Below are 51,605 nucleotides of genomic sequence, written 5' to 3'. Positions count from 1 at the left end.
ATGCGCTACCAAGCTGCGCCACACCCCGTTAGGTGACCCTTGGCCTTAGTACACACCCGCCGAGGCGAGCTTCCCGCGAATCCCCCGAGACCGGGTCAGGTTCTCGGGGCACGCACCGCGCCGAGTTGGCGCGTCCGTGGGTTGGGCCTGTGGACTCCACGGTGAAGCGACTGGTGTGCCGGGTGAAGGATTCGAACCTCCGTAACCCGAAGGCGACGGATTTACAATCCGCTCGTTTTGGCCGCTCACGCAACCCGGCCTGTGCGCCCGGAGGCGCGACGTAGTCCCCGCCGGACTTGAACCGACGACCTCTCCGGTGTGAACGGAGCGCTCTCCCAGCTGAGCTAGGGGACCAGGGTGAGGTGTAGTTTCGCCGGGCCGTACGCGCGCCGGTTTCCCACCTCGTCGATCGCGCCCGCCGCGTCCGTTCCCACGTGCGGTGACGTGGGCCCGCGGAGTCGAACCGCGGTGCGAACAGGCCGGCGGTCCTCCGCCGGCCTGCGATCTAGCGACCGCGCCGAAACGCGCCCCGTGCACGGGGCAGAGTTCCGACGAGATCGGTTGCGACCATGACGGGACTCGAACCCGCGACCTCCACCGTGACAGGGTGGCGCTCTTCTCTGCTGAGCTACACGGCCATGTGCGGACTTGACGGACCCGCGGTGCGACCTGCACGGGCTTCTCGGGGCCGCCAGGCCAGTTCCGAGCCGCAGGTCTGCCGACGCGCCTTCACCGCCACCCCGTCGAACGGGTCACAGGCGAGGGGGGTACTGCGCGCTACCCTCAGGCCCGCCGTCGCCGGCGCGGCCCAGTTGACTCCCCGGGGGTCGAACCCGGCACCTCCGTCTTATCAGGACGGCGCTCTAACCAGCACATGAGCTAGAAGCCATTGACCTTGCGGCCGGTCTCGCGGTTCAGTCGGTGAATCGCTCAAGCATCTCCGGTGGCCCGAACTGGCGCCACCACGCGAGGGTCCGCACCTCGCCCGGCTGGGCTTCATGCGACTCGTCGATCTTCTCGTCCTCCGCCGTTCCGCCGTGCAAGTGCACGTACGGGGCGTATCCCTCGTCGGGGTACATCTCGGCGGAGTAGTTCGCCTCGACGAAGAGGTGGCAGTCGCGGCACTTCGCGTATTCGATCTGGTTCTCGTCCATGCCGGGACCGTAGGCGAGCTGGCGTCCGCATGGACGCCGAGGCGCAGAGCGCCCGAGCGCCGCGAGAGGGATTCGAACCCCCGACCCCCTGCTCCGTAGGCAGGTGCTCTATCCACTGAGCTACCGCGGCTTGGTGCGCCCGACAGGAGTTGAACCTGCACGTCCGGAGACACCGACCCCTCAGATCGGCGCGTCTGCCATTCCGCCACGGGCGCATGGTGGTCCAGGCCGGAATCGAACCGGCGACCTCTCGCTTTTCAGGCGAGCGCTCTACCAACTGAGCTACCGGACCAGGTGCCGGCGAACTGCCAGCGATCTTCGGGTCAGTACCCGAGGAAGGAGTACTCGTCGGCCGCCCCGTCGGGGTCGGGGCCGAGAGCCTCGTTGAAGGCCTCGTCGACCAAGGAGTCGGTGCCGGAGCGGTACCCCCAGAAATACTTGCTCGTCGCCTCGAAGAGGGTGTCGTCGCTGACGTCCTCCGGGAGTCCGGTAAGGCGCAGTGCCTCCGGCCGGTTGATCTCGATCACGGCGTCGCACTCGACTTCCATGCGCGCGTACACCTTGAACTCGTCAGCCATCGTGACTCCTCGTGTCAGTCGGGCCGCGTTGTGCGGCCACTCGACGAGGAGAACAGGAACTGCTCGGTCTCGTCGATGACGGCGCGTGTCACCCCGTGGAGTTCATCGAGCTCCGGGAGAAACAGCCGCCCGGCGATGACGTCCTCGAGCTCGTGCTCGAGGAAGCCCAGCACGTCGTCGAGAACCACCGCGCGTTCGATCTCCGGGTGCCGCGCGAGGAAGTCCACGGCGCCGCGCACCTTGAGGCTGTGGCCGAAGCTCACGCGGTTCTCGTCGTGCGGGATCCACTCAAGGTCTCGGGGAAGACCGAACCAGGCGGCGTAGTCGTCGCACTGGTCGTTCCACGTGGAGTTCCAGATCAGGCGGACCCCGCGCGCCTGCAGGTCGCAGAGCCAGTCCCGGACGTCCTTGACGACGTGGGTCGGGAAGCCGGACGGCCGGGTCAGGAGCGTGAATCCGGTGTCGGCCGCCGGCACGTTCAGCGTGCCGTCGATGTCGAGGAACACCGCGCGGGATGCATCGTCTGCCATGGCGAACCACCGTAGAGCGCCGACAGGTTGCCAGCGAGAAGGGCGCGCCCTCAGCCGGCGTAGTCGGCCACCCACTCCTCGATCGTGGCCACGTGCTTGCGGATCAGCCCCTGCATCGGATGCGGCCGCAGGAACGTCGTCGGGCCCGTGCGGGCGCGACGCCAGCTCTCCGAGAGGACGTCGACCTCGAAGGCGTCCTCGGTCCAGAGCAGGGGAGCGTCGTCGGGCACGTACGCCTTGGCGACCTCCACCTTCCACGGGCCGGAGTACATCCGCTCGCTGGGATCGAGTCCGTCGGCGGCGGTCGTCTCGAGGATCGACTCGTCGAGCCAGGGGAGCTCGGGCAGGCCCGGGATCACGTCGAGTAGCCGCTCGGTGTCGCCGCGCCACGTCGAGAGCCAGCGCACGTCCACGCCGGCCGTCACCGCGTCGTCGACCGCCGCGATCACGGTGTCGGACCAGAGCAGCGGCAGACGGATCACGTTGCCCTTGCGGTTCGTCTCACCGTGCGGGTGGTCGATGCGGGCGCTGCGCCAGTCGGACCAGTACGAGGTGCCACCCGCCTTAGAGAGCGCGTTGAGCACGCCGTCGAAATCGAGCAGCCAGATCGGTGTCGGGGACACGGTGCTCTCCTCTCGGGGCGGGTAGGTCGGGTGCGGCGGCATGTCGCTGGTATTCGTCCCGGGGGAGTTCCGCCCCCGGCGCCGCAGCCCTGGCGCCCGCGGCTTCTACGCGGGCGTTGTGGTCCGTGCGGGAATCGAACCCGCGCGACAGCCTTGAGAAGGCTGCGACCTGCCACTAATCGAACGGACCAGGTGCCGGTCTTTCCCGGCTGTCAACGTTTACCGTCCGTCGACCGTGCCACAGGGCACGTATGTGGTCACCCGACCAGCCTGGTGACGATCGTCGGTTCGACGAGTTCACCAGCACGATCGCGGTACTGGGTAACGGAGGCACCGAGGACCGTCTCGGAGTCCATGAAGTGGTCGTCCTCGACGAGTCGCATCTCGGAGTACGCCGTGGCGAGCTCAGCGAGGGGCAGCCGAGCACGTCGTGCGCGACCTTGTCGGCGTCTGTGAGCGTCTCTTCGATGCCGAAGGTGCAGGCTTCGACGAGACCACCGTCGGAGCGTGAAGGAACGAAGCCCGTCACCTCCCAGACGAGCGTGTCAGGCATCGACTCGCCCCGTCCGCTCGACCAGGTACCCCTTCGGTAAGACGAAGTTCATCTGGTCGGTGTACAGCGCGACCTTCTCGCCCTGCACTTCGGAGTCGTCTGCGAGCGCGTTCTCATGCTCGGCGACCATGCGCGCCGATTCCAGTGCCTTCCCGTCGAGCCCGGGGCCGAAGTCCCAGGGACGCGCGGTGGCGTCGTCCAGGATCGGCTTGATGTCGACGACGTCGCCCTCGCGGATGTCCTCGGCGGGAACCTGAGCCATGAGCTGCTCCTTTGTAGTCGTGGCCGGCGTGTGTCGGCGCGGAGCAGACCCTGCCCCGCGTCGCCTGTTGCAGCGGCGCGGGGCGCGGTCACGCGTCCTTGGGACGGTACGGCTCCCAGAGCAGCCTCATGCCGGCCTCTTCTGGGGTCCGGTCGGCCTTGAGCTGGTTGCACGGGCCGCACGCGGCGACGAGGTTGAACCAGGTCTCAGCACCGCCGCGCGACCTCGGGAACACGTGGTCGTACGTGTCGGCCCGACCGCCGCAGTACGCGCATGTTCGCTTGTCGCGGTCGAGGATTTCTGCGCGAGTGGCGAAGTCCGGATCGCGCCGGTACGGCACGTGGATGTACCGCGCCAGCATCAGCGACTTCGGCACTTCGATTTGCACCGACGGCGAGCGCACGACCCGGGGTGGGACGTGCGTCTCCAGGACGAACGCGGCTTCACGCAGGAGCATGCTCACGGCGTCGGTCCAGCGGACGGTGTCGAGCAGGCTGTAGTCGGCGTTGAACACCTGGACAGCAGGTGCGGGGATGAACGTGGTCATGGCGCCGCACCTCCTTCCGTGTCGTCGGCGACCTTGTCACCGGCGGATCGCCGGCAAAAGGGGGTGGAGACTAGGGGAGTCGATATCTCTAGGAGCCTCCTGACTGTCCACGACGTGGCTGACGGGTCTCATCGTGGCTGTTGTGGCCCTGTGGCGGACGGATTATCTGCATGTTCTCCTCGACGGGCTTCTTGTTTGGCCGGCGGCCGGGTTCCCAGTTCGAGGAGTCGGCTTCGGAGCGCCTCGTTCTCGGTGTGTAGTTGCTCGAGCTGTTCGGTCAGTTCGCGGTTGCGGTCGATCGCGGTTGCGAGCTTGGTGCGGAGGGATTCGGCACTGGCTGCCCTGGAGCGTTCTATTCCGGCGGTGGCGGTGCCGCGCTTCGCGTCGATATCCTGCCGGAGCTGGGTTTGCTTGTAGAGGAAGCTGGTTGAGACGTCGGCGGCTCTGGCGACAGCGACGAAGGTGACGGGTTGTCCGGTGTTGTGCAGCCGGGTGATGGCTCGACGTGCGCGGGCGGTCGCGCTGGTTGTGCGGGCGGCGGCGGCCGCGGTGAGGCGTGCAGTGCGGTGATCGCGGTCGCCATTGCTCACCTGGATTCCTGCGTGTCTGAGTCGATTTCGTCGATGAGCCTGGTGACCTTGTCGAGCATGGTCTTGTTCAGGTCCGCTGCCTGGCGGTCGCCGTTGTCTTGTGCTTGGGCGGCGAGCTGTCTGAGCTGGTCGCGGTGGGTGATGTGTGCGCCGAGGAAGGTGCGGCCGCCGGGGTCGTGGAAGGAGCAGTCGATGCAGGGGTTCGGGCGGAACTCGCAGCGCTGCGTCGCGGGGAGCGTGCAGAACCCGTTGGGCAGTGCGGTGGTGAAGCGGGCGCGCAGGCGCTCGACGGTGGCGTCGACGCCCTTGTCGGGGTTGGTGTCCCAGAATTCGCGGGCTTTGCGGGCGAGGGTGTCGTCGGTAATGCGAGCGTAGGTCGCGGTCATGGTGTCGCTGTGGTGGCCGAGGAAGTCGCGCACTTCCGGTTGGGTCCATCCGTTGTTGAGCAGGTGCATTCCGATGGTGTGGCGGAAGCGGTGGACGTCGCCTCCGGAGATCTTCTCGCCGGTGGCGACGGACGTGGTGATGCCGTGCTCGCGGAACAGTGCGGCGAGGCGGTGTCGTAGCCCGCTGGTGGACCAGGGCTGGGTGCGGCCGGCGATGGCGCTGGACCGGGCGCCAGGGAAGAGGTGCTCGGCGTCGGGGCCGTAGGTGTCGCGGACGCGGGTCTGCTGGTCGCGGATGATCTCGGCGAGGCTTTCGGGGACTGGAAGCCGCCGCCAGGCGCTGGTTTTGGTCATCCAGTATTCGATCCAGTGGCCCTGCTCACTGTGTTGGAGGCAGTCGATCGGGAGGGCGACGAGTTCGGATATGCGGCACCCCGCCCATCGTGTGGTGGCGATCATCGCCCGGAGGGTGGGGTCGGTGGCCGGGTTGTCGACGATCAGGGTGTCGATGCGTTCGATGACATCGGGTGGAAAGGGCCTCGGTCGGCGGGTCTTGCGGTGGACGTTCTCGCCGCGGCGCAGGAAGATCGCTGATCCCAGGTCGTCGACGAGTCCGCAGTCGCGCAGTGTTTCGAGCAGGTAGGCCGCGGTGTTCGCGAGCTGGGGGCTTGCCTTGGTGTCGGGGCGGCGCGTCCATTCGAGGTAGTCCAGGAACGCCGTCCGAGTGACCGCAGACGGTTCGGGAACGGTTCCGTCGAGCGTGAGGAACTGGGCGAGCTGGCGGGTGGCGCGCAGCCACTGGGTGAGCGTTCCCCAGGACATGCGGGAGGTAGACAACTGTTGGCGGGCCAGGCTTTTGACGGCCTCTTTGAGCCAGGGCACCGGGATGGTGGCCCAGTCGACAGCGGTTCGTGTCGCCCCGGCTTGGGTGGCGTCGAGGACGAACTCGAATCCGTCGCGCCACCGCCAGTGATCCGCGGCCCATGGGTCGGGGTCGGTGGCCCCGTGAAGGAGTCGGAAGAACCTCCGGATGTAGGGAGCGCAGAGGGAGTCGAAGTTGGTGTAAGGCCAGTGCTGCCTGCACAGCAGCAGCCAGTCGTCGACGGGGCGTTCGGTCAGGGAGCTGGTGATACGCCCGTGCGCGACCTCGATGAGGACGATCAGGGCGCGGCGCAGGCCGGCGTTGGGGGTCCAGTCGCCGCGGCCGATCTTGGTTGCGGCGACGAACCGGACTTCGTCGGCGGCCGCCGCTGGGATGCGGCGGAAGTCGACGACCTGCGTGGTGGCGGGCCGTCCACGGGGCACGCCGACGGGCAGAGCGCTGGTGGTGGCCCAGGCGTCAAAGTCGGCGGGCTGTCCAGCGCGGAACCACTGGAAGTAGTGGGCATAGCACAGCCCCGAGGTGGCGGCTGCGCGTCCACCGGGGCCGCCGAGCCAGTACCGCTCGCCGTCGCAGTCGGAGACGGCGCACGGGTCGGTGGCGGCGCGGCGGCGGTCGCCGGCGATGTCGACGACCGGCCACGTCGATGCGCACCAAGGCCCGTCCGGCACCTGCAGAGCGGGGACGCCGCGGGGCCCGGACCGGGCGCGCTCGCCGTTACCGCGCGCCATCGCCGTCTCCCTTCAGTCGGTACTGCTGCGGTTCTCGCCAGACCAGATGCTCGGTGGTGCGGAGCTTTTCGGCGAGGTCGTCGCTGGCGAGGTGAATGTAGACGTCGGCGCTGGCCGAATGGGATTGGCCGAGGCGGGCAGCGATCTCGGCCGCGGTCCATCCGGCTTTGGCCAGGGCGGTGGCGTGGGTGTGGCGGAGCATGTGCGGGTTGAGGTCGTCGATCCCGGCGGCGGCGCCGATCCGTTCGATGAGCTGGTAGGCGTTGGAGTAGGTCATCGGACCACCGACGGGTGGGCGTGAGAGGTTGACGAACACGTAATCGCTGTCGACGTGGGCGATCTCACCGAGCAGGTACGCGGCATACAGGTCGAAGAACCGCCGCGGAGCCTCGACGATGAATTGGGTCTTCTGCTTTGATAGCGCCCCGTTGGCGTTGTCGTCACGCCGGCGGATCATCACCTGCCTGCGCATCGGGTTCAAGTCGCCGTGGCGCAGGCCGAGCGCTTGGCCTACCCGCAGGCCCAGGTCGTACTGCGCCGACAGCAGCAGTCGGTCACGGGTGGTCGACGCCGCGGCGAGCAGCTTGGCGAAGTCGGTCTCGAAGTCGATGACCTGCACGGTCTCTGCCGACTGCCGGTCGGGCCGGGCCAGGCGGGAGACTTCGCGCGGACGGCGGTGTTCGAGGTGCGCAAGGAAGCTGTGCGCGCGCCGCGGCAGCTTCGACGGGTTGCGGGTCAGTACCAGATCCTGCGGTCCCCGGCCCTCGACGCGGTGGAACTCGTAAAACTCCCGCACCGCGGCGCTGACCGCTTTCACCGTGCCGGGTGCACGGCCCCCGCACCGCGACGGCAGCGGCGGCAGTCCAGCGGTGAGAACGGCGACGAAGTCACAAAGCTGCCGGAAATCCAGCTCATCCCAAACGATTCCCCGCGCAGCCAGCCAACGATAGAACTGACTCAGGTGCCGCGCGTACGAGCGGACGGTGTTCTGAGAACGTCCGATCGCCCGCTGCCAATGCAGGAACTGCTCGATCTCGAGCACCGGCAAACCCTGTTGGTCGACGACGGTCCACGACCGGACCCCGTGGACCGTGACCGGGGCGGCCCTCATCGCTGGTCCTCGAGGCCGTCGGCGCGGCGCGGCCGGCGGGTCGTGATGTCAGTGCGCCGACGCTGCTGTTCGTCACGCACATCGATGACCACGTCATCGGCGATCGCGGCGTCGGCGATCGACGCAGCGGGCAGCCGCCCGGGCAGCCAGCGCACGTCCCGCTTGCGCCACGCGGCGTACCTCTGCTGCACCTGGTCCATCGGGATCTCGAACCGTTCCCACTGCACCCCGGGGGCGCTGACCCAGATCCGCCGCACGTGCGAATCGGTCGCCGCGTCGTAGTCCCAGGTCAGCTCGCAGTGCGTGGGATCGCCCACCAGCTGCAGAGTCTGCGAGTCCTGCTTGATGAAGGCCTTGCGCCGAGTGTTGGTGCCCTCCATCTCCTTGTGATGGATCGCCAGGTAAGTACGGCCGTGACTACTCACCTCGGACCACTGATACGGCCGCTTGACCAGGTGCCCGGGCGGGTGCATCCCCTGGGTGCTCAGCCACACGTTGGTGCCGGCGGAGACAAACGCCGCAACGTGACTACCCCGCAGCAGCGGCTGCAGCACCGTCCGCAAGTGCGCCGGCTGCCCCGCGGTCAGCGTGTTCCAGTGATCGACCGCGGCCAGCAGCAGCGCGCCGACGCCGATCGTCACCGGGCGCAGGATCCGCTGCGCCTCCTTCCGAGAAACCGCTCCCGCGTCGAGCGGGTTGATGTCGTCGTCCATGAGTGCCGTCACGATCTGTCTCCCATCGATGTAATTACTTGCATGGAATCTTGCCTAACGTGGTACAGTTCTCAGCAAGACAACACGCCGTGACCTGCAGAATTGGCCAAACCGTCTCGCCTCGCTCTCGCGAGCGAGACGGACGTCACATCAGTCACTTGCGTTTCGGATGGAGATAACCGCGTCGGGCAGAAAGTCGCAGTTCACACGGTGTTTCTGCGCAGATTTCGGCTGTTACCGCGATAGCGTGGAACGCAGGGATCGATCGAGGATATGGAGGCGATCTGGGTGACGGCACTCTTCTCGCAGGCCGAGGCGAACCCGGTGATGGTTGCGCTGACACGACTGGCGCACGGCTGGTCGAAGAAGCGGCTCGCTGAGGAGGCCGGGATCTCCGGATCGCACGTCACCCGGGTCGAGGCTGGCGCTCTGCCGCTGGCAGGTAAGGCGCTCGACGATTACGCCCGGGCGTTGCAATGCCCGGTCGAGGCGCTGTGCGTCGCGTTCGAGCGCTCACCTGCGCAGGGCACGCACTTCCGCGCCAACGCCACCACAGCGGAGTGGAAACGTGACCGCGTCTGGGCGCGCGCCAACCTGGTCGCGATGCGGCTAGGCCGGGTCGTCGCCCACACCGATCTCGATCCGGAACTGGCGCTGCCCGATCTCGACCCCGGGGACTACGCCGCCGATCTCGGCGAAATCACGGTCGCGCAAGTCCTGCGCCGGCTCTGGCGCATCGCCGGCCCCATCCGGTCGATGACCGAACTGCTGGAAGCGGCCGGGGTCTTCGTCGTCGTCGAGGACTTCCACGACCGCGAGATCGACGCGGTCACCCTACGCGCCACCGCGCATCACCCGCACCTGGTGTACGTCAACGCCGCACTACCGCCGGACCGGATGCGCATGACCCTCGCGCACGAACTCGGGCACCTGGTGATGGATGCGATGACCCTGGTCAGCCCCACCGAAACCGAGCGACGGGCAAATGTCTTCGCCGCCGAGTTCCTCGCCCCGGTCGACGACATCGGCCCGGCGCTGGACCGGGTCTCGACCCGGACCGTGCACGAGCTCGACGAGCTGCGCCTGGACTGGGGCGTGAGCGAGTCCTCGCTCGTTGTCCGAGCACGCGAGCGCGGCGTGCTCTCCGACCGGCAGTACCGGGCGATGTTCCGACTACTCAACGAAACCGGCCGGATGTACGGCACCCGGCCCGGTGTCCCGACCGAGACACCCGAGCTCGCCCGCGATGTTCTCGCCCAGCTCGCCACCGACGGATACAGCACCACCGAGCTCGACGCCCTGACACTGCTCACCGCCGAGAACCGCACCAGCCTGTTCGGCGCACCCGAGGGTGCCACCGCCGGCAGCCGTCACCTGACCGTCGTCTAACAGCGCGGGGGACGCCAGGGATGTCACGGTGGGGCTGGAACAGCAAGGACGCGGTCAAAGACCACCACTGGCGCGTCCCGCACGGGTCGAACAAGGCAGTGCAGGCCAAAGAGCAGGACGACGCCGCAGGCGGCCGCCACAACCGTGCCATCCGCACCGCACCGAACGCGCTGGGGCGGGTGGTCCTCCGGTGCCAGTACCGGCGCCTGTACGCGGAGCTGCGGTGGACCGATGCGACGAGGAAGCACGCCGAGTACCTCGGCGAGATGACCTGGCACAGCCGCGCCGACAACCTCGCCGCCGCCTGGCGCGAAGCACACGCCCGCGGTCTTACGACCAAGTCCTGCGACCGTCATCCAGTTATTTAATCTGTCGATCTTACGGTGTGCGTTATCAGATAGCGAGCTGGGTGTGGGGCCGACGGGCCGCGTGCCGACCGTTATGTTTCGTCGTCATGCGGGCGCAGTGGATTCGGGTCACCCGTGTTTGCCTGGCCACCAGCTCGCTGGTCCGGCCAGGGTGGCGATTGCGGGTACGACGATCGTTCGGACGACGAAGGTGTCGAGGAGTAGTCCGACACCGATGATGAGGCCGACCTGGGTCATGATGGCGATCGAGCCGACCATCAGTCCGAACATGCTTGCCGCGAAGATGAGGCCGGCGGAGGTGATGACGGAGCCGGTGTTGGTGACGGTTCGTAGGACTCCGATGCGAATGCTGCGGTGGGATTCCTCACGCAGCCTGGAGATCAACAGCATGTTGTAGTCGGCGCCGACGGCGACGAGCACGATGAACGCGAGAAGCGGTACAGGCCAGGCAATCTCGGTGCGAAGGATGCATTGGAAGATCACCACCCCCACGCCGAGGGCTGCAGCGTAGTTCAGGATAACGGTTCCCAGCAGGTAAAGCGGTGCAATGAGCGCTCGGAGTAGTGCGATCAGGATGATGCCGACGATGATGAGGGTGGCCAGGGCGAGTAGCCGGAAATCGTGGCTGAGCAGGCGTTGCAGGTCGGCGTTGATGGCGGGGAATCCCGCTAGCGACACCGATGCGTTCTGCAGGGCGGTGTTGGGTCTCGCTGTCTGGGCTGCGGTGGTGATGGCGTTGGTGAGTTCAATCGCCTGGCTGCTGTAGGGATCGGCGTCGGTTTGGATGGCATAGCGCACTGTCCGCCCGTCTGGAGAGACGAATTGTGCAGCAACGTCGGAAAACTTTTGGTTGACGAACGCGTCAGGCGGTAGGTAGAAACCCGTGGCGGCGTCCGAGCCGCGGGTTTCGCGGGCGGTGGTCTGTAGTTGCGCGGCAAGGGTGGCCATCCCGGCGAACTGTTGCAGGTTGCTGTCGACGAGTGCGGCGACTCCCCCGGCAATCGCGCGGGAGCCAGCAGCGAGTTGACTCACCCCGTTCTGAAGCTGGGCGAGTTGTGCGGGGAGGTCGCGCGCGGTGACAGCACCCAGCGTTGTGTCCAATGTGTCCACTGCGGCGGTGAGTTGCGCGGTGATGGTGGTGATGGGTGTGCCGAGGTTGCCCAGTTGCCCGGAGAGAGCGCCGATTTGGAGGAGGAAGTTGGAATCCCGCAGTGTGCCCAGGGTCCGGAGTTGCTGTTGGACGGCGGCGCACTGAGGGATCGGGGCGCACCAGGGAGCGTTGTCGAGCAAGGGCCGCACGGCGGTCACGAGACTCAAGGCGTCGGATGCCTGCCTTGCCGCGGTGGCCAATTGCGGTGCCTGCCCAATGAGTTGGTCGAGTGCGGGTGCGGTTGTGCGGAGTTGACCGAGCAGTGGTCGGTATTGCTGGATCTGTTGTCCCGCGGTCGTGGCCTGGTCGAGAATTCGCAACAGCGGTGTCAGGTTGGCGCGGATCTGGCTGTCGAGCGTGGCAAGGCCGGTCGCGAGTTGGTCGGCGCCATCTCGAAGTTGGAACAGGTCGCCAGTGCGTGATCGGCCGTCACTGACTGCCGCGGCGAGTCGGTCACCGATCTGTCCGTTCTGCCACGACAGCTGGGCTTGTTCGAGGCGGCTGCCGGTGGGTCGGGTCACGCCGACAACCCGGGTCACTCCCGGGACTTGCGCGACGCGTGATGCCAGGTCGTCGAGGTCAGCCAGCCCTTTCGCGGTACGCATGTCGTTCGGGGATTGGATCACGAGGAATTCCGGGACGGTAGTGTTGGTCGGGAAGTGCCGGTCGAGCAGTGCGTAACCCTCGTTACTGTCAGTGGTGGCGGGTTGTCCGCTGCGGTCGTCGTAGGTGATGGTGATGCCCAACGCCACTGCGCCGAGGGCGAGCAGAGCGACGAGTGTCATAGCCAGTAGCGAGGCGGGGCGCCGTACGACGAGTACCGCGATGCGGTTCCAGTAGCGCCGCGTCAGGTCCGCGCGGGGTGCACCCCACCCGAGGTGGGAGGCGGCGTGCAGGACCGGCGGTAGCAGGGTGACCGTGGCGAGGAACCCGATGACGATCGCGATCGCACATGCCGGCCCGAGAGTGGAGAAGACGCTCAGTTTTCCGAACACCATCGCCAGGAACGCCAGGGCGACGGTTGCGGCGGAGGCGAGGATGACGCGCCCGATCGTAGCGGTGGCGTCGATGAGCGCAGGTGCGTGCTCGGCGCCCGACCGTAATCGCTCGTGGTAGCGGCTGATGAAGAAGACCGTGTAGTCGACGCCGGCACCGAGCAGGATCACCGTCATGAACGCGACGGTGAACTGTGAAACGGGCATTCCGAACTCGCCCAACGCTGACACCACACCGCGACCCACCCCGAGGCTGATCCCGATCACCAGCAGGGGTACGAGCGCGGTGAACAGCGACCGGTAGACCACCAGCAGGATGAACGCGATCAGCAGAACCGTGGCCATGGTGATCACCACAAGGTCCTTTTCGGCCGTGACGATCTGATCGCTGAAGGTGGCGGTGGGCCCGGTGACGTGTACGGTTGTACCGGTGCCGGAGAACGAATGATAGGCGAGGTCGCGCACGGAATCCAAGGCGCGAGTCGCGGCGGGGCCGCCCAGCGTTCCGGTCAGCCCCACCGGCAGGTACCAGGCCGTCCCGTCGCGGCTCACCGCCTGCGACGCCGTCGTCGGATCCCCCACCAGGTCACGGACGGAAGCGACATCGGCGGTGGCGCCACGAAGTTTCTGAACAAGCTCGTCGTAGCGTACGCGCACCGTCGGGGTGAGGCCGCCACGGTTCTCCATGGCGATGAAAACCGTTGTCTTGGCGCCTTTCTCCCCGAACGCCGTACCCATCCGGTCGAAAGCCTGAAATGACGGCACTCCCGCAGGGATCGGATCGACCGATTGTTGGCGCACGACTGTCTCGAGCTGCGGGAACGCCAGCGCCAGCACCACACCCACCGCGAGCCACGCGCCGACGACGACAACCTTGTGCGCTAGCGCGTACCGAGCCACCCGCGCAAGCGTGGCGCTGTATTCCGCGCGTTCTGACCGCGCGCCAGCCGATCGCCGGTGCACCACCATCAACACCACTCCTGCCGAAACGGAACTACCTGGATCGGTACGCTACATGATGTAGCGAAAAGCGGTGGCGCGGTCGCTCGTCTTCGGACTCGGCGTGGACCGTGCGAGCGGTCAGGGCATGCGGCGATGCGCCGTCAGGAAGTCGTCGACGATGCGGCGGCGGTCATCGGCGTCGACGGCCCGGATGCCGGTGATTTTGGCGAAGATCAGCGGTCCGACGAGCTGGGTGATGGCCAGGGTCAGGTCGAAATCGTCGAGCTCGTCGACGGCACTGGCACTGGTGAGCAATCGGTCGAACGGTTCGCGGTAGTGATCGACCACCCGCGCACGCAGTGGGGCCAGGGCGTTGCTCTGCTCGCCGGCCCGTTCGGGCACCATCGCCAACCACGCGACCGTGGTGACCTGCAGCGGCGCCTGTTCGATGACGTCCGCCTGACGATCCATCAACCGGATCAAGTCCTCGCGCACCGACCCCGAGAGTTCGTGGCGATCGGCCTGGGGCAGCAAACGCTCGAAGGCAGCGGCGACCAGGTCGGTGGTACTGCCAAAGTGCCGGTAGAGGGTTGTGCGGGCAACCCTGGACAAGCTGGTGACCGCCTCGACGGTGACAGCCTCCACTCCCCCTCTGCGCAGCAACACCGCCGTGGCGTCGAGTAGACGGTTCCTGGAACGAACCCGCCGCGGATCGACGTCGTCGAGGCCATCGATGCTCACCGCTACCCGCATTCTTCTCGCTGTTGGTCCACGTATGTGGCATCCTGCCAACGATACCGTCAGTAGCGGTCCGCTACCGGCACGAGCATCGATTCGAGGACTGTGATGTCAGCACCCAGCAGACTGCCCGCGCACTCCCCATCGTGCATGGGCTGCGGGCCGGAAAATGCCAGCGGCCTGCAGCTCGAGGTCTACCGCGACGAGGACCGAGTCTTTGCAGATCACTCCTTCACCGAAAAGCATTCCGGTGGACCAGGTCTGGCGCATGGAGGGGCCATCTCGGCCGCGTGCGACGACATCATGGGATTTACGCTGTGGATCGCCGGCACCCCGGCCGTCACGCGCACGTTGACGGTCAAGTACCGCCGACCGGTACCCCTCCACGTACCAGTACGCCTCACGGCGTGGATCGACGAGGACGCCGATCACACCCTGCACATCGGGGCGAGCGGGACCGTGGAGGGCGAGACCTACTTTTCCGCCACTAGCGAGTTCGTGAAAGTCGATCTCACGCACTTCGCGCGCTACGCCGACACCTCCACGGTAGACAGCTTTTTCGTCAATTTCCTCCGCGCGGACTGACCTGCTCAGATGCCCGGCGCTGCCCGCTGATTCGACGGTGCGCGGCGGAACTGAGTCGGGGAGCACCCGACCCACCGTGTAAATGCATGGGAGAAACTGGCGACCTCGGAGTACCCCAGTTCTGCGGCTATCTCGCCGACACTGATGCCGGGATCCAGCAGTCGCGCGGTGGCTCGTTCTTGGGCGAACTGCTGCCGCAGGCGACGCAGGGTGGTGCCCTCGGCGTGCAGGCGTCGCTTGAGTGTGCTCACCGATGTCGCCAGCTCCGCCGCGATACGAGCGCCGTCAGCGCGCGCAGGGTCAGCATCGAACTGTGCGCGGACCAGCTGCGTGTAGGAATTGGGCCTGCGCTGTTCGTAGACGCGTCGAAGCTCGGCGATACCGATCCGGTAGGCCACGGGGTCGGAGAAGCGGCACACGTCGTAGAGCACGGCAGCCGGTATATGCACGAACGCCGCGCGCGCGTCGAAAAGGATCCGATGGCCGATCTCACCCACGACGATCAGGTCTGCCGGCGCCTGGCATGTCAGATGAAGCTCCACGGAGGGGACGGCACCGGCGAGCATGTCCACCAACCGCAGGACAGCCAGACCACCGTAGGTGACGGCGAGACAATCGGTGCCGGGGCTATCTGTGCGCCCGGCCAGAGCGATCGTCAGTCCAGAGTCTCCGTGCTGGAACTCGGTGCTCAGCGCGGTCGATATCAGGGGCAAGAACCGAAGCAGTTGAACAACTTCGAGGACGGAACCCGCACTGACCAGCGGCAAACTGAGGGGGCCGAAAGAGGTCAGCTGGGCGTGCTCGGCGAACGCCACGCCCAACCGGAATCCCTGCTGGGCGTCCATCGCCGGATACACCTCGTGAAACCACCGGACAGGCACTTGGCCCTGTCGCGCAATGACGACCGCGAGATCGACGCCCTCGCGGGCCATGATGCGTCCGAACGCTCGCGTCTCCGCCGCGCCCAGGGCACCGCTGTCGAGGAGCTGCGCGAACGCTAGCGGCGGTATCCCCAACTCGACAAGGCTCACATGAGCCAATTTAACAAGACATCGCGACGTCCGAGCCTGGATCAAGCACATCTGCCGCGTGCACACTCACCTCTACGACCCACGAACAAGGAGGTGGCCATGGCCACGATCACTTACGTGACCCACGACGGCGAGGACTACCCCGCGCCGGTGACGCCCGGCAGGTCACTGATGCAGATTGCAGTCGACGAGGCGATACCGGGGATCGATGGCGACTGTGGCGGTGAGGCGGCATGCGGAACGTGCCACGTCGTCGTCGACAGCGCGTGGATCGACACCGTCGGACACAGCACAGACGTCGAAGAAGGCATGTTGAGTATGCACCCCGAACGTGAGGCCAACTCGCGACTGGCCTGCCAGATGACCGCCAACAACGAGTGGGACGGTCTGACCGTTCGCCTTCCCGAGTTCCAGTTGTGAACGTCTAAAGCGAAAGAGCAACATCTATGAGCATCTCAACTGCCCTCGCCGACAAAGCGCAGTCCATGATCCCGATCGATCTACAAATCCGTGGCGCCCACGTCTATGACAAGGCCCGCCGGATCGTCACCCGAACCGACGGCAAAAAGATCTTCACCGAGACCCCCATCCCGCCTGTCGAGGAAGTCGAACTCACCGACATCGATCTGAGCAACCCATTCCTCTACCGACAGGGCAGGTGGCGGTCCTACTTCGAGCGTGTGCGCAATGAGGCGCCCGTTCACTTCCAGCCCCGCAGTCCCTTCGGGCCGTTCTGGTCGGTCACTCGACATGCCGACATCATCGCTGTCGACAAGAACCACGACGCGTTCTCCGCCGAACCGTTCATCATCATCGGTCGGCCGCCCCGCTTCATGGACATCGCGATGTTCATCGCCATGGACCCGCCGCGGCACGACAAGCAGCGCGCCGCCGTCCAGGGAGTCGTCGCACCGAAGAACCTGCGCGAGATGGAGGGCCTCATCCGGTCGCGCGTCCGGGAAGTCCTCGACGAGCTACCGCTCGACGAACCGTTCGACTGGGTCCAGACCGTGTCGGTCGAACTGACCGCGCGGATGCTCGCGACATTGCTCGACTACCCCTACGAGCAGCGCCACAAACTCGTCCAGTGGTCGGATCTGGCCACGTCGATGGAGCAGGCCAACGGCGGACCATCAGACAACGACAAAGTTTTCCGCGAGATGGTCGCGATGGCACAGGGCTTGAGTGCGCTATGGCGAGACAAGGCCGCGCGGACCGCGGCAGGCGAGGAGCCTGGTTTCGACCTCATCACCATGCTGCAGAGCAACGAGGACACCAAAGACCTTCTCGACGACAGCCCCATGGAGTTCCTCGGGAACCTCGTGCTGCTGATCGTCGGCGGCAACGACACCACCCGCAACTCGATGAGCGGCGGAGTGCTGGCTCTCAACGAGTATCCCGACCAGTTCGAGAAACTCAAAGCCAATCCGGACCTGATCCCCAACGCGGTGTCGGAGATCATCCGGTGGCAAACCCCCCTGGCGTACATGCGCCGGGTCGCCAAGAAGGACGTGATGCTCAACGGTCAGTTCATCCGCAAAGGCGACAAAGTCGTCATGTGGTACGCCTCCGGCAACCGCGACGAGCGAGTGTTCGACCGCCCGGACGAGCTCATCATCGATCGGTCCAACGCTCGCAACCACATCGCGTTCGGTTTCGGCGTGCACCGTTGCATGGGAAACCGCCTGGCCGAATTGCAGTTGCGCATTCTCTGGGAAGAACTCCTCGAGCGCTTCGACGACATCGCGGTGGTCGGTGATCCGGAGTACGTGCAGTCCAACTTCGTTCGTGGGATCAGCAAGATGATGGTCCGTCTGACTCCCAAGCAGGAGACGTGAGCACTGATCGGGTCGTGATCGTCGGCGCAAGCCACGCCGGCGCACAGCTGGCGGCCAATTTGCGCAAGGAGAAGTGGGCTGGAGACATCCTGCTGATCGGCGACGAGGGCCGCCTGCCGTATCAGCGGCCGCCGCTGTCCAAGGCATACCTGGCCGGCGATTGCCATCTCGACGATGTCGCGATCCGAAGCCACCAGTTCTACGACAAGCAACGGATCCAGCTCGTCGACGGAACCGTAACCTCGATCGACCGTGCCGAACGAACCGTCACTCTCGGCAACAACGACGCGGTGTCCTACTCGAAGTTGGCCCTGTGCACCGGCGCTCGAGCTCGCGCACTGCCCGTCCCTGGGGCCGATCTGCCGGGCGTGCACTATCTGCGCACCGCCACCGACGTCGAGGCCATCCGCGCCGCCGCGGTCCCGGGTTCGCGGGTCGTCATTGTCGGCGGCGGGTACATCGGCCTGGAGACAGCGGCCTCGCTTCGAACCCTGGGTGTCGAAGTGACCGTCCTGGAGGCGGCAGGACGCGTACTCGAACGTGTCACGGCGCCCGTCGTGTCGGAATTCTTCGATCGAATTCACCGCGAGAAGGGTGTCGACGTACGGATCGACGCAATCGTCGAGGGGTTCCGCGGCGACAAACGAGTCGCCAGCGTTGTCCTCGCCGGTGGAGAAACGCTGGCCGCTGACCTGGTCATCGTCGGCGTCGGCGTCATTCCGAACACGGAGCTCGCAGCAGCTGCGGGCATCGACGTCGAAAACGGCATCCTCGTCGACGACCGCGCTCGTAGCAGCGATCCTGACATCGTCGCAGCCGGCGACTGCGCCAACCACCGAATCGAGCGGTACGGGAGACGTGTTCGTCTCGAGTGCGTGTCCGCAACAACCGAGCACGCCAAAATCGCGGCGGCCACAATCTGCGACAACACAACCGGTCGTGCCGCACTGCCGTGGTTCTGGTCCGACCAATACGACCTCAAACTCCAGATCGCCGGGCTCAACACCGGATACGACGAGGTGCTGGTCAGCGGCGACCCCGCCCATGGCCGCGACTTCACCTGCTACTATTTCTCCGCCGGAGAACTGATTGCAGCTGACTGCGTCAACAGACCCGCTGACTTCGTGAACGCCAAGCGCGCCATTGCACAACGAGCGCCGATCGTCAGGTCCGCATTGATCGGAGCGACCCCATGACCACATCACCGACAAACGCGGTCAGCCCGGCGGCGCTGACGGGTTCACGCTTCCTCGACATCGAGCACGCCACCGTCGCGACCTTCACACGCGAAGCCGTCGGCAACGCGACCACCGACAAAGACAAAGCTCGCCGCCTGTTCACCGCGGTACGCGACGCCATCCGCTACGACCCGTACACCGTCTCCAACGACCCAGAGCATTACCGGGCCAGCCACGTAATCGAATCCGGACGTGGATACTGCGTCCCCAAGGCCGTCGTGCTCACCGCCGCATTTCGCGCCGCCGGGATCCCAGCGCGGTTCGGCTTCGCCGACGTCCGTAACCACCTCCAAACGGGCACCCTACGTGAGCTGATGGGAACCGACGTCTTCGTCTATCACGGGTACAGCCACGTCTACATCGACGGACGGTGGCTCAAGGCAACACCCGCGTTCAACTCGGAACTGTGCGCACGGTTCGGAGTTGCCCCGATCGACTTCACCGGCGACAGCGACGCGTTGCTCCACGCTCACTCCGCGGACGGCTCAACACACATGGAGTACGTCCGCGAAAGAGGTACGTACAACGACCTGCCTCTCGACAACATCCTGGCGGCTCTCAAACAGGCCTATGGCCCTCTGATATTCACGCAGCGTGCGACGCCACTAGATGCATTCCACGCCTAACCCGACCTGCCTCAGTCGTCGGCCGGCAATCGACTCTACGAACAAGATCCGCACCGCCTCAACACAGGAGACTCGTGTCAGTGTCCGGCCCCTCGATGATCGACCCCTACCCGCACCGAATGGGCGGCCACTGTGGGTCCGGTGCGATGCGAGACCTCATGGAGTGGACCGGGCTCGGTTTCGACGGCCCACCCGATGAGGGCCTCGTCTTTGCCCTCGGCGGAGCCCTCTCCCTCACCTACATTCGATCAAGCGCGCTGATGCCACCCGTGTACTTGGTCGGACGAGGACCTGATTTTGAGGTGGACCTCCCCCGCCGTCTGGGCGGCACCGTCGAGGTGCTTGCCACCGACGACCCGGCCGAGGGTTGGGAGAACCTTCGTGGCGAGATCGATCAGGGCCGCCCTGCACTGGTCTGGGCGGAGATCGCAGAACTCCCCTATCTGCGGGTCCAGTTGCGCATGAGCCGCCACGACATCGTGGTAGTCGGCTACGACGAGACGCAAGGCATCGCGTACATCGCCGACAACGATCGCGAAGATCTTCAACGCGTCCCACTGGACGCACTCGCACGCGCGCGCCGCTCGACCTCCTTCCCGGAGCCAACCCGACACACGCAGTTTCGTATCAATTGGCCACAGACGCCGCCTTCAATTATCGAGGTGGCCGCACAGGCATTCGCGCAATCCGCAGCGAGCCTGAGCACCCCAGGCGCATCGACGATCGCCGGGCCCGCAGAACATGGGTCACACGGCCTCGACGCGGCCAGCGCTCTCGCATCCGACGTCTGCAGCTGGGGAGCCCTGTCCACCGACGACCTCGAGATGCACTTATTCAGCCTCGGCGCCTTCATCGAGAAAGCGGGGACCGGCGGTGGCCTCTTCCGCCGACTGCTGGCACAGGGCTGCGATGAAATCGCACGCCTCACCGGCGATCACGCAACCGCCATCCTTGCAGCCAACGCCCACCATGCGGCGACATCCTGGACTGCAGTCGCACGCGCAGCAGTACAGAAGGATCACGCCTCATCCGAGCGGCTCCGATCCGTCACAACCCTCGCGGCAGCTCTACCCGAGGCGGAAGCGACTCTGGAGGCGTCACTGCGAAAGGCCGCAGCATCCTTGTCAGGCTAACCGGGCCAGTCGCGGGAAGTCCGCGAGTAGGGCGCTAAGCAGGGCCGCCGCGTTCACACAACGCACGCAGGAGCACCACCGTGAGCAGGACGCCGGTTCCCGCTCACCTGGGTCCTGATCCGTCGTGGCGATCTGTCGACACGCTGCGAGCCATCGCCGTCGACGCCATAGACGGTGCGTCGGGGCGATGCGACGGACGACTGGCGGATCCGGTCGTACAAGTCCCCCATCGTGGACCGCGGCCGACGAGGCCGATGGCCAGGTGATGCTCGAACACGGCCTCGAGGGGCGTGGTTGCCAAGCGCCTGTCCTCGCGCTCTTACCGGCCCGGTGAGCGCTCCCCCCGACTGGATCAAGCAACCGTTGCGGGTCAGCGCAACGGTTGTGGTCCCCGGGGTGGATCGGGACACCGGGAGATCTCGAATCACTGCTCGCTCGCAGCAGTACACCCCGCCAGCGGGTGGCTATGTCAAGTTGGTCTGGCTCCAACCAGGGCGGTGTGATTTGGCCCCGACTGTAGGCGGGTGGCCGCGTTTGGTCGTAGGTTCGTGGATGTGGATGGGGAGGATGATCTGCAGATGCCTTCTCGGCGGACGGTCGTTGTCCCGTCAGGGTGGGATCGGGCTTCGGTGTGCGCGTATGCCGAGCATGTGATCGCTCGGGATACCGGGGCTTAGCAGTCATCTGTGGGTGCGGGTGAAGTTGCTTGAGGAGCAGCAGCTCGAGGATCTGACGTCGCGGTGGTCGGTGTCGTATGTGGTTCACCGGCACCGCAAGGCGTTGTCGATTGTCACCGATCCGACACAGTCAGGCCCGAGGGCGCCCTAACTTGGTTGTGGTGGTGTCGGCTGCGAGGGGATCGGTAGAGGCGGTGTTCGCCGTCTGAGTATCACGGGCATCGTCGTGGATGGCGCGCATGGGAGGATCGGTTTTGAGGCTGATTCCTCCACTGAGTAGCGGTGCGATATCGAGTGCTCTGACTAGGTTTTATGCGCTCTGGCAGATCAGGGCCTGTGAAGCGGCGGGGAGGACTTGGAGGTGTTCGCGGAGCACCGTCGACAAAACGCGGTGAAGACACAGAGCGCGGCGTCCAGGAACGCCTCACGTCGGCTTCGTCGGCGAACGTCGGCCTCCACACATCGATACGTACGCTGCGTCGGAGCCATGACGCCACAATAGTCACCCCGCGCACCCGCCACCATCACGGACTCGCCGGACCAGCCTCATGGCCAGTCAAGCATTTCGTCATCTGCTGGACCTCCCAACGCTCAGAACCCCCGGGGCCGGCGATCCGGGGGGGGGCTCCTAGCTGACAGCAGTCAGAAACTCATCATATCTGTGGAGGCTAGGGGATTCGAACCCCTGACCCTCGCCTTGCAAAGGCGATGCTCTACCAACTGAGCTAAGCCCCCGTGTGTGGTTGTGCACCCGCTGCTGGGCACCGTCCCACCGCCAAACTACGACCTCGTGACGGACATGTCCACCACAGCATCCCTGCTGGTCAACCCCTTACCAAGCCTGTCAGCTGGAGATAAGATTCGAACCCCTGACATCCGCCTTGCAAGGGCGGCGCTCTACCAGCTGAGCTAAGTCCCCGAAGGGCGGGCTTGACGGACCCGCATGTGGGTAGGCCGGCGCGGCCGAAGGGCTTGGCACCTGAGTTTGTCCTACCACCGCTCCACTCGTGCAGTGCACCCTCGAGGCGCGCAACCAGTGGAGATGTACGGTCCACCGCCGCACACTGCTCCCCGAAATGGATTCGAACCAATGACCGCTCGATTAACAATCGAGAGCTCTGCCGACTGAGCTACCGGGGATTGATTGGGGCTGAGACTAGACCCGCAAATAACGACCTCTCGTCGGATTATTGTTTCCCGACTTGTCCACGATGTTCCCACCGTAGTCGTCACGCCGGGCTGCTATCGGCAGCCACTCGTAATGCCACGACCTACTCCGCAGGTTTCGTTTCGTTCGAAGGCCGCTAAACCTCCGAGCTGCTCTACCGCCTCACGGACACCCGATCGCCTTGCGAGCTCACAGGTGCCTCGATTCCCATAACGAGTCGAGGATTACGGCGCTTTCGGCCGTGGCAGGGAAAGTCTTTCGCTTTTGGATAAACACGCCGGAATTGAACCGACGACCCATCGTTTATCAGACGATTGCTCTGCCAATTGAGCTAGTGTTTGGTCGACTGAGGATGTGCTTTCCCGCGAAGTTCCGTGGCCTTTTGGGACACAGAATGCTTCACACCCTCGCGCTTGGCCGCCAAGCCGCTGCGCTCTTGCCCGTGCACCGATCCGCCGACCGGATTCCGTTCGCATGGGAACCGCCCTCGCCTGGCGAGCTCGGACTGAGTTCCCTCGCACCCCGCGGGCGGACCTCGTTCGTCGACGGGCGGAGCGCCTGCGTAGCGTCCGCGTCCGGGTGAGCACTTGCCGTCCCCTTCTCCGTCTGAACTCGGCCCGCTGTTGCACCCGGTCACCCGGGTACCCCTTGCAGGAGCCGTGCATGGAGTACCGCTCACGCGGCGGCGGGATGTCACACCCACCTTTCCCGGGGTCACCCCCGGTTATCGAGCCATGCCTCGTTGTAGCCGCCGGGGGACTTGAACCCCCACGCCCCGAAGGACACTGGCACCTGAGGCCAGCGCGTCTGCCATTCCGCCAGACGGCCATGTTGGTGTGCGGGCCGGGATCGAACCGACGACGCCCCGATCAATGGTCGGGAGCTCTTCCACTGAGACTTACCGCTACGACGACCTTCGGCGCCGGGACCGTTCTGCCGGGGTCCAGCCGTGCTCCTGTTCAGCGGTCAAGGATCGCCGCGGCGCGCGCGAGGTATGCGCACCGTTTGCCCTGGGCCTCATGCCGGGCTGGCGTTCCTAGAGCGGATGACGGGATTCGAACCCGCGACCCTCACCTTGGCAAGGTGATGCGCTACCAGCTGCGCTACATCCGCATGTGCCCACCCGGCGCTTCGGCGCCGGACGTCCACCCCCGTTGGTGCGACCTCCGAGGTCGGGACTGGGCCAGCCCCCACGCGCGGGTGATCATGTCGCACGCGTGCTTACAGCCGCGCCGCGAGAGGCGGGCGGTCGAGTTGGGGCGGCGTGGAGTTTCCGACGGGGTGCACTCCCGCTTGCACGTCTCAGGGTTGCCCCATCCTGCCCGCGCCGCCTCGGGGAGCCGTGTCTGACGGTTCCACACCCGCTCGCGTAGCGGTTGGTCACCGACAACCGTGGAGCCACCATCGGGGATCGAACCCGAGGCCTCCGTCTTACCAAGACGGCGCTCGTACCACTGAGCTATGGCGGCGGTGTGAGGCGAAGCTCTCGCCGCTAGAGCCGATCCGGCGTCCGGCCTACTGTCGGCGTCCAACGATCGGATTGAGCCCCGGGTCGGGATTGAACCGACGACCGTCCGCTTACAAGGCGGAAGCTCTCCCACTGAGCTACCGAGGCAGGTGCCGGGGCGGTACACCCCTCACGTGAGTTCGGGGCACCCGGCGTCCCACCGTCTCTGTCGGGTGGGAGTTTGTGCGCCGCGCCTCGCGTGGCTGTGGAGAGGTGGTGGCGGGCATGCGGGCGGGCCTATAGCCCGCGACATGGGGTAGTCGCGGATTCCCCGCGCACCCGCCACCCGCGACAGCAACTGCTCAGCGGGCGATTACTCCGCACAGACACTACCGCGTTGGCTGCCTCGCCAGGACTCGAACCTAGAATTCCTGAACCAGAATCAGGGGTGTTGCCAATTACACCACGAGGCAAGGAACTCGAGGTTGACGTACTCGAGTACCGGCCCCGGATTCTTGGGACCGACGCGCTCACCGAGGGAACGTATCCCCGCGAGCTGTCCGCATATGTACCGACTCTGCTGCCCCGCCAGGGTTCGAACCTGAACAAGCGAGTTCCGTCTCCCGAACCAAAATCGGGCGTGTTACCAGTTACACCACGGGGCAAGGAGGAACAACGGGTGGCCCCGAGGGGCTTCGAACCCCTACTCCCCGAGGGGACGCCGAGGTTTGAGCTCGGCAGGTCTGCCAGTTCCCGTCACAGGGCCGTGTAGGTGGTCGGCAGTGATCCGGTACCTGGCGCCGACCGTGAAGCTCCATCCGCTACCGCTAGGCTGCCGGCATGGCCGACCGAGGTCTCTAACCTCGCGATGGGAGGGCCTTCCTCTGCCCTTGATCGCCGTCGCGATCACCGAGCGGACGACGGGAATCGAACCCGCGTGGCCAGTTTGGAAGACTGGGGCTCTGCCATTGAGCTACGTCCGCATGCCCCGGATTGTTGCGCCCGACGGGGACCACTCGGTATGCGAATTTGTAGCCTGCCGCCAGCACGAGGCGGCTCCGGGCTGGTCAACGGCTCCCTTTCGCCGCCGCGTCTCTCCGCGGTGCCACACCGAAGTGTCGGTGTCCCTCTCTGATTCGACCCACCCGAAGGTGTCCTACCCTGCACCGTGCCGCTCACCGTTGGATGCCTCTACTGAGTGAGCAGGTTGTCGTTTCGCGGTGAGAAGCCGCGCCTCCTCGCTTGCGGCGAGGACCCCGCCTTGCGAGCAGGGGGATGGGATCGGTGCAATCGAGCTGTGGGGCGGTCGGCGGTACATCTCACGCCTATCGGCGCCGCCCAGGCGCCCCTACCGGGTCTGATCCCGGAAGTCTGTGTCAGTCGCCGAACGCCTTGTTGATCGCGTCTCGGACCGCTGCGGATGAGCTGGCGGCCTGCTCGAGGGCGAACTGGCGGTTCTCCTCGAACTCAGCCTGGTTCTCGCTGGCCCCGAAGTCGGCTGTGTACTCCTCGAACTCGACCCGCACCCCGTCGACGAACACGCCGATGGAGCAGTCGCCGTCGCTGTAACGCTGGTGGACCACCTCGATCTTCACGCGGTCTTCCTCTCTGGCAGAGGCGCGGCGGTCGCGCCGGCACGCAGGTTGCCAGGAAGGGGGGCGATCCCCGTCCTGAGACACGAATCGATTGTGCGCCATCAGGGACTCGAACCCCGGACCAGCAGATTAAGAGTCTGCAGCTCTACCGACTGAGCTAATGGCGCGAAACTGCGACGCGGGGGGAGCGGCCCGAAGACCACCCCACCCGCGCCGAGTTGCCCGATGGGCGCCGCGGCCGCGAGGGCAACGACGCATCACCGGTTGCCGGGTGCATGGCGGCACCCGGCGCACCGCCCTCTCTCGGGAGGATGACAGCCCAAGCACGTCTGGCTGACCGGTCAAATTCTTCCGCAGAAGACCCGGTCGCCGAGGCGGCGTGAGTCGTCACCCGAGCAGGGCGGCGCATCACACACTCTGAAGTTCTCAAGTGGCAGGCAACACCCGGCCTGAGCTGGGCGTCGCTGTCGAAGCAGGCGCGATTTCTCGTTCCCGATTCGACGATGGGTGCAACGCTACGTGAGCGCTCGCGAGTAGTCAACAGTATTTATCGAGTGCTCATCAGTGGTCATTGAGAGCTCGTGGAGCTATGCTCTTGCGCATGACGACGATGAACCTGAAGGAGTACGCGCCGTGGCACGGCATCAGCTATGCCACCGCGCGCCGCTGGTTCGACGCCGGGACCCTTCCGCACCCCGCACGCCGAGAGGGCCGCAGGATCGTGGTGGAGGTCCCAGACGAACCATCCTCGCCCGAGCAAGCTCCAGCGCCGAAGCCGAAAACGGCTGCCTACGTGGCGGGCCGAAGTCCCGAGGCCTGCTCGAAGCGCGTCGACGCGGTCCGCGCTTGGGCTGATGCGCACGGGATGCGGATCGAGACCTCCGCGGCTGACGATGACGGCTCCAATCAGCGGCTTCTCGAACTGCTCGCCGACCCCAGCGTCACCCGCATCATCACCGACCGCGTCGGCTTCAATCGCGACTTGATCGCCGCCGCCCTCGCCGCCCACGGGCGCGAACTCATCACGACCTCGGTGCAGAAGCAGCAGCAGCAGAAGCAGCCCGAGAAGAACTCACAGAACCAGCCCCGGATCGCCCAGAGCGCCGGGGCTTAGTTGTGCCCGAAACCGCTGGGCATGAAGCTCCTCGCACCTGACGCTGAGGTCGCAAGAGCACGACGCGCCGCTCACGCGCACTCGTCGGCAAGGCATCTACCCTGGCCGGCATGACTGAGCAGTTCACCCTCGTGGGATCCGGCCGCACCTTCGCCGCCGTGCGGTTCTCCGACCCGTGGGACGGTTGGGCGGTCCCCGTCGTCACCATCCAGCAGCTCACCGAACTCGTCGAGTCGGTTCCTGGTGCGACGCTGCGCTGGGACGGTGACGTCGCCGTGGTCAACGAGGAGCGTTACCCCGCCGACGGCGACGGCCTGTACCTCCTCGAGGCCGGGTTCGAGCTGCTGAAGGTTGTCCCCGATGGGGCGCCGCCGTTCACGTTCACCGGCGATTGGCACAGCGCCGGCGCGTACCGCTGCTGGGGCTTCGACAAGCCGTGGAACGGCTGGGACACCCCGATCGTGGACCGGGAGACCCTCGAAGCCGTCGTCGGCGATCTCGACGACGACAGCCTGCGGTGGGACGGTCAGGTCGCCGTGATCCGTCGCGAAGGGGAGAACGAGCAGGTCCGGCTCGAACCGGACGCCGGCGGGAAGTACCACCTCGGGGAGCTCGGCTGGTGCTTCACCAGCGCGGACGGGTAGCGGAAAACCTGTCGCCGTCGATGGACGCCAAGTGCCACGATCACGAGATGCCTGAGCTCTGCGACTGCGATCGCCGCGACCACATCGACTCGCCCGATGGTCGCTGCACCAACCCGTCGATCGCCAGCGAGGAGGCCGATGCCTCGCACGCCCACTGGAGCCAGTGCGGATGCTGCATGGCCGACTGCCCGGACGTGCACCCGACGCCGACGCCGGGCTTCTTCGAACCTGCGCCCGGTAGCGCGAGCATCGCCGCCGAGCACGTCGCCACGTTGCCGGCCGAGGAGCAGGCGCAGCTGCGGGCACGGGAAGCCGCGGGCGAGATCCAGATCCGCCCGCGGGCGGAGATGCTTCCGGAGGGACTGCGAGTGGAGATCCTTCGTGGTGCCCGCAGGCACTCGCGCGACGAGGACGAGGCGTGAAGCTCTTCGTCGACGACCTCCGCGCCCCGCCCGACGACACCTGGACCGTCGCGCGCACCAGCGCCGAAGCACTCGCGATCCTGCAGGCTGGCGCCCAGGTCGACGAGCTGAGCCTCGACCACGACCTCGGCGGCGAAGACACCAGCCGGCCGATCGTGCTGCACCTCGCCGAGCACGGCGGCTGGCCCGCGACGGTGCGTGTGCACTCCGCGAACCCGGTCGGTGTGGAGTGGCTGGCGGGCATGATCGAGCGGTACGGGCCCGGCGCCACCCGGTAAGTGCTGGCGCGCCTCGTCGCTCATCTGCGGGCGGCGTGTGTGAGCCTGCCCGGCATGGACACCACCAGCTGGCCGATCCCGGACGGACTCTCGCCGAAGGGCCGCTCGGCCGCCGAGACGATCCTCGCCTACCTCACCGAGACCGGACGCACGTACCACGGCGGGGGCGGCAGGTTCTACACCCCGCAGGAGTGGGTCGATCGAGGCGAGGAGTACGGCACTGACTCGCTGCTCGTGATCACCCATGACGGCGGCGATCACGCGCCGGTCTTCAACTACGCCTACGACGAGCCGGAGCTCGGCGAAGAACTGCGTCGGAAGCTGCAGCCCTTGGGGCTGTTCGTCGAGCAGTGCACGTCCTGGTCCAGCGCTGTCTACGCCATCTGACCTGCCTGAACGCTCCTGATCGAGGCCCCTCATCCGGCGATCCTGAGGTGCTGCCTCTGCAACCGAATGCGACGGCCGAACAGGGCGCTTGCGCGCGCCTGAAGCACGTCCAGCACGAAGGTGCCCAGTCACCCGCAGAAAATGCGCGATGACCGACGAGAAGTGTCTTTCCCGCAGCAGCTCCTCCGTTCGTGCAGGTAGAGCAGTTTTCGCTCGACGTCCACGGCGCGGTATGTGGCTGTAGGCGCAGGTCAGCCGTTCGGGCTCGGGTCCGCGAGGATCAGCGGGGGCACGTTCGACGTCGCATCTGGAACGTCGCATGGATCCGCGAGAGGATCAACGGGGGCATGGGAAGGGAGTGGGCATGGCTTCGAGGTTCGAGACTCCAGCCGCTCAGGAGGCGTTCGCCTTCGGTAACTGGTGCCTCGCCGCCGCTGGGCACACCGTGTCGAGCCCGTCCGCCGACGCCGACCTGCGCAGTGCGATCGAAGGGTCGATGAGCTTCGACGAGGCCGTCGAGCGGGCGTACATTCGCGCCACACGCCGGGTGACCACCGACCTCGAGGACACGCAGGTGGTGCCTTGTAGTGTCTTGGAGTAGCGGTCCGTTGCTGGAGCAACGGTTGCGAGTCGCAGTTGGGCGACCCGGTGGCCCAGGCAGTCAGGCACCCAGGCCAGACTTCGCACTGAAAGGGCGCAGCGTGAACGAGGAACAGGCACGACAGCTCCTTACAGACGTCCGAGCCGAGTCCACCGCGGCACAGACCATCAATCGGATCGTCGAAGAGCGCCGGCGCGAGGCTGTGCTCGCCGTCGTTGAGTCGGGCATGAGTCAGTCCGAGATCGCTCGACAGCTCGGCATCACCCCGTCTCGTGTGAATCAGATCATCAACAACAAGCGCTGACGGTGGATCTCCCCGAGTACATCCGCGTCGAGCGCACCGGGCCGGCGATCCGCGACGCGCTCCGAACCGCGGCGCCGGACGAGCTCCCGGACTTCGACGCCGAGTTCCGCATCGCGCTGGCAGAGGCCGACGACGACTTCGACACCGCGCGCATCGACCGGGTGCTGAACCGCTGGTGGGCCGTCGCGCACCTGCGCTTGAACCCGCCCACGGCCGAGGAACGCGAGCTGGTCGAGCGCGTCGCCGCCGGCGATCTGACCGGGACCCTCACGCGCGTGAACGGGCAGCGGGTGCGGCATCCATGACCTCGCTCCGCCGCAGATGCACGCGTCAGAGCGGCGTGATGCCCTGCTCGCGCAGCATCGCCTCGACGGGCCCGTTCTCGTCGTGGATGTACGCGCGGGCGAGGCGGTCGTTGAACTCCTTCGCGACACCGGGGTCGGTCGCGTCTACGGGGACGGTCAGGACCGCGCGCTCGCCTGAGCCGAGCAGCACCGCGTTGGCCGTGAAGAGGGCCGTGCGCTTGTTACCGTCGCCGAAGGGCTGGGCCTTCGCCAGCGCGACGAACAGGGAGATCGCTTGGTCGCGAACTGCGGCCTTGGCGAGAGCGCTGTCGATCACCGCCTGCAGGGTGGCCTGGTCCTGGGCCGGTGGCTGGTGGCGGCCGTAGACCGTGTCGACGCCGATGCTCGCGTCGGCGCGGCGGAACTGGCCGGGCTCGATCGACCCGCTGCGGGTGAGTGTCGCGTTGAGGCCGCGGACGAAGTCGGCGTCCACGCGGGCCCCGAGGTGGTCGATCACGTACTGGGCGGCATCGCGCAGATCCTCGAGGAGGCTGAGGTCGTGGCGGGAGGTGACGCCGTCGAGGTTGCCCGAGCGGAGGAAGTTCTCCGTGTCGAGCCGGCCGGTGGACAGGCCGTCGAAGACCTTGCCGGAGGAGTACACCACGCCGGCGAGGTCCGCGACGGTGAGGTTCTCGTTGCCCATGGCGTGTCAGCGTAGTTGGCGGGGGGCGACGGTGCGTCCTCCGGCGCGCGGTCACCGGCGAGGCGATGCTGCGGTCGCAGACCTTCTGACCTGCGCTGATCGGCACAGACTTGCGTACCGTTTCCCATACCTCATACTCCTGCGACCCGGGACGTCCGGGTCGCCACGAAGGAGGCACCCATGCACCGCAACACCGACCGACTGATCTGGCTCATCCCCGTCCTGATGCTCTTGATCGCGCTCGACGGCTGGTTCTTGCACTGGACCGCCAGCTCCGCGGTTCTGCACTTCGGCATGAGCATGCTGGGCCTCGGCTGACGCCCCGCATTTGAGGCCTGCTTTGAGGGAGGTGCCTGACGAACACTTCCCCCAAAGCGGGCTGTTCACCGCAGCTGCTGCCCGGGGCGGATCCACACCAGCACGGACTCCGCGCCGGCCGCCCGGGCGAAGCAGGTGCGGTGCTGGCCGATGATCGAGGATCCCGACGAGTTCGTGTGCAGCCGGACCAGGTCATCGGGCGCGAGAAGCCAGCGCGCGAGCCGGCGATCGGTCTCGTCGAGCTCGAGCCACTGCGGGAGATCAGGGAATCGGTCAGCCACCTCCGGATCGTTCCAGCCGAACCGGTCCAGCAGCGCGAGCGCGGCGGCCTGGGCGCGGTGGATGTCGCCGCGGTGCATCGGGCACAGCCGGTTCGCCCGCTCGCGCAGGTCTTCGCGGGCGTACGCGGCGGCCATCGTCTCGTCGGTCGGCTCGACGCCGCGGGGGAGCAGGCCCTTGATCGCGTCGCGGGAGTAGGGGCATTCGGAGACGCCGCGCTCGTAGGTGGTGCGCCGGGCCATGGCGTGCGGGTACGGGAGCGTGGACAGTGGACGTAGTTCGAAGGGCATGCGTGGATCATCGGCGACCGGCGGCATCCGCCGCCATACTTCCCGAGGGTAGTGCGGGGTTCAGGCGCCTGAAGGACGCGACACGTGCAGGTCAGAGACCGCACCCAAGTTCGCCCGTGGCGGCCGCGGTGGTCACCGACATGCCATGGATCTCGGTGACGTCCTCGGCGGCGAGCGGTCTGGTGCGGTGCGCGACGACGTCGACGCGGTTGATGTGGCGCGTCTTCGATCCGAGCGCCAGGTGGTACGGCGCCGCGGGAGTGCGGCCGGCGTGCAGGTCGAGAGCGGTGGGGCCGGTGATCACCTCGCGCAGGGTGCCGACGCGTTCGTCCATCGGGGTGCGGGTGTCGGCGGCGTACCAGGCTGCGCGGAGCCGGTGCAGGCCGGTGAGTGCGCGGGCGCTGGTGGTGTAGACGCCGCGGTTCGCGGTGCGGCGGATCAGGCCTTCGGCGACGAAGGTGCGCAGCTGTTGCGGGTTCACCCCGTGCCGGCCGACCTCTGCGGTGGTGACGAGACCGTCGTGGGTGCGGGCGACTTCGGTGATGATGTCGCGGGCCTCGTCGATCGCGGTGCCGGCGAGCGGCGTGGCGGCGGGCGCGGCCGCTCGTGCTGTCGTGGGGGCCTCGGGCGCGCGCAGCCGGATTCGTTCCTGGCGGGTGTCCTCGAAGAGGGCGATGCGAGCGCTGGTCGCGGCGGAGAACCGGTGCAGGTAGGCCTGCGCGTCGATGGCCGCAGCGATCCGGTCTGGGGCCGAGAGTGCCGTGCAGGCGTGGGTGAGGGCGTCGACGTAGAGGTCGGTGATGGCGGTGCGGTTGTCGCTCTTGCTGATCTGGATGCGCCAGAACCCGACGCGGTGCCAGTCGACGCCGAGGATCGCGGACCGGACGAGGGCGGGGTTGGCGCCGGTGCGGGTGAAGAGGTCGACGAGGATCTGCCGGGTGTCGTGTTTGGACCAGGGGTTGCCGAGCACGTAGCCCAGGCGCGTGGGGACGTCGCTCCAGTCGGCGCCGGCCGCGACCGTGGACGCGAGGAGACGCGACACGGCCTGCTCAGGGTGCGGGCGGTAGGTGCTCATGAGGTCGACGATCGCGGTGCCGACGGTCTGCACCGGGAGGCCGTCGACGTGGGTGAGCTCGTCGGGCTCGATGGGCTGTCGGTGGGCGATGATGCCGGGCCGGTTGATCAGGCGGCTGGTGGAGCCGAGAACGAACTCGAAAGGTTCGGCGGGTTGGCGGCCGGCGTGCAGGTCCAGGGCCGTGTGGTGGGAGACGATGTTCGCCGCTTGGTGCACGCGTTCCCATGGCGGGGAGGTGAGGTCGATCGAGATCCACGCCGCTTGCAGCCGGTCGCGGGCGGAGAGGAGCTCCGGCGGGAAGACGGAGTACACGCCGCGGTAGTCGCTCGGGTGGACGGTGCCGCGCTTGCTCGCGCGGAAGAGCGCTTCGGGGTGGATGCCCGCGGCCGCGGCGGCGCGGGCGGTGAGGATGCCGCGGCCGCGGTAGGCGAGCCGGCGGATCGCGGTGTCCGTCGCGGCGACGGTCTCCTTCGATCCGGTCACGGCTTCTACCCTGGCAGAGCGCATGGAGTGGAGGTTGACGACGCGCTGGGGAGAACCGGGATGCGTGGCCGGCGATGCGGGCGGGACCGGGCATCTGGCGGCGACGCTGTGACCGAGACATCACGATTCGGCGTGAGTCGGGGCGTCCACTGGATGGCCTGACAACAAGTGCGGGCAGGGCGTCGTCGGCCTCCTGAGCTGCAAGTTTCCGGGCTAGTGCGGTACGTGACGGCAATTCAGGATCGCGAGCTCCGAGTGTGTCGATTGCGTAACGGTCGTTCGCGGGGCTTCCGATAAGTCTGAACGTCTGGTTCAGTGTTACGGGAGTTTTGTATGGGACTGATGTGAACTCAGTGAGGATGGGGACAACGTGAACCGTGCTGGAGTGAACCGGGCTGCGCGGCGGGGCAACCTGGAGCAGAGGCGCCGAGAACGCGGGATCCGCACACGACTGTGGAAAGTGGCGGCCGTCGGGGTCGTCGGAGCGACCGTGGTCGCCGGTGGCGTGGTCGCGGCGGCTCCGCCCTCGGCGGACAAGGCGCCGCGGCCCGGCGCCATCAAGACCGGACTGTTCGCCGACACCTCCCGGGCGCTCGAGACTCGCGAGGGGTATGTGATCCGGGCGTGGAAGTACGGGGAGGAGCTCCGGTCGATCATCCCGCTCGGCCGTGCCTTGAACACATATGAGGCGATAGTCTCGATCGCCGGCGAAGGCCTGATCGAGTTCAAGGATCCGAAGAACAAGCCGAAGGTGCCGATCCGCAGCGCCTCGATCACGGTGGGTCTGACCTTGGCGTGCGCGGCAACCCCGCAAAACATGCAGCTCAGCGGCACGTTGTCGAACGCGGTGAACGCCTCGGTGACACCGTCGCTCTCCGGCACGGTCGGCGCCACCGCTGGCGGGCAGGGCGGTTCGAGCGGCGGTCAGGGCAGCGGCTCGGTGAACGGGTCCATCACCCCGGGTATCTCGGGGACGCTCGGTGACACGGTCACCACGTCGGGAACCATGACCGGCACCATCGCGCCGGGAACGTCGAAGGACTTCCCGATCGCGAAGAAGAGCCTCGCCGGGCAGTCCGGGTATGTGGTGACCAAGGAGACGCGGATCGCGATGGACTCGTGCCTCGGTGGGGCGCAGGTCCGGGCGTACGCCACGGCGACGCTGTCGACCGATCAGGGTGACTCCGCGATCACCACGTACGGCAAGCCGCTGTTCATCGAGCGCGACAACCCCGGGCCGGCGAAGAATCCGCCGAAGGTCAGCGAGGATCCGAAGCCGGCCCCCGCACCGGCTGTTGCCGGAACCACGATCGCCGCCGCCAAGAAGGCCGAGCCGGTCAAGCCCGCCCAGAAGCCTGCCCCCGCACCGGCCGCGAAGCCGGTCGCTGCGTCCCCGTCGAAGCCCGCACCCGCGCCGGCTCCGTCGTCGTCGGCCGTGACGCCGCCCGTGAAGCCTGCTCCGGCGAAACCTGCCATCGAGCAGCTGGTGCAGGTCCGGTGACCGCGCGCCGCCGAGCAGGGGAGCGGGCGCATGGCTGAACAGGGACGCGGGAGCGTGCTCAAGGATGCGCTGGGTTTCGCCGCCGGCGCCGTGTTGATCGTGTGCTGCGCGGTGACATTGCCGCAGCTCCCGAAGGCGGTCGAAGCGATCGGTCCGTGGCCGGTATGGGGCGGGTTCATCGTCATCACGATGGTCGCGGGCTGGCTGTTCTGGTCGAACATCCAGAAGCTGTACGAAGCGATGCGACGGTGAGCGATCCCGCGGAACTGGACCTCGCCCAGGCGTTGCAGCGGGCCTTCATCGAGGCCGGCGAACCGAGCATCAGCTCAGTCGCGACCGGGTCGGGCGTCTCCCGCCAGCGCCTGTCGGCGTGGCGCTCGGGCCGGCACGTCCCCTCGCGATTCGAGGACCTCGAGCCCGTCGTCGCGTACCTGCGGCTCGCTGCCGGCAGCATCAGCAGCGCCACCGACGGTCCGCTGGGTGCCGAGCGGGTCACCCTCTGGGAGGCGGACCGCTGGAGGCGGGCATGGGCGCGCTCGCTCGCGGCAGACGCCGAACCTGGCGGCGGGGAGAGCACCGCGATGCGGCAGGCCGAGGATCCGCCGGACGAGTACGACCGCAAGCCACTCGCTCTCGCTGTCGTCACCCTCCTGGTCGTCCTCGTCACGGCCCTAGCGGTCGGGGCGTTCTTCTTGAGCAAGGCCTACATCTGATGGTGCTGGAGGCCGCAAGACCGCAAGACCCGCGCCTCTTGCGGGTCCCCGGACGCCCACCCAGAAGGTCACGGTTTGATCACGGAGAATGCTGTGACCAGCGGTCCGGTGCCGCAAGACCGCGCAAGACCCCGCCGGACCGTTGAACCCGCGCCCCCGGCCGTGCTCTGGTGAACCCACCTCCCGCTGATCGTGAACACCGCCGATCAGCACCCCCTTCTCCTCACGAAACGAGGTACCCAGTGGCATCTCCATCCGATCCACCCACCGGCCGCGCCGGCGACACGGAGCAGTTCCCGGTCGCCCGCACCGGCGCGCACGCGGCGCAGCCCAGCGACGCCGCACCCGACTCCGCACCCGCCGACGGACCCGCGCACGCGGTGGGATCCGACTCGGGCTCGGGCATCACTCGTGGCGGCTGGTGGGCCATCACCATCGCGGCCGCGGTCCTGCTGATCCTCGGGTTCCTGCTGACCTTCGGACCGGCCCGGTACTGGACTCCGGTGCCGGTGGTGTTCCTCGGCTACTTCCTCGTCTCCGGCGTCATCGGCCTCGTCTTCTGGAAGGGCGTCCGCGAGCTCCGCGACTCGAACCCGACGCTCCATTCCGGTGACGGGCCCGCCTCGCCCGGCGCCCGGGTCGCCGCCGCGATCGGCGCGGTCGGCGTCGCCTCCGCTCTCGTGCTTCTCCCGGCTGGTCTGTCCGATGCGCCGGCCAACGCGGCGCCGTGCCCGGACGGCAGCAATACTTGCGGCCCGCAGCCGACCATGGGCCCGCAGCCCACCCAGGGCAACGGCGGCAACACCACCGCCCCGCAGGCACCGAACACGACCGTGCCCGGCTACACCCCACCGGACACCCCGCCGCAGCAGGGCAACGGCAGCACCCCGACCGTCCAGGGGCAGGTCCCGACCATGCCCACCGGCGACACCCCGTCCAACGGCTGCATCTTCAACTGCGGCCCCACCCAGCCGCAGCAGGCACCGCAGACCGGACAGGCCACCCCGCCGCAGACCGGCCAGAACCCGGTCACCACCGCACCGAACACGCCCGCGACCACCCCGCAGGCACCGACCACCACACCGCGGCTGCGCACCCCGACACCGGAGACGACCACGTCGACGACCTCGAGCAAGGCGCGCGACCGCGACGACGACGACCAGCAGCGCAGCGGCGACGAAGACCGCGAGAAGAACTCCGGCACCCCGTACCAGGCGGCCGAGATCGCCGCGCTCGCTGGAACGTACCGGCGGAAGAAGACGTCGGACGCGGTCCGCGACGGACAGGTCGTGTCCGAGAACGTGACGCGGACGCTGTACTCGAACGCCACCGCGGTCAGCAAGCCCGTGCAACTGCCCGGCCCCGGTAACGGCGGAAGGATCCCGGACCCGAATCCGGGCAACAATGACCCGGGAAAGATCGACCCGCCTCCTTCGCCACCTCGCGGCACCCCCGGGCCGGGAAACGATGGCGGTGGTGATGCGCCGATCCACCTGATGGACGGCGAAGCGATTGGCGTGGCGTCGAACCAGGGAAATGTGCCCGGGCAATTGGTCTGGGATCAGTCTACCGGCTCAATCTACTTCAGGGACATGTCACCGAACGGATTGGCGATCGCCAGTTTGGTGACCGCGACTGTTAATGGTAAGCCCCGGCCGCTCATTAGTACGGTTGTTGCGGGACAGACTGTGGGTGTGCTTCCCGGGCTCAAGCCGGGCGACGCCGTATCTATTCGCCAGCACACGGCCAATTTGAACGGGACGACCTTCCAACTGCCTGGACAGGTTGTTCCGATGCGGACGCCGGTGCAGGGTGAGACTGACGGCGGACCGGGGCAGTGGATCTACGTTGGGCCGTCCGGCCAGCCAGCCGCTGACTATTACGAAGAGGCGGTGACGTTCGTTCAGCGCGGATGGGTATATCGAGCGGGTGGCAAGAACTTCGACGGGTACGCCAACGGTGCACTGCTGGAGGCGAAGCACGGGTACGCCTCCATCGTCGGCTCGAACGGTGAATTTCTTCCGTTTGCCAAAAGCACCATAGCTGCGATAGTTAAGGAGGCGCAGACCGCGCGGGCGCTAGGGATTCCATTCCAGGTGTATACTTCGACACCGCAAGCGCAAGCCGCTTTCGCCAATGCGATGGGCGTGGTTCAGGGTGGCGTGCACACCGCGATTTATGCCCCGAAGGGACGGGTGACATTTTGATAGAAAAGAATACTGTCAAGGCTGTGAATTTCTGGTGGCCTCGACGCGAGTTGAGCGCTTCCGATGTCGCGAATCTAATCAACGACTTCTTGGAAAAAGGGGCCAATTCGGGGACTCTTCCCAAGAAGTGGTTTCACGGTGCGGACACAAGGGAACAAGCTCTAGAGGGGGCGGCGTTCGATCTGAATGATCAAGACGTGCGGATGTCCGCTTCGGACATCGATCTCGGCGCTGACCCTTACGATCCGGCAGCGTTTGCGCAAATTTGGGCCCCGAGGGTCCGTGGCGAAGAGTCCGGGGCCGACTGGGGCTTGATGGTCAATATCGATCGCGCGGGAGGACTGTGGCCGAATGACCTTCTACGACTGACCTTCACGCCCACGAATGAGGTGAGAGCGCTTGTCGAGGTCGGCGTCGCCGCGCTGCAGCCGACTTTGGTTGAAGGAGTGGTATTCGATCCGGACTGGCTGGAGAAGGTCGTGCCGAACGTGCCAGCACCCGAGCCTGAGATCGTGACCCTGTACGCGCGGTAGATCAAGCGAGGAGAGCCCGCCACCGTGAAGGTGGCGGGCTCTCGCGTCTTCGGCGTCCTCGTCGGGCCGGTGAGGTCAGTCAGCGGGCGCGGTTGAGCTCGCTCAGGTACTCGCCGACGTAGTCGAAGTCGTGGTCGCCGTGCTCGGGGCGGGCACTGAACACCGGCCCGTCGTTCACATTGACGCGCAGCGGGCGATCGCTGCTCATTTCGTCGGTGTTCAGGAAGAACACGATCGCTCCGTCTTTGTCGCTCCAGGTGAACGTGACGTTGACGACGTCATCACCGTTGCGGAACTCGACGGTGCTGTTGGGCCCGAAGGTCGTCACTCGAACACCTCCTTGCTGTCCTGGCGGATCAGCTCGCCGTTCTTGACGATGTAGCGCCAGGAGCCCTCGTGGCGGGCCGTGAACTCGATCATCGAATCCTCGGTGGCGAACGGGGCGAGTCGGTCGAGGAGACTCACGAGCGAGTCCTCGTCGTCGAGGTCCCACGGGCAGTCGAGGAAGGCGACCTTGCCGTCGTCGTACTCGGTGGGCGTGAGCTCGCCGTGATGGCACAGGAAGTCGATGAGCGTGTCGTAGCCCCAGTCCTCCGGCGTCTCGCCGTCGGCAGCCAGCACCGCGAGGTAGGCTGCCTGGGTCTTGTCGGCCGGGACAGTGAAGTTGACCTTGGTGACGCTGACTTCCAGTGCCATGGTGCTCCGTTCATTGCGGGTTATGCGGCAGCGCAGTGGTACCAGTCCCGGCTTCAGCAGCACGCGCGCGGCGCGCCGCGGTACCTGTGGACCTCGCCGCGCCCCATCGGCCGGCGCGGCGCGGGTTCTGCGAGGGTCCCGGTTGACTCGACATCAGCCGACCGGCTGCGGCTCATGCTGGTCGAGAGTCCGAACGAAAAGGAGAGGCGCATGCCTCGCACGATCGAGAGCATTGTCGACTGCCATCGCGCGGCGACCGACCGGCACGCGCGGGGTCTCCCTACCTGGGACCAGACCATCGAGATCAAGCACCTTCTTGGTGCTGACGAGCACGCCGCGATCGAGGTCGGCAAGGCGATCGCGCAGGTTCTGCGCCGGTCCCGGTGGTCGAGCGACGATTCCGAGGTCGCGGAGCTCGCGGAGTTCTTCGACGAGATCGAAGCGGACTGGGAAGGCCACTACGAGGCCCCGGTGGACCGCCTCAATGCACTGCTCGACGAACTGTACGACCGCGCCGACTACGCCCGAGTCTGGATCAGGTAGGGGAGCGCATGCCTGCGACGGTGAGCATCGAGGAGCTGCAGCGCCGGTACGACCACGCCTGCACGGTCGCGCTGATGGCGGTCGGGCAGCCCGATCGCGCGGAGCAGGTGGCCTACCGGGACCAGCTCTATCGGAACCTGCAGGCTGCGCGCGAAGCTGCCGGCGCGGAATCCACCGACGAGTGAGCAGGGCCTGCGCACCCGGGGTCCGAGGTGGGGCGCATCGACTCGTGCCGCCGAGGCCTAGCGGTCCAGTAGTCGAGTCCGGCGCGAACGTCGGCCGGCGAAGTAAGCTGTCAGACGGGCCTGATCGCTGTCGAGTACTCCCGGCGTGGCCGGACGGACGATTCGTACAAGACCCACACGAACCCACCTTCCCGCGCCTTCTCCACGTGGGTGACGGTGCCTTTCGTGCCAGCGGTGACTGACTCGACGCGATCGCCCTCGTGGAACACGGGCTCGCCCGTCACGAGGCGCGTCGCATCAGCGACCAGGACCGGTTCGCGGTATGTGCCGAGCTCCAGGTGAGGCCACTCCGCGACGGCCTCCGGCTCGATCTCCACTACGGTGCCGACCTTCCGTGGATCGTTGATGTGCGCGATGCGATCGCCGATCTGTAGGGCCCGATCCGGCCGCTCATAGTTCACGTGCTCCGCCAAACTCAACCCCAGTTAGAGCGTTCGCCGGTACCCGGTGCTCGTCGGCTTGAACCGGTCGAGACGGATCTGCGTGGTCCGCCCGCTGGTGTCGTTGATCTCGGTGACGGTCGCGTGCGTATCGCCGACTTCGAGGACCCGCAGTTCCCGTCCAGCCATGCGCTTGTCGTTGTCGGCCCACACCTGGCCCTTCTCGACACCGTGCGGGTTGTTCGACGCTGCGCTCACGGGTTCACCTCTCGTTGATGTTCGCCGGAGGGTATCCGGCGCCGCGTGGTTGCGTGCGCCGGGGCGCGGCGATAGTCCAGGAGCCCGCTAACCTGTTGCACATGCTGGTGCCGGCGCAGATCGTGCCTGGGCCCGTCCCTGATCTGCCGATCGCATTGCGCGAGCGGATCGCGCGGGCCGCTGGACGCGCGCACGCACCCGGGACTGTTCGAGCGTACGACAGCGCCTGGCGCCGCTTCACCGAGTGGTGTGCGCGCGAGAAGTACCAGGCGCTGCCGGCCGCGCCGGCGGTCGTCGCGGCCTACCTCGTCGACGCCGCCGACACGCTCGAGCCGGACGGCACCCGCACCTACGCAACCTCGACGCTCACGAAGTGGGTGGCGGCGATCGGCGACCGTCATCGACGCGCGGGAATCGCTGAGCCGCCCACCAACACGGAGATCGTGAAAGCGACGCTCGGAGGAATCCGCCGCGAGTACGCGGACGCGGGGGACAGGCCACGTAATGCGCGAGCCCCGCTCCTCACCGATGACATCGTCACGATCATCTCCGCAGCTCGCGAACAGGTCGAAGGGTGGGCGGCGGACGTCTTCGAGCGTCGCGACTCCGCCGTTCTGCTCATCGGGTTCGCCGGCGCCTTCCGCCGCGAGGAGCTCGCGAACTTCACCGGACGCGACGTGCAGCTCCACCCTCTCGACGGCCTGCACCTGTACAAGAGCCGCTCGAAGACCGATCAAGAAGGACTGGGGCGGCGGCATGCCGTCCCACGCACGCAGGACCCGAGGAACTGCCCGCCCTGCGCCTACACCCGGTGGGCCGAGATCGTCGAAGCAGCCGACGCCGGCGGTCGCACCGCGGTGATCCGGACCGCCTCTTCCGCGCTGCCCTTCGGCGAGCTGCATGTCTGTCGTGGCGCCCACCCGCGGATCGGACCCCGGCGTGCCCTCTTCCGCCCCATCGGGCAGAACGGGCTTGTCGCGGCGCGCGGACTGTCCGAGGCGTCCATCCACGCGATCGTCTGCCGGCGCGCGCTCGGTGCGGGGTACAGCCCCGAACTCGTCGAACGTCTCGGGGCGCACTCGCTGCGGGCCGGCTTCGTGACGCAGGCGTTCCGCAACGGCGCCGACGCACACGCCATCATGCGACAGACCGATCACCGGTCAGCGGCGATGGTCGAACGCTACGCCCGCGAGGAAGCGCCGCTGATCGGCAACGCGGTCACCTCGCTGGGGCTGTGATGGCTGGCGGCGAGCGCGACGCCGCGGTGTGGTCTCTGTTCACGGACTGGTGCAGGGCGACCGGCAGGAACGAGCTGCCGGCACGGCCGCTCGATCTCGCCGAGTTCATCAGCGCCTGCCCAGCTGTCGTGGCCACCCAACGGCGCCGGGTCAGCGTCATCAACCAGGTGCACCGCCAGCGCGGGTTCTCGCCCCCTGGCAACGCTGTGCGCGTGCGCGAGCTCCTGGATCGGCGCCGCCGCGGACGTCGTGAACGGGCGGTCCCTCGCGTGATCGCGGCGCTGAACCGGCTCGAGGACGGGGACCGCTGGGAGACTCAGCTGCTCGCTCGCCGAGACCGGATGCTGCTTCTGCTCGTAGCCGCAGGGACGCGACACGTGCAGGTGGAAGCCATGAAGTGCGGAGATCTGTCGGCCGCGGATACCCGCGGAGATTCGATCATAGTTCGAGACGGCGCTGACGAAATCGAAATAACGTGCGAACTGTTGCAGGGCTCGACATCGCCGCGACGTGTGCTTGAGGACTGGATCGCGGTGCGCGCCATCCAGCACGCCGTACCGACCACGCGCGCGACGCAAGCATTGCTCGAGGGCGCTGCGATCCGAGGGCTGGGCGAGCCTCCTGCCGGCCTCCCGCTCTTCACACCGCTCGACCGATGGTGCGCGCCGCCGCTCGACGATGACACCCTGTCCGCGTCCGCGGTCGGCGCGATCGTCACCCGCCTGCTCGCAGGCGAGCAGACCAGAACAGCTCCTCTACCTGCACGTGTCGCGTCCTCGGCGCCGGAGAATGGGGCGCCCGTCCCAGAAAAGTTGGCCGTGCCGACTCTCGACCCGGATGCGTTCACCCGTGGTGTCGCGGCGCGGCGGCGGGCCCTCGACTCGCTCGACACGGTCACGGAGGCGCTCGACAGCGTCGAGGACCGCGCGGACGCTCTGTTGGAGAACTTGATGCGGATCCTCGACGAAGCCACCTCGCAGCGCTAGGGCGAACGAAGCGCGCTGATCGCGAGCGCGCCGAGCTGACGGCCGCGCGCTCCTCAGCAGTACCGTCCGCGCCATGAAGCTCCTCGACAAGCTCAGTCCGAGCCGGCGCCGCCACGAGTTCCCAGACCCCGCGGTGCAGCGCGTCCCCGCGGTCGAACCGCCCAGTGAGCGGATCCCTGCGCTCGCCTACCCGCCGAACTGGTCTGTCGTGTCGTCGTCCGGCGCGGCTGCGCAGCAGTACCCGGAGTGGACGCTCAAACTCGGCGTCGGCGCCGAGGGGCCGGTCGAATTCAGCCCGATCGTCGACCGGAACCTCCTGTGCGTCTCCGGCACAGGAGCCGGGAAGAGCGTTCTCGCCCGCGGCCTGGTAGAGCAGATCCGCGCCGCGGGAGGTCAGGTGATCCTGGGCGACGGCCACGGTCTCGACTACTACGCCTACCGCGCCTTCCACGTCGGTGCCGAGCTGCCCGTTCCCGGCGTGCTCGCCGGGGGCAGTGGCGCGAGCGCTGGTAGCACCGACTACCTCGCAACGGTGGTGCTCGCTCACCAGATCCTGAAGCAGCGCAAGCACGAGGCGGCATTCGAAAAGCCCCAGCTCCGCGACCTCACGCCGCTGTTTGTGATCCTCGACGACGCGGCCAGCGTGCGCCGGACGTGGGAGATCACCCGAACGAAGCGTGATCTGGCTGCGATCGACGTGATGGTCAGCGACCTGCTCGCGAACGGACCGGGTGTCCGAATCCACCTGGTGGTCCTGACACATGACAGGATCCCCACAAGCTGGGGGCAGAACAGCCAGGTGGTTCTGCTGGGCCGGACCGGCCCCTTCGTCGCGCGCCAGGTGTCTACACTCCTCGGGCGCGAACTGATGGACGGTGAGCTCACCCTGCGCGGGCACCGCTACCCCGGCCGCGGACTCTACCTCCGACGGGGACACGAGCCCGTGGAGCTCCAGAGCTACTTCAGCTGGGCTCCGGGCGAGACGCTGAGCCCCGCCCACGGTCCGGCGAGCGCCGGCCGGCACTGGGGCTCCTTCAAGGAGTCGGTCTCGGACGCGGTGCCGCGTCTGTACACGCGCCAGTGGTTCAAACTCGACCGCAAGTCGAAGGCCCAGCTCGAGGAAGAGAAGGTGACCGGGCGTGACCGGGGCTTCGTCGACCTCGAGATATTCACCGTGGAAGAGCTTCAGGGGCTTGTGCGGATCGGTCTCGACAAGAGGCTCGCGTCGGGCGAGGTCGTGCGTGATCCGGATGCGCTCAAGTTCGACCCGACGAGCGATCAGTACGTGGGCAGGCGTCCACCCGAAGGGGTGCGCGAGAGGCTCTGACCGCGAGGTGACGCTCGCGTGATTCAACCGGGCGCGGTGGGGGTGGCGCAGCGCGGATCGCCTCGATGATGCGCGCATCAAGCCAGGGCGCCGGTGGCATGTCGTCGAAACGACCGCCTTCCGCTACGAGCAGGGCATCGAGCGCGCGGCGCCGGAGCGCTGCATCGGTGTCAGGGTCCATACCCATTAGACGCACCGGCGGCCCGCACGGTTCCATCGTGTCTTCGAGCCCGCCCGCGTCGCGGAACAGTCAGCGCTCGAGATCCGTCTACGGTGCGCGCCATGAGCGACGACACCGAGGTCCTGTCCACCGACGCCCGGCTCCGCGGGCACGTCTTCTACGTCGACGGAGACTGGTTCTTCGACGTCGACTGGGTGCGGCCTGACGGCACCCGGGACACCGACATCAACTCGTACGAGTACGGACTCATCGACCCGGGCCCCGACCCACGACTGTCCGGGATGCGGATCGTTGAACGCATCATCAGCGAGTTCGACGAGAAGTACCGCGACCTGCCGTACGGAAGCCCCCGCCCATAGCGCGCATCGCGCCGCGCGGCTGTATCCAGGCCGCCAAGCCCCACCATGCCGACATGAGCATCTCCGAGTACGCGACCGAGACCGTGGCAACCTGGATCATCAGCGAGGGCGAGGAACTGGCCGCGTTCGGATCCCGCCAGCGCGTCGCCTCCCACGCGGCCGACTGCGTCCGCGCCGGCAACCTCAACGCGCTGCGCGAGCTCGTCGATCAGGCAGTGCACCGCACGCACGGAGGCCGCTGGTCCGCGGCACACGAGGCGCGTGACGTTCTGCTCGCGGAGGGCGGACTCGATGTCGTCGACTGGGACGAGGTCGCTGACTCCGTGCGCCAGTCCGCGATGATCTAGCGCCGCAGCCGCTCGCGGTGCCTGTACAGCACAGCCTGCATCTGCAGCACCTGCGTCGAATCCTCACGCAGACCGTTCGCGGCCAGGAGCTGCACGCGCGCCGGCACGTAACGACCGCGCAGGAGCGATGCCGCCCGAGTGGGATCTACGGCGGCGAGATCCGGGTTCAGGATCAGGTTCCAGGCGTTGTCCGCCAGCTTCCCCTGCCGGCCGTGTTCGTCGTTGCAAGATCTCCCGATGAACTCAAGGTACGGCTCGCCTTCACGCCTGGTGACCGAGTCGACGGCGGTGACGATCGACTCACGCACGCCCGCTTCACGCAGCGCTGTCAGGCTCATTCCGGTGTCCTCGACGATGTCGTGAACCCAGCCGAGCTCGACGGCGTCCGGCCCGAAGACCGCGAGGGACTCCGCGATGGGGCGCAGGTGGCCGTCGAAGTAGTCGCGGCCGGCCTTGTCAACCTGACCCCGATGCGCTTCGCGCGCGAGCTCGACAACCTCGGGCAAGGTGAGTGTCGCCATGCTGTTCCCTTCGGATAGTGATCGAGGTACGCCGAAGGCCCGCAACCTTCCCCGGTTGCGGGCCTTCGCCTACTGGTGGAGCCGCGGGGAATTGAACCCCGGTCCTGGCAGCTTCGTCATCCGCGTTCTACGTGCGTAGTCCCTATTCGTCGTCCGGAGCGTTTCGGGCAGGGACACCCTCATGCTCGACCCGGTTACCCGCTTGGTGTCTCACGCAGCGTTGGGGCGGGAAGCCCGTTCTGCGCCAGCCGTACTTGGTGGTTGAAGGCCCGGGGGAGCGTCGGCGGTCTCCCTGGTTCCGGGCCGGTGCCTAACCGATCAGGCGGACGCGAGGACAGCGCCGTTGGCGAAGTCCTCGATCGTCTGCAGATCGGCGTCGGACACGAGCGAGTCGTTGTCGTTCGCAGTTGTTGCTTGGCTCCGACGCTTGCAGTGGTCGAGAGCCATTCACTGGCACGCTGTTCAGTTGTCTCGTCTGTCAGTCGAAACCGATCGGCCCCGAGCGATCTCTACTTTAGAGACTGTGCGGGCGACGCGCAAGCGACGGGGACCGAGGCGCGTCAGCGCGATGGCCACCGCCACAGGACGCCAGGACGGCCGCGGCCGCGTCGCGGCGCCTCTCCGGCGCGTTCCGCGACTCGCTCGATGTCACGATTGAGGTTGCCGCGATCGACCGCGCGGCCCGCGAGCGACTCGGTGATCGCGAGCGCGGTCCGCACCTCGAACTCCGGACCGGTGAGGGCCTTGGTGAAGTCGCGATCGGACCAGAGTTTCGAGGCGAGCAGCGGGCGAACGTCAGCCAGGATGCGCTCGTGGTCGAACGCGAGCTCGGGCAACGCGTCCCAGTCCACCCAGCGTGCGTCGTCCGCCTTTGGCAGCGCAAGTTCGCGGCGTGTCGCCACCCAGGTGGCGACTGACAAGGTCGGTCCGCGGGGATCGCGGTTCGGCTCGTCGAAGACGACGAGCTGGCCGGCGCCCGAGACCTGCTCCGGCGACACGTGGGCCTTGCCCGCGGCCCGGGTCGCGGCCGCGGTGATCCGCTCTCCGCTGCCGAGGAGGACTCCGGGCAACGCCCAGTCCCCGAGGAAGGGGTCGGCTGCGCGCCGGTGCACCAGCACCCGGGTGCCTGTCTCATCGCCGCGGAGAACGACCGCGTCGACGGACACTGCGGACATCGGCGGCCGGTTGCTCATGCCGCGATCCTCTCACCGCCGAGGGGTAGCTCCTGGACTCGGTCGGCGGTATCCGGGCCGGTGGCCGTAATGAGTGCGGGGGCGCCCGCCGCTCGAGCGAGCTCGTGCGGGACCTGACTCGGCTCGACGGGCTCGAGCCGCGGGGTTGCCGTGCGGGCAACCGCGGTGAGCCGCTCCTGGTGGGCGAGGTCGCGGTACAGCCCGAGGCCGTACGGATGGACGGTGTCGCCGTAGGCCCGCGCGATCATCACCGCACCGTCCGCGGCGGCGACGGTGTCGAGATGGCTGATCGAGAGGGCGTCGAGGCCCCCGTGCTGACGGCAGACGTGCGCGGCGTACCGCACCAGCGGGAGGTCGACGTGACCGACCCGCCAGCCGCCCTGGTACCTGCCGGCGCCGTTGTGCGGCTCCGGGAGCACATCACGCAACTGTTCGTCTTCCGTGGGCAGGGGCCCGTGGCCGTGACGGGTGGCGTAGGTGCGCAGCACGCCGACCACCTCGGCGGGCGGAAGACCAGCTTCAGCGAGCAGCTCCTGCGCGGCGCTCGGCAGGGTGGTCGACCACGTGGTGTGCGGATGGAGTCCGCGCCATTCGTCGAGCAGCACACCCTGGGCGCCCTCGAACAGCAGGTGTCCGCGCTGAGCGGTTCGGAAGAGGTACTCCGCGTCAGTCGCGGTGCCCACCGCACCGCCGAACTCGACGAGGGTCTCCACCATCTCGTCGATCGGTGCGAGGGTGTGCGGCCCGCGGGCCAGCAGCGGGCCGTAGAAGGCCTCGAGCGCGGTCAGGCGCGCTCGCACCGTCGCCGCGTCCTGGCAGTCGGCGACGGTGAGCGGAGGCTCGTCGGCGTCGATGTCGGCGGTGATCTCCCACAGCGTGCGACCGGCGCGCAAACCCGCTGCGTGGGCGAGGGAGTACCAGCGGGTCTCACCGATGCCGAGCCCGCACGAGCCGTGCGGGTTTCCACCGCGCAGCTCCTCGCGGGTACGGTTCGCCGCGCGGTGGATCGGCGTGGCGATCAGCGCATCCGGACTGACGGTGACGAGCGAGAGCGGATCGTTGACGCCGAGTGGGCGGAGCTTCTCGGCCTCGGCGGCGAGCATCCACGGATCCACCAGCACGTGCCGACTCAGGTAAGTGGGCGTACCCGCGAAGGTTCCGGAGCCGAACAGCCGGAACGTGTGGTGACGGGCACCGTCGACGACGTTGTGCGCTGTCTGGGCGCCGCCGTTGAACCGGACGACGGTGGCCGGCTGTGTCGTCGCGGCGAGATGGGCCACGGTCGCACCCTTCGCTTCGTCCCCGAAGCCGAGACCGACGACGATCGTGTGCGGGTGAGCGGGCATGTGGAGGTCTCCTGTTCGTGAGGGCACCGTGCCGGCGGCCAGCGATGGCCCGGCCGCCGGCACGGGGTGACGGTCAGGCGAGGTCGTCGCCGGGGCCGGTGAGGTTGGCCGGGAGCGTCGCCGTGGTCGTCGCCGACGCGACCGCCGATCCCGCGAGCGGGGCCAGCGCGCGGCCGACGGCGCCGCCGGCACTCGAGCCGACATCCGCCAGATCGGCCAGGCCCTCGTCGAGGTCGACCACCTGCTCGAGCATGCCGACGGTGACGCCGATGAGGTCGCAGACCGCCGCGGGGTCATCGAGGAAGAGCACGCGCTCGTTGAGGATGCCCTTCCAGTGGCCGCGGACCTGGGGGTCGTCGAAGTAGCTGGTCTGCTTCGGGAGGATGAAGAACACCTCCCACTTCTCCTGCAGCTCGCGGTAGATCGAGGCCACGTCGATGTCCTCGTGCACGTCGTCGCCGATGATGTTGCGGATGTGCTTGGCCTGCAGCCGCGGCTTGTTGAGCTCGTCGCCGATGATGAACAGGTAGCCCTTGCGGCCGCGCTTCTCCCAGGAGTCGGTCGCGGTGTGCCGAGCCAGGAAGTACGCGGCGAGCTCGTAGCTCTCCGACTTCTGGCCGCCACCGTTGCCCTCGAGGAAGATGTTGCGCAGCTGCTCGTCCATCCGGTTGTCCGACTCGAACTGGCCGACCTGCAGCGGCACCCGATCGGTGTCGGCGTCGCCGATCGCGCCGAACATGATCTGCGGATCGGTGGCGTATCCCTTGCGCAGCAGCAGGCCGTGGAGCTTCGCGAGCTGCTTCTGCATGGTCACCGGCACCGACCCCATCGAGCCGGTGACGTCGAAGAGGACCGCCATCGGCGTCGACTCGGGGTGCTCGGCGCTGTCGCGCGACTCGCGGACAGTGACGCCCTTCGGGTCCAGATCCGTCTGGGCCTTCCACTGCGCGCGCGACAGCGAGCGCGTGCTGTCGCTGTAGCCGAAGTCGCTGACTCCGGACCGCGAACGGAACGTCGCGGCGGCGTTGTAGGCGTTGTCGGACCAGTTTCCGTTTCCCATGGTGTTCTCCTTCTTCGGCGGTCGTCGGCGTCAGGCGGCGCTGACGGTGTACGGGAAGCGCCGGAACCTCCGGCGTCCGTACAGGTCTTCGAGCAGTTCGTCGTATTCGCCCAGCAGGCCCGCGGCGTCGGGGCGCATGGTGGGCGCGGGCTGCATGCAGCCGCGGGCGAAGGCGAGCTGGCGCCGCTCCGTCGGGGCCAGCATCGAGCGCATCAGCGCGTGGGCCATGTAGACGTCGAGGGCGGGGGAGGCCTTCTCGTCGGCGTCCGGCGGGTAGGCATCGGTGCGACTGGCGATCCGTCCCGGCAGCGGCTGGCCCGCGGTGGTGGACAGCGACCAGCCGGCCAGGACGACGCCGTGACCCTCCGGTTGGATGAGGACGTTCTCGGCGACGATCGCGCCGTGGACGACGCCGGCCAGGTGAGCGCCCGCGATGGCGCGGAGCAGGCGGCGGTGGATCCAGGCCCAGTCGCGTCCGTCGAGGCCGCCCAGCTGTGCGGCGACGGTAGCCAGGTCGACGAACCCGTCCTCGGCGCCGAGCGGACCCAGAACGTTCACCGCACGCTCGGTGCCGGCGCCGTCGGACAGGGTGGCCGTGTCGAGGAGCGTCGGGAAGTACGGGGCGAGCCATGCGTTCTCCGAATCGGCGGTGACCTTCGCGATCGCGGCCAGCGCGGTGCGCTCGCCTTCGATGAACCGACTTGAGGTGGCGCTGCGTGGGATCTTGATCGCCACAGGGTCGCCATTGGCGGCCGCGCCGCGATACACCCCGGAGACGGTGCCTGCGGTGGGTTCGCCGGCCGCGGTGTAGGTGCTGTGGCGGCCGACGACGATCAGGTCCGGGGAGGTGGGAGCCGCGTGAGGAGTGCGTGCGGCGACGCCCTTGGTCCAGCTCTGGTACAGGAACGTCAGGCGGTCGAAGGCGGCCGAGGTTGCGACGGGGTCGAATCCGGCCGCGGCGGCGCGATCGGGGTGCAGGTGCGTGGCGTAGACGCGGAAGATCCGCTTGGCGGCGCGTGCGGGACCGCCGAAGGGCCCGAACAGGTCCGCGCTGGTCTTGGCGTTGGTGACGTCGGCGAGCATCTGCTCTGTGGTCCGCTCTTTCATATTTCTAGTCTATACGACTAGAAATAGATCGCAAGCGGCCAGCGGAAGTTCAGCCATCCGCTGTGCGTGGTGGCACCTCGCGGGCCGCCCTGGGCGCGTGAGGGATCAGCCGCCGAGGGTGAAGTACAGGCAGATGACGGAGTCGTCAGCCGCGGCCACTGCTGCCTCGGTGGCAGCCAGAACCTGGAAGTCGCCGAAGAGTCGCGCCGAGGCGTCCAATCGGAAGTCCGGGGCTCCAGGGGTGGCGGCCAGTCGTCGTGCGCCACGATCCCAGATGAATCCGCTCGCACGATCGACTTCGAGCGCTTCGAGAACCTGCCCGTCGTGCGCGCCCATCCACGAACGGAGGTCGCCGAGTGGGGGCGCGGACGCGAAGCGCCGCTCCCACCGCGCTATGAGCTGCTCTTGCGCGGGAGTGGACTGGCCGGCCGGCCGCCACGTGTGGCGGAAGCGCTCGCGCAGCTGCGTGAACAGGGCATGCAGTTCCGGGTGCATGCCGAGCACTCTGCCCGCGATGACGCTAGGTCGAGGCGCAGGGCGCACCGCCGAGTGGCATCGGCGATGCGCGCCCCGAGCTCCCGCCCAGGCACCGCGGTGGTGAACTCCGTGACGAGCTTCATTCGAATGAGGAAGGGATGGCGAGTGCCTGACCACAAGATCACTGTGACCGTGAGCGGCAACTTCACTCTCGAGCAGGCGCGAGAGGCGCTCGGCGAGTGCCTGTTCGGCGACGAGTTGTTCAAGCAGATGCCGACTGTCCCTGCTAGCGCCGCCGAGTACGTCGGGATGGTGTTGGACGAGTACACCGGCGACAAGTACGCGTCGATCGACATGCTGGACTGAAGCGGCGCCCGGACCCGCAACAGAAGAACGCCCCTGCTCCGGTGATGGTGCAGGGGCGTTCTTCTGTTCGGTCAGTCCATCGCCATCGCGTCGACCCACTCGTCGGGGTCCATGCCGTCGATCGTGAGCCAGTCGGGTGGCGAGAAGACGATGCCGTCGCGCGACAGCACCAGCCCGGCGTCGCGGGCCCGGGCGAGGATCCGGTCGACTTCTCCGTTGAGCTCTGGAGGGAGCGTGCTCATGGCAGGGCTCCTCAGTCCAGTGCGGGCAGGCCGAGATCGGCGGGAGTGATGTGCGTGCTCTCGCCGGTCTCCGGGCAGTGCACGTAGAGCATGTCCAGTCCCGGGATGCCGTTCCAGTCCTTGAAGACTGCGCTGACCTCGGCTGTGAAGCCTGGCGCGATCAAGAGCGTCCCATCGGAGTCTTGATCAGCGGCGGGGTCGTACGGCGGCTGGTCGGCCCGGAAGACGTGCGTGGTTCCCACGAGGGGGTGGCCTTCGATGCGGGTGTTGAGCACGGGGTCTCCTTCGAGAGGGGTGAGCTTGCCCCGTGCAGGATCGCCGGCGCCTCGAGGATGCTTCGTACGCGGCGCGGGCGTACCCGTCCGTCAGGGTTGCAGCCCGATGCTCTTCCGGTCCGCGCGGTTACCCAACATCGCACCCATCAGTTGGCCGGCCGGCACGCCGAACGCGGTGGCAAGGGCTGCGAGCTCGGGGACGCGTAGTGGGCGATCTCCACGCTCGATTCGCGAGTAGATCCGGACTTCGATCCCCGAATGCTCGGCGATCTCGCTCTGGTGGAGTCCCAGCAGTTCGCGCATTTCTCTGACCGTTCGTCCGACGGTCTCATCCTCGAGATCGTACTTGCGCTGGGGGTGGATGGGCATGGCGTCCTCTCACAACTGCGGCCTCCCCAAAGTGGAGAAGCGTCCTGGCGCTCGTCAGGCCCGGGATTTCGGGACCGCGCCGGTCAACGGTACGTCTTCGCGCGCGTGGAAGTACAGCCGACGGGCCCAGGGGATCCGCGATTTAGGGAGTCGAACCGGTGGCGAGGGCGGTCAGGGATGGCGCCGGCGCTCCGCGCGGTTCGGTGCGTCAGGAACCTCACGCCACCTGCGGGAACAGGCTCAATCGACGGATTTGCAAGCTTCGAACAGCGAATCGTGTCCGATTTGACCTGTTCTGGCGCCGGCGGTGCGAAGACTCGGCGGAATCGTCCCGGTCTCGACAGAGATGTTCCCCTTCTGACCTGCGAAATCTGA

The 51,605-nt window shown here is 67.3% G+C and carries 61 protein-coding genes, 22 tRNA genes and 1 other RNA gene (1 of these 84 running past the window's edge); 30 read left to right on the top strand and 54 right to left on the bottom strand.

Annotated elements, in window-relative coordinates; all coding sequences use genetic code 11:
• The 20 genes from BLW32_RS14855 to BLW32_RS14770 form a co-directional block, all read right to left on the bottom strand.
• Positions 1-28: transfer RNA gene (locus BLW32_RS14855), tRNA-Pro, on the bottom strand (it extends 46 nt beyond the left edge of the window).
• A 148-nt stretch (positions 29-176) separates the two neighbouring features.
• Positions 177-259: transfer RNA gene (locus BLW32_RS14850), tRNA-Tyr, on the bottom strand.
• 22 nt (positions 260-281) lie between these two features.
• Positions 282-354 (bottom strand) — tRNA-Val (locus BLW32_RS14845).
• A 210-nt stretch (positions 355-564) separates the two neighbouring features.
• Positions 565-638, bottom strand: a tRNA-Asp gene (locus BLW32_RS14840).
• Between the two features lie 174 nt (positions 639-812).
• Positions 813-889: transfer RNA gene (locus BLW32_RS14835), tRNA-Ile, on the bottom strand.
• 25 nt (positions 890-914) lie between these two features.
• The gene (locus tag BLW32_RS14830; protein WP_068740160.1) at positions 915-1,154 is read right to left on the bottom strand and encodes a hypothetical protein; all 240 of its coding nucleotides are present in this window, start codon (positions 1,152-1,154) and stop codon (positions 915-917) included.
• Positions 1,155-1,211: 57 nt separating this feature from the next.
• A tRNA-Arg gene (locus BLW32_RS14825) sits at positions 1,212-1,284 on the bottom strand.
• A 1-nt stretch (position 1,285) separates the two neighbouring features.
• Positions 1,286-1,369: transfer RNA gene (locus tag BLW32_RS14820), tRNA-Leu, on the bottom strand.
• A gap of 1 nt (position 1,370) precedes the next feature.
• A tRNA-Phe gene (locus tag BLW32_RS14815) sits at positions 1,371-1,446 on the bottom strand.
• Positions 1,447-1,477: 31 nt separating this feature from the next.
• Positions 1,478-1,732, bottom strand: a complete 255-nt coding sequence (locus BLW32_RS14810) for a hypothetical protein (RefSeq protein WP_068740158.1) — start codon at positions 1,730-1,732, stop codon at positions 1,478-1,480.
• 14 nt (positions 1,733-1,746) lie between these two features.
• Positions 1,747-2,262: an HAD domain-containing protein gene (locus tag BLW32_RS14805; RefSeq protein WP_139286184.1), complete on the bottom strand. Its 516-nt coding sequence runs from the start codon at positions 2,260-2,262 to the stop codon at positions 1,747-1,749.
• Between the two features lie 50 nt (positions 2,263-2,312).
• Positions 2,313-2,885, bottom strand: coding sequence for a hypothetical protein (locus BLW32_RS14800; protein ID WP_139286183.1), 573 nt, complete (start codon positions 2,883-2,885; stop codon positions 2,313-2,315).
• Positions 2,886-3,004: 119 nt separating this feature from the next.
• Positions 3,005-3,075: transfer RNA gene (locus tag BLW32_RS14795), tRNA-Glu, on the bottom strand.
• Positions 3,076-3,142: 67 nt separating this feature from the next.
• Positions 3,143-3,268 carry a hypothetical protein gene (locus BLW32_RS28350; protein ID WP_269451220.1) on the bottom strand — a complete coding sequence of 42 codons (126 nt, stop codon included), beginning with the start codon at positions 3,266-3,268 and terminating at the stop codon, positions 3,143-3,145.
• A gap of 162 nt (positions 3,269-3,430) precedes the next feature.
• Positions 3,431-3,700, bottom strand: coding sequence for a hypothetical protein (locus BLW32_RS14790; protein WP_068740152.1), 270 nt, complete (start codon positions 3,698-3,700; stop codon positions 3,431-3,433).
• An 88-nt stretch (positions 3,701-3,788) separates the two neighbouring features.
• Positions 3,789-4,247, bottom strand: coding sequence for an HNH endonuclease (locus tag BLW32_RS14785; protein WP_068740150.1), 459 nt, complete (start codon positions 4,245-4,247; stop codon positions 3,789-3,791).
• 128 nt (positions 4,248-4,375) lie between these two features.
• Positions 4,376-4,837, bottom strand: coding sequence for a DUF6262 family protein (locus BLW32_RS26750; RefSeq protein ID WP_220270942.1), 462 nt, complete (start codon positions 4,835-4,837; stop codon positions 4,376-4,378).
• Positions 4,834-6,834, bottom strand: coding sequence for a tyrosine-type recombinase/integrase (locus tag BLW32_RS14780; protein ID WP_223120764.1), 2,001 nt, complete (start codon positions 6,832-6,834; stop codon positions 4,834-4,836). The genes BLW32_RS26750 and BLW32_RS14780 overlap by 4 nt, the downstream gene beginning before the upstream one ends.
• A complete protein-coding gene (locus BLW32_RS14775; RefSeq protein ID WP_225536077.1) occupies positions 6,821-7,876 on the bottom strand; it encodes a tyrosine-type recombinase/integrase in 1,056 nt (351 codons plus the stop codon). Before BLW32_RS14775 ends, BLW32_RS14780 begins: the two co-directional genes overlap by 14 nt.
• 65 nt (positions 7,877-7,941) lie before the next feature.
• Entirely contained in the window at positions 7,942-8,670 is a 729-nt protein-coding gene (locus BLW32_RS14770) for a hypothetical protein (RefSeq protein WP_225536078.1), read from the bottom strand.
• 276 nt (positions 8,671-8,946) lie between these two features.
• Between BLW32_RS14770 and BLW32_RS14765 the strand changes: the two genes are divergently transcribed.
• Both BLW32_RS14765 and BLW32_RS14760 read left to right on the top strand, forming a co-directional pair.
• Complete coding sequence (locus BLW32_RS14765) at positions 8,947-10,047, top strand: ImmA/IrrE family metallo-endopeptidase (protein WP_225536079.1); 1,101 nt, start codon at positions 8,947-8,949, stop codon at positions 10,045-10,047.
• Positions 10,048-10,067: 20 nt separating this feature from the next.
• Positions 10,068-10,415 carry a hypothetical protein gene (locus BLW32_RS14760; protein WP_068526275.1) on the top strand — a complete coding sequence of 116 codons (348 nt, stop codon included), beginning with the start codon at positions 10,068-10,070 and terminating at the stop codon, positions 10,413-10,415.
• 108 nt (positions 10,416-10,523) lie between these two features.
• On the opposite strand, the gene BLW32_RS14755 is transcribed toward BLW32_RS14760, so the two are convergent.
• Both BLW32_RS14755 and BLW32_RS14750 read right to left on the bottom strand, forming a co-directional pair.
• Positions 10,524-13,529, bottom strand: coding sequence for an MMPL/RND family transporter (locus tag BLW32_RS14755; RefSeq protein WP_068526317.1), 3,006 nt, complete (start codon positions 13,527-13,529; stop codon positions 10,524-10,526).
• Between the two features lie 111 nt (positions 13,530-13,640).
• Complete coding sequence (locus BLW32_RS14750) at positions 13,641-14,255, bottom strand: TetR/AcrR family transcriptional regulator (RefSeq protein WP_068526274.1); 615 nt, start codon at positions 14,253-14,255, stop codon at positions 13,641-13,643.
• Positions 14,256-14,348: 93 nt separating this feature from the next.
• Between BLW32_RS14750 and BLW32_RS14745 the strand changes: the two genes are divergently transcribed.
• Positions 14,349-14,825, top strand: coding sequence for a PaaI family thioesterase (locus tag BLW32_RS14745; protein ID WP_068526273.1), 477 nt, complete (start codon positions 14,349-14,351; stop codon positions 14,823-14,825).
• A 5-nt stretch (positions 14,826-14,830) separates the two neighbouring features.
• Here BLW32_RS14745 and BLW32_RS14740 read toward each other — a convergent pair whose 3' ends face one another.
• The gene (locus BLW32_RS14740; RefSeq protein ID WP_068526272.1) at positions 14,831-15,856 is read right to left on the bottom strand and encodes an AraC family transcriptional regulator; all 1,026 of its coding nucleotides are present in this window, start codon (positions 15,854-15,856) and stop codon (positions 14,831-14,833) included.
• Positions 15,857-15,955: 99 nt separating this feature from the next.
• Here BLW32_RS14740 and BLW32_RS14735 point away from each other — a divergent pair, with 99 nt between their 5' ends.
• The 5 genes from BLW32_RS14735 (at position 15,956) to BLW32_RS14715 (ending at position 20,691) form a co-directional block, all read left to right on the top strand.
• On the top strand, positions 15,956-16,276 hold the full coding sequence (locus BLW32_RS14735) for a 2Fe-2S iron-sulfur cluster-binding protein (protein ID WP_068526316.1): 321 nt from the start codon (positions 15,956-15,958) through the stop codon (positions 16,274-16,276).
• 26 nt (positions 16,277-16,302) lie between these two features.
• Positions 16,303-17,694 (top strand): cytochrome P450, encoded by a 1,392-nt coding sequence (locus BLW32_RS14730; RefSeq protein WP_068526271.1) that lies wholly within the window; start codon positions 16,303-16,305, stop codon positions 17,692-17,694.
• Complete coding sequence (locus BLW32_RS14725) at positions 17,691-18,890, top strand: NAD(P)/FAD-dependent oxidoreductase (RefSeq protein ID WP_068526270.1); 1,200 nt, start codon at positions 17,691-17,693, stop codon at positions 18,888-18,890. Before BLW32_RS14730 ends, BLW32_RS14725 begins: the two co-directional genes overlap by 4 nt.
• On the top strand, positions 18,887-19,558 hold the full coding sequence (locus tag BLW32_RS14720) for a transglutaminase-like domain-containing protein (protein WP_068526269.1): 672 nt from the start codon (positions 18,887-18,889) through the stop codon (positions 19,556-19,558). Before BLW32_RS14725 ends, BLW32_RS14720 begins: the two co-directional genes overlap by 4 nt.
• A 95-nt stretch (positions 19,559-19,653) precedes the next feature.
• Positions 19,654-20,691, top strand: coding sequence for a BtrH N-terminal domain-containing protein (locus BLW32_RS14715; protein ID WP_074850301.1), 1,038 nt, complete (start codon positions 19,654-19,656; stop codon positions 20,689-20,691).
• A 1,339-nt stretch (positions 20,692-22,030) separates the two neighbouring features.
• Here the strand turns inward: BLW32_RS14715 and BLW32_RS14710 are convergent.
• The 14 genes from BLW32_RS14710 to BLW32_RS14645 form a co-directional block, all read right to left on the bottom strand.
• Positions 22,031-22,103: transfer RNA gene (locus BLW32_RS14710), tRNA-Ala, on the bottom strand.
• A 332-nt stretch (positions 22,104-22,435) separates the two neighbouring features.
• Positions 22,436-22,508, bottom strand: a tRNA-Asn gene (locus tag BLW32_RS14700).
• A gap of 293 nt (positions 22,509-22,801) precedes the next feature.
• Positions 22,802-22,877 (bottom strand) — tRNA-Ile (locus BLW32_RS14695).
• Between the two features lie 404 nt (positions 22,878-23,281).
• Positions 23,282-23,364, bottom strand: a tRNA-Leu gene (locus tag BLW32_RS14690).
• Between the two features lie 4 nt (positions 23,365-23,368).
• Positions 23,369-23,444, bottom strand: a tRNA-Asn gene (locus BLW32_RS14685).
• A 132-nt stretch (positions 23,445-23,576) separates the two neighbouring features.
• Positions 23,577-23,649: transfer RNA gene (locus BLW32_RS14680), tRNA-Gly, on the bottom strand.
• A 280-nt stretch (positions 23,650-23,929) separates the two neighbouring features.
• A tRNA-Thr gene (locus BLW32_RS14675) sits at positions 23,930-24,005 on the bottom strand.
• A 74-nt stretch (positions 24,006-24,079) separates the two neighbouring features.
• A tRNA-Thr gene (locus BLW32_RS14670) sits at positions 24,080-24,151 on the bottom strand.
• Between the two features lie 230 nt (positions 24,152-24,381).
• Positions 24,382-24,456: transfer RNA gene (locus BLW32_RS14665), tRNA-Gln, on the bottom strand.
• A 107-nt stretch (positions 24,457-24,563) separates the two neighbouring features.
• Positions 24,564-24,648: transfer RNA gene (locus tag BLW32_RS14660), tRNA-Gln, on the bottom strand.
• A gap of 15 nt (positions 24,649-24,663) precedes the next feature.
• Positions 24,664-24,749, bottom strand: a tRNA-Leu gene (locus BLW32_RS27625).
• A 146-nt stretch (positions 24,750-24,895) separates the two neighbouring features.
• A tRNA-Gly gene (locus BLW32_RS14655) sits at positions 24,896-24,966 on the bottom strand.
• Between the two features lie 393 nt (positions 24,967-25,359).
• Positions 25,360-25,578: a hypothetical protein gene (locus BLW32_RS14650; protein WP_068740045.1), complete on the bottom strand. Its 219-nt coding sequence runs from the start codon at positions 25,576-25,578 to the stop codon at positions 25,360-25,362.
• A gap of 94 nt (positions 25,579-25,672) precedes the next feature.
• Positions 25,673-25,745 (bottom strand) — tRNA-Lys (locus BLW32_RS14645).
• 434 nt (positions 25,746-26,179) lie between these two features.
• On the opposite strand from BLW32_RS14645, the gene BLW32_RS27120 reads away from it, so the two are divergent.
• The 8 genes from BLW32_RS27120 to BLW32_RS14605 all read left to right on the top strand — a co-directional run bounded on the left by BLW32_RS27120 (position 26,180) and on the right by BLW32_RS14605 (position 29,633).
• Positions 26,180-26,692 (top strand): recombinase family protein, encoded by a 513-nt coding sequence (locus BLW32_RS27120; RefSeq protein WP_139286182.1) that lies wholly within the window; start codon positions 26,180-26,182, stop codon positions 26,690-26,692.
• 110 nt (positions 26,693-26,802) lie between these two features.
• Positions 26,803-27,336, top strand: a complete 534-nt coding sequence (locus BLW32_RS14635) for a hypothetical protein (RefSeq protein WP_068740041.1) — start codon at positions 26,803-26,805, stop codon at positions 27,334-27,336.
• Between the two features lie 47 nt (positions 27,337-27,383).
• A complete protein-coding gene (locus BLW32_RS14630) occupies positions 27,384-27,758 on the top strand; it encodes a hypothetical protein (RefSeq protein ID WP_139286181.1) in 375 nt (124 codons plus the stop codon).
• Positions 27,755-28,036 (top strand): cyclic-phosphate processing receiver domain-containing protein, encoded by a 282-nt coding sequence (locus tag BLW32_RS14625; protein WP_068740037.1) that lies wholly within the window; start codon positions 27,755-27,757, stop codon positions 28,034-28,036. The genes BLW32_RS14630 and BLW32_RS14625 overlap by 4 nt, the downstream gene beginning before the upstream one ends.
• A gap of 54 nt (positions 28,037-28,090) precedes the next feature.
• Positions 28,091-28,423, top strand: a complete 333-nt coding sequence (locus BLW32_RS14620; protein ID WP_139286180.1) for a hypothetical protein — start codon at positions 28,091-28,093, stop codon at positions 28,421-28,423.
• Between the two features lie 364 nt (positions 28,424-28,787).
• Positions 28,788-29,024: a hypothetical protein gene (locus BLW32_RS14615; RefSeq protein ID WP_139286179.1), complete on the top strand. Its 237-nt coding sequence runs from the start codon at positions 28,788-28,790 to the stop codon at positions 29,022-29,024.
• A 100-nt stretch (positions 29,025-29,124) separates the two neighbouring features.
• Positions 29,125-29,328 (top strand): sigma factor-like helix-turn-helix DNA-binding protein, encoded by a 204-nt coding sequence (locus tag BLW32_RS27620; RefSeq protein ID WP_068740031.1) that lies wholly within the window; start codon positions 29,125-29,127, stop codon positions 29,326-29,328.
• A gap of 2 nt (positions 29,329-29,330) precedes the next feature.
• Positions 29,331-29,633 (top strand): DUF6247 family protein, encoded by a 303-nt coding sequence (locus tag BLW32_RS14605; RefSeq protein ID WP_068740029.1) that lies wholly within the window; start codon positions 29,331-29,333, stop codon positions 29,631-29,633.
• Between the two features lie 25 nt (positions 29,634-29,658).
• Here BLW32_RS14605 and BLW32_RS14600 read toward each other — a convergent pair whose 3' ends face one another.
• Entirely contained in the window at positions 29,659-30,315 is a 657-nt protein-coding gene (locus tag BLW32_RS14600) for a Fic family protein (RefSeq protein WP_068740027.1), read from the bottom strand.
• 180 nt (positions 30,316-30,495) lie between these two features.
• On the opposite strand from BLW32_RS14600, the gene BLW32_RS27615 reads away from it, so the two are divergent.
• Positions 30,496-30,633 carry a hypothetical protein gene (locus BLW32_RS27615; RefSeq protein ID WP_156486370.1) on the top strand — a complete coding sequence of 46 codons (138 nt, stop codon included), beginning with the start codon at positions 30,496-30,498 and terminating at the stop codon, positions 30,631-30,633.
• A gap of 65 nt (positions 30,634-30,698) precedes the next feature.
• Here BLW32_RS27615 and BLW32_RS14595 read toward each other — a convergent pair whose 3' ends face one another.
• Positions 30,699-31,202, bottom strand: a complete 504-nt coding sequence (locus BLW32_RS14595; protein WP_068740025.1) for a hypothetical protein — start codon at positions 31,200-31,202, stop codon at positions 30,699-30,701.
• A gap of 91 nt (positions 31,203-31,293) precedes the next feature.
• Entirely contained in the window at positions 31,294-32,760 is a 1,467-nt protein-coding gene (locus tag BLW32_RS14590) for a type IV toxin-antitoxin system AbiEi family antitoxin domain-containing protein (RefSeq protein ID WP_068740023.1), read from the bottom strand.
• A 460-nt stretch (positions 32,761-33,220) separates the two neighbouring features.
• Here BLW32_RS14590 and BLW32_RS14585 point away from each other — a divergent pair, with 460 nt between their 5' ends.
• The 5 genes from BLW32_RS14585 to BLW32_RS27110 all read left to right on the top strand — a co-directional run bounded on the left by BLW32_RS14585 (position 33,221) and on the right by BLW32_RS27110 (position 37,714).
• Entirely contained in the window at positions 33,221-34,261 is a 1,041-nt protein-coding gene (locus tag BLW32_RS14585) for an MspA family porin (RefSeq protein ID WP_068740021.1), read from the top strand.
• Positions 34,262-34,315: 54 nt separating this feature from the next.
• Positions 34,316-34,513, top strand: a complete 198-nt coding sequence (locus BLW32_RS14580) for a hypothetical protein (RefSeq protein ID WP_068740019.1) — start codon at positions 34,316-34,318, stop codon at positions 34,511-34,513.
• Entirely contained in the window at positions 34,510-34,974 is a 465-nt protein-coding gene (locus BLW32_RS14575; RefSeq protein WP_068740017.1) for a hypothetical protein, read from the top strand. The genes BLW32_RS14580 and BLW32_RS14575 overlap by 4 nt, the downstream gene beginning before the upstream one ends.
• A 242-nt stretch (positions 34,975-35,216) precedes the next feature.
• Positions 35,217-37,181 carry a hypothetical protein gene (locus tag BLW32_RS14570; protein ID WP_068740015.1) on the top strand — a complete coding sequence of 655 codons (1,965 nt, stop codon included), beginning with the start codon at positions 35,217-35,219 and terminating at the stop codon, positions 37,179-37,181.
• 23 nt (positions 37,182-37,204) lie between these two features.
• Positions 37,205-37,714: a hypothetical protein gene (locus BLW32_RS27110; protein WP_139286177.1), complete on the top strand. Its 510-nt coding sequence runs from the start codon at positions 37,205-37,207 to the stop codon at positions 37,712-37,714.
• Between the two features lie 79 nt (positions 37,715-37,793).
• Here BLW32_RS27110 and BLW32_RS14560 read toward each other — a convergent pair whose 3' ends face one another.
• Positions 37,794-38,042 carry a hypothetical protein gene (locus BLW32_RS14560; RefSeq protein ID WP_068740011.1) on the bottom strand — a complete coding sequence of 83 codons (249 nt, stop codon included), beginning with the start codon at positions 38,040-38,042 and terminating at the stop codon, positions 37,794-37,796.
• Positions 38,039-38,410 carry a hypothetical protein gene (locus BLW32_RS14555; protein ID WP_068740009.1) on the bottom strand — a complete coding sequence of 124 codons (372 nt, stop codon included), beginning with the start codon at positions 38,408-38,410 and terminating at the stop codon, positions 38,039-38,041. Before BLW32_RS14555 ends, BLW32_RS14560 begins: the two co-directional genes overlap by 4 nt.
• A gap of 210 nt (positions 38,411-38,620) precedes the next feature.
• On the opposite strand from BLW32_RS14555, the gene BLW32_RS14550 reads away from it, so the two are divergent.
• Both BLW32_RS14550 and BLW32_RS27610 read left to right on the top strand, forming a co-directional pair.
• Entirely contained in the window at positions 38,621-38,953 is a 333-nt protein-coding gene (locus BLW32_RS14550) for a hypothetical protein (protein WP_068740007.1), read from the top strand.
• 8 nt (positions 38,954-38,961) lie between these two features.
• Positions 38,962-39,138: a DUF7461 family protein gene (locus tag BLW32_RS27610; protein ID WP_175546296.1), complete on the top strand. Its 177-nt coding sequence runs from the start codon at positions 38,962-38,964 to the stop codon at positions 39,136-39,138.
• Between the two features lie 110 nt (positions 39,139-39,248).
• Here the strand turns inward: BLW32_RS27610 and BLW32_RS14545 are convergent, their stop codons facing one another.
• Together BLW32_RS14545 and BLW32_RS14540 are read right to left on the bottom strand one after the other, a co-directional pair.
• On the bottom strand, positions 39,249-39,611 hold the full coding sequence (locus BLW32_RS14545; RefSeq protein WP_139286176.1) for a hypothetical protein: 363 nt from the start codon (positions 39,609-39,611) through the stop codon (positions 39,249-39,251).
• 12 nt (positions 39,612-39,623) lie between these two features.
• Complete coding sequence (locus BLW32_RS14540) at positions 39,624-39,836, bottom strand: DUF6354 family protein (RefSeq protein ID WP_068740003.1); 213 nt, start codon at positions 39,834-39,836, stop codon at positions 39,624-39,626.
• Between the two features lie 101 nt (positions 39,837-39,937).
• Between BLW32_RS14540 and BLW32_RS14535 the strand changes: the two genes are divergently transcribed.
• From BLW32_RS14535 to BLW32_RS14515, 5 genes are all read left to right on the top strand, one after another.
• A complete protein-coding gene (locus BLW32_RS14535) occupies positions 39,938-41,074 on the top strand; it encodes a tyrosine-type recombinase/integrase (protein ID WP_068740001.1) in 1,137 nt (378 codons plus the stop codon).
• Positions 41,074-42,060 carry a site-specific integrase gene (locus BLW32_RS14530; RefSeq protein ID WP_068740000.1) on the top strand — a complete coding sequence of 329 codons (987 nt, stop codon included), beginning with the start codon at positions 41,074-41,076 and terminating at the stop codon, positions 42,058-42,060. The genes BLW32_RS14535 and BLW32_RS14530 overlap by 1 nt, the downstream gene beginning before the upstream one ends.
• Before the next feature lie 73 nt (positions 42,061-42,133).
• A complete protein-coding gene (locus BLW32_RS14525) occupies positions 42,134-43,387 on the top strand; it encodes a hypothetical protein (protein ID WP_068739998.1) in 1,254 nt (417 codons plus the stop codon).
• A gap of 282 nt (positions 43,388-43,669) precedes the next feature.
• On the top strand, positions 43,670-43,927 hold the full coding sequence (locus BLW32_RS14520) for a hypothetical protein (protein WP_068739996.1): 258 nt from the start codon (positions 43,670-43,672) through the stop codon (positions 43,925-43,927).
• Between the two features lie 53 nt (positions 43,928-43,980).
• Positions 43,981-44,274, top strand: a complete 294-nt coding sequence (locus BLW32_RS14515) for a hypothetical protein (protein WP_068739994.1) — start codon at positions 43,981-43,983, stop codon at positions 44,272-44,274.
• On the opposite strand, the gene BLW32_RS14510 is transcribed toward BLW32_RS14515, so the two are convergent.
• From BLW32_RS14510 to BLW32_RS14480, 7 genes are all read right to left on the bottom strand, one after another.
• Positions 44,271-44,795: a hypothetical protein gene (locus BLW32_RS14510; RefSeq protein WP_068739992.1), complete on the bottom strand. Its 525-nt coding sequence runs from the start codon at positions 44,793-44,795 to the stop codon at positions 44,271-44,273. The genes BLW32_RS14515 and BLW32_RS14510 overlap by 4 nt on opposite strands.
• Positions 44,796-44,868: 73 nt before the next feature.
• Positions 44,869-45,295: a transfer-messenger RNA gene (ssrA, locus tag BLW32_RS14505) on the bottom strand.
• Positions 45,296-45,355: 60 nt separating this feature from the next.
• A complete protein-coding gene (locus BLW32_RS14500) occupies positions 45,356-45,988 on the bottom strand; it encodes an NUDIX domain-containing protein (RefSeq protein WP_068739990.1) in 633 nt (210 codons plus the stop codon).
• The gene (locus BLW32_RS14495) at positions 45,985-47,334 is read right to left on the bottom strand and encodes an adenylosuccinate synthetase (RefSeq protein ID WP_068739989.1); all 1,350 of its coding nucleotides are present in this window, start codon (positions 47,332-47,334) and stop codon (positions 45,985-45,987) included. Before BLW32_RS14495 ends, BLW32_RS14500 begins: the two co-directional genes overlap by 4 nt.
• Before the next feature lie 73 nt (positions 47,335-47,407).
• Complete coding sequence (locus BLW32_RS14490) at positions 47,408-48,394, bottom strand: hypothetical protein (RefSeq protein WP_068739987.1); 987 nt, start codon at positions 48,392-48,394, stop codon at positions 47,408-47,410.
• Positions 48,395-48,424: 30 nt separating this feature from the next.
• The gene (locus tag BLW32_RS14485; protein WP_074850587.1) at positions 48,425-49,501 is read right to left on the bottom strand and encodes a protein kinase family protein; all 1,077 of its coding nucleotides are present in this window, start codon (positions 49,499-49,501) and stop codon (positions 48,425-48,427) included.
• Positions 49,502-49,606: 105 nt separating this feature from the next.
• Complete coding sequence (locus BLW32_RS14480; protein ID WP_068739983.1) at positions 49,607-49,996, bottom strand: hypothetical protein; 390 nt, start codon at positions 49,994-49,996, stop codon at positions 49,607-49,609.
• 147 nt (positions 49,997-50,143) lie between these two features.
• On the opposite strand from BLW32_RS14480, the gene BLW32_RS14475 reads away from it, so the two are divergent.
• Positions 50,144-50,344, top strand: coding sequence for a hypothetical protein (locus BLW32_RS14475; RefSeq protein ID WP_068739981.1), 201 nt, complete (start codon positions 50,144-50,146; stop codon positions 50,342-50,344).
• 71 nt (positions 50,345-50,415) lie between these two features.
• Here BLW32_RS14475 and BLW32_RS27605 read toward each other — a convergent pair whose 3' ends face one another.
• The 3 genes from BLW32_RS27605 to BLW32_RS14465 all read right to left on the bottom strand — a co-directional run bounded on the left by BLW32_RS27605 (position 50,416) and on the right by BLW32_RS14465 (position 51,230).
• Complete coding sequence (locus BLW32_RS27605) at positions 50,416-50,586, bottom strand: hypothetical protein (protein WP_156486369.1); 171 nt, start codon at positions 50,584-50,586, stop codon at positions 50,416-50,418.
• 11 nt (positions 50,587-50,597) lie between these two features.
• Positions 50,598-50,861, bottom strand: coding sequence for a hypothetical protein (locus BLW32_RS14470; protein WP_068739979.1), 264 nt, complete (start codon positions 50,859-50,861; stop codon positions 50,598-50,600).
• A 90-nt stretch (positions 50,862-50,951) separates the two neighbouring features.
• Positions 50,952-51,230, bottom strand: coding sequence for a helix-turn-helix domain-containing protein (locus BLW32_RS14465; protein WP_068739978.1), 279 nt, complete (start codon positions 51,228-51,230; stop codon positions 50,952-50,954).
• Between the last annotated feature and the right edge of the window lie 375 nt (positions 51,231-51,605).

Source organism: Tsukamurella tyrosinosolvens, from assembly GCF_900104775.1.
Taxonomy (GTDB): Bacteria; Actinomycetota; Actinomycetes; order Mycobacteriales; family Mycobacteriaceae; genus Tsukamurella; species Tsukamurella tyrosinosolvens.
This window is presented reverse-complemented; position numbering and strand designations above follow the sequence as displayed.

Coding starts and splice junctions, on each gene's coding strand:
- BLW32_RS14830 (WP_068740160.1), bottom strand. CDS start 1,154: ATGGACGAGAACCAGATCGAATACGCGAAGTGCCGCGACTGCCACCTC.
- BLW32_RS14810 (WP_068740158.1), bottom strand. CDS start 1,732: ATGGCTGACGAGTTCAAGGTGTACGCGCGCATGGAAGTCGAGTGCGAC.
- BLW32_RS14805 (WP_139286184.1), bottom strand. CDS start 2,262: ATGGCAGACGATGCATCCCGCGCGGTGTTCCTCGACATCGACGGCACG.
- BLW32_RS28350 (WP_269451220.1), bottom strand. CDS start 3,268: ATGCGACTCGTCGAGGACGACCACTTCATGGACTCCGAGACGGTCCTC.
- BLW32_RS14790 (WP_068740152.1), bottom strand. CDS start 3,700: ATGGCTCAGGTTCCCGCCGAGGACATCCGCGAGGGCGACGTCGTCGAC.
- BLW32_RS14785 (WP_068740150.1), bottom strand. CDS start 4,247: ATGACCACGTTCATCCCCGCACCTGCTGTCCAGGTGTTCAACGCCGAC.
- BLW32_RS14780 (WP_223120764.1), bottom strand. CDS start 6,834: ATGGCGCGCGGTAACGGCGAGCGCGCCCGGTCCGGGCCCCGCGGCGTC.
- BLW32_RS14760 (WP_068526275.1), top strand. CDS start 10,068: ATGTCACGGTGGGGCTGGAACAGCAAGGACGCGGTCAAAGACCACCAC.
- BLW32_RS14755 (WP_068526317.1), bottom strand. CDS start 13,529: ATGGTGGTGCACCGGCGATCGGCTGGCGCGCGGTCAGAACGCGCGGAA.
- BLW32_RS14750 (WP_068526274.1), bottom strand. CDS start 14,255: ATGCGGGTAGCGGTGAGCATCGATGGCCTCGACGACGTCGATCCGCGG.
- BLW32_RS14745 (WP_068526273.1), top strand. CDS start 14,349: ATGTCAGCACCCAGCAGACTGCCCGCGCACTCCCCATCGTGCATGGGC.
- BLW32_RS14735 (WP_068526316.1), top strand. CDS start 15,956: ATGGCCACGATCACTTACGTGACCCACGACGGCGAGGACTACCCCGCG.
- BLW32_RS14730 (WP_068526271.1), top strand. CDS start 16,303: ATGAGCATCTCAACTGCCCTCGCCGACAAAGCGCAGTCCATGATCCCG.
- BLW32_RS14720 (WP_068526269.1), top strand. CDS start 18,887: ATGACCACATCACCGACAAACGCGGTCAGCCCGGCGGCGCTGACGGGT.
- BLW32_RS14715 (WP_074850301.1), top strand. CDS start 19,654: ATGATCGACCCCTACCCGCACCGAATGGGCGGCCACTGTGGGTCCGGT.
- BLW32_RS27120 (WP_139286182.1), top strand. CDS start 26,180: ATGACGACGATGAACCTGAAGGAGTACGCGCCGTGGCACGGCATCAGC.
- BLW32_RS14635 (WP_068740041.1), top strand. CDS start 26,803: ATGACTGAGCAGTTCACCCTCGTGGGATCCGGCCGCACCTTCGCCGCC.
- BLW32_RS14630 (WP_139286181.1), top strand. CDS start 27,384: ATGCCTGAGCTCTGCGACTGCGATCGCCGCGACCACATCGACTCGCCC.
- BLW32_RS14620 (WP_139286180.1), top strand. CDS start 28,091: ATGGACACCACCAGCTGGCCGATCCCGGACGGACTCTCGCCGAAGGGC.
- BLW32_RS14615 (WP_139286179.1), top strand. CDS start 28,788: ATGGCTTCGAGGTTCGAGACTCCAGCCGCTCAGGAGGCGTTCGCCTTC.
- BLW32_RS14600 (WP_068740027.1), bottom strand. CDS start 30,315: ATGGGCAACGAGAACCTCACCGTCGCGGACCTCGCCGGCGTGGTGTAC.
- BLW32_RS27615 (WP_156486370.1), top strand. CDS start 30,496: ATGCACCGCAACACCGACCGACTGATCTGGCTCATCCCCGTCCTGATG.
- BLW32_RS14595 (WP_068740025.1), bottom strand. CDS start 31,202: ATGCCCTTCGAACTACGTCCACTGTCCACGCTCCCGTACCCGCACGCC.
- BLW32_RS14555 (WP_068740009.1), bottom strand. CDS start 38,410: ATGGCACTGGAAGTCAGCGTCACCAAGGTCAACTTCACTGTCCCGGCC.
- BLW32_RS14550 (WP_068740007.1), top strand. CDS start 38,621: ATGCCTCGCACGATCGAGAGCATTGTCGACTGCCATCGCGCGGCGACC.
- BLW32_RS27610 (WP_175546296.1), top strand. CDS start 38,962: ATGCCTGCGACGGTGAGCATCGAGGAGCTGCAGCGCCGGTACGACCAC.
- BLW32_RS14535 (WP_068740001.1), top strand. CDS start 39,938: ATGCTGGTGCCGGCGCAGATCGTGCCTGGGCCCGTCCCTGATCTGCCG.
- BLW32_RS14530 (WP_068740000.1), top strand. CDS start 41,074: ATGGCTGGCGGCGAGCGCGACGCCGCGGTGTGGTCTCTGTTCACGGAC.
- BLW32_RS14525 (WP_068739998.1), top strand. CDS start 42,134: ATGAAGCTCCTCGACAAGCTCAGTCCGAGCCGGCGCCGCCACGAGTTC.
- BLW32_RS14520 (WP_068739996.1), top strand. CDS start 43,670: ATGAGCGACGACACCGAGGTCCTGTCCACCGACGCCCGGCTCCGCGGG.
- BLW32_RS14515 (WP_068739994.1), top strand. CDS start 43,981: ATGAGCATCTCCGAGTACGCGACCGAGACCGTGGCAACCTGGATCATC.
- BLW32_RS14510 (WP_068739992.1), bottom strand. CDS start 44,795: ATGGCGACACTCACCTTGCCCGAGGTTGTCGAGCTCGCGCGCGAAGCG.
- BLW32_RS14500 (WP_068739990.1), bottom strand. CDS start 45,988: ATGAGCAACCGGCCGCCGATGTCCGCAGTGTCCGTCGACGCGGTCGTT.
- BLW32_RS14495 (WP_068739989.1), bottom strand. CDS start 47,334: ATGCCCGCTCACCCGCACACGATCGTCGTCGGTCTCGGCTTCGGGGAC.
- BLW32_RS14490 (WP_068739987.1), bottom strand. CDS start 48,394: ATGGGAAACGGAAACTGGTCCGACAACGCCTACAACGCCGCCGCGACG.
- BLW32_RS14485 (WP_074850587.1), bottom strand. CDS start 49,501: ATGAAAGAGCGGACCACAGAGCAGATGCTCGCCGACGTCACCAACGCC.
- BLW32_RS14480 (WP_068739983.1), bottom strand. CDS start 49,996: ATGCACCCGGAACTGCATGCCCTGTTCACGCAGCTGCGCGAGCGCTTC.
- BLW32_RS27605 (WP_156486369.1), bottom strand. CDS start 50,586: ATGAGCACGCTCCCTCCAGAGCTCAACGGAGAAGTCGACCGGATCCTC.
- BLW32_RS14465 (WP_068739978.1), bottom strand. CDS start 51,230: ATGCCCATCCACCCCCAGCGCAAGTACGATCTCGAGGATGAGACCGTC.